The 57,671-nt window shown below is 44.6% G+C and carries 51 protein-coding genes and 1 riboswitch (2 of these 52 cut by a window edge); of the genes, 21 read left to right on the plus strand and 30 right to left on the minus strand.

Translation table 11 applies throughout. From position 1 onward, the window contains the following. From BM243_RS09730 to BM243_RS15495, 9 genes are all read right to left on the minus strand, one after another. Positions 1-1,629 carry the 5' portion of a FapA family protein gene (locus tag BM243_RS09730; protein ID WP_074912183.1) on the minus strand. The gene continues 204 nt to the left of window position 1, outside the view, so 1,629 of the gene's 1,833 nt are visible here — the first part of the coding sequence; it begins with the start codon at positions 1,627-1,629; its stop codon lies beyond the left edge, outside the window. 73 nt (positions 1,630-1,702) lie between these two features. Beyond that, on the minus strand, positions 1,703-2,095 hold the full coding sequence (locus tag BM243_RS09735; RefSeq protein WP_074912184.1) for a bacteriohemerythrin: 393 nt from the start codon (positions 2,093-2,095) through the stop codon (positions 1,703-1,705). Between the two features lie 86 nt (positions 2,096-2,181). Next, entirely contained in the window at positions 2,182-4,164 is a 1,983-nt protein-coding gene (locus tag BM243_RS09740; protein WP_074912185.1) for a methyl-accepting chemotaxis protein, read from the minus strand. 404 nt (positions 4,165-4,568) lie between these two features. Continuing rightward, on the minus strand, positions 4,569-5,759 hold the full coding sequence (locus BM243_RS09745) for an MFS transporter (protein ID WP_074912186.1): 1,191 nt from the start codon (positions 5,757-5,759) through the stop codon (positions 4,569-4,571). 121 nt (positions 5,760-5,880) lie between these two features. Further along, a complete protein-coding gene (locus BM243_RS09750) occupies positions 5,881-6,579 on the minus strand; it encodes a GntR family transcriptional regulator (RefSeq protein WP_083422736.1) in 699 nt (232 codons plus the stop codon). Positions 6,580-6,615: 36 nt separating this feature from the next. After that, positions 6,616-7,452, minus strand: a complete 837-nt coding sequence (gene kduI, locus BM243_RS09755; RefSeq protein ID WP_074912187.1) for a 5-dehydro-4-deoxy-D-glucuronate isomerase — start codon at positions 7,450-7,452, stop codon at positions 6,616-6,618. Positions 7,453-7,508: 56 nt separating this feature from the next. Further along, entirely contained in the window at positions 7,509-8,264 is a 756-nt protein-coding gene (gene kduD / locus BM243_RS09760; protein ID WP_083422737.1) for a 2-dehydro-3-deoxy-D-gluconate 5-dehydrogenase KduD, read from the minus strand. Positions 8,265-8,484: 220 nt separating this feature from the next. Further along, complete coding sequence (locus BM243_RS09765; protein WP_074912188.1) at positions 8,485-8,778, minus strand: hypothetical protein; 294 nt, start codon at positions 8,776-8,778, stop codon at positions 8,485-8,487. 137 nt (positions 8,779-8,915) lie between these two features. Beyond that, a complete protein-coding gene (locus BM243_RS15495; protein WP_278335456.1) occupies positions 8,916-9,047 on the minus strand; it encodes a hypothetical protein in 132 nt (43 codons plus the stop codon). Positions 9,048-9,398: 351 nt separating this feature from the next. On the opposite strand from BM243_RS15495, the gene BM243_RS09770 reads away from it, so the two are divergent. After that, on the plus strand, positions 9,399-10,352 hold the full coding sequence (locus BM243_RS09770) for a helix-turn-helix domain-containing protein (protein WP_074912189.1): 954 nt from the start codon (positions 9,399-9,401) through the stop codon (positions 10,350-10,352). 107 nt (positions 10,353-10,459) lie between these two features. Here BM243_RS09770 and BM243_RS09775 read toward each other — a convergent pair whose 3' ends face one another. After that, positions 10,460-12,271: an LTA synthase family protein gene (locus tag BM243_RS09775; RefSeq protein ID WP_074912190.1), complete on the minus strand. Its 1,812-nt coding sequence runs from the start codon at positions 12,269-12,271 to the stop codon at positions 10,460-10,462. A gap of 541 nt (positions 12,272-12,812) precedes the next feature. Between BM243_RS09775 and BM243_RS09780 the strand changes: the two genes are divergently transcribed. The 6 genes from BM243_RS09780 (at position 12,813) to BM243_RS09805 (ending at position 17,583) form a co-directional block, all read left to right on the plus strand. Next, positions 12,813-13,328: a sigma-70 family RNA polymerase sigma factor gene (locus BM243_RS09780; RefSeq protein WP_074912191.1), complete on the plus strand. Its 516-nt coding sequence runs from the start codon at positions 12,813-12,815 to the stop codon at positions 13,326-13,328. Then, on the plus strand, positions 13,315-14,715 hold the full coding sequence (locus BM243_RS09785; RefSeq protein WP_074912192.1) for a hypothetical protein: 1,401 nt from the start codon (positions 13,315-13,317) through the stop codon (positions 14,713-14,715). The genes BM243_RS09780 and BM243_RS09785 overlap by 14 nt, the downstream gene beginning before the upstream one ends. Then, the gene (locus BM243_RS09790; protein WP_074912193.1) at positions 14,716-14,958 is read left to right on the plus strand and encodes a hypothetical protein; all 243 of its coding nucleotides are present in this window, start codon (positions 14,716-14,718) and stop codon (positions 14,956-14,958) included. It abuts the gene before it with no gap. A 38-nt stretch (positions 14,959-14,996) separates the two neighbouring features. Further along, complete coding sequence (locus tag BM243_RS09795; protein ID WP_074912194.1) at positions 14,997-15,548, plus strand: hypothetical protein; 552 nt, start codon at positions 14,997-14,999, stop codon at positions 15,546-15,548. A gap of 183 nt (positions 15,549-15,731) precedes the next feature. Beyond that, entirely contained in the window at positions 15,732-16,247 is a 516-nt protein-coding gene (locus tag BM243_RS09800) for an RNA polymerase sigma factor (RefSeq protein WP_074912195.1), read from the plus strand. Further along, complete coding sequence (locus BM243_RS09805; RefSeq protein WP_074912196.1) at positions 16,234-17,583, plus strand: DUF4179 domain-containing protein; 1,350 nt, start codon at positions 16,234-16,236, stop codon at positions 17,581-17,583. Before BM243_RS09800 ends, BM243_RS09805 begins: the two co-directional genes overlap by 14 nt. A 92-nt stretch (positions 17,584-17,675) precedes the next feature. Here BM243_RS09805 and BM243_RS09810 read toward each other — a convergent pair whose 3' ends face one another. From BM243_RS09810 to BM243_RS09820, 3 genes are all read right to left on the minus strand, one after another. Beyond that, on the minus strand, positions 17,676-19,718 hold the full coding sequence (locus BM243_RS09810) for a thioredoxin domain-containing protein (protein ID WP_177213501.1): 2,043 nt from the start codon (positions 19,716-19,718) through the stop codon (positions 17,676-17,678). 378 nt (positions 19,719-20,096) lie between these two features. Then, a complete protein-coding gene (locus BM243_RS09815; protein ID WP_177213502.1) occupies positions 20,097-21,179 on the minus strand; it encodes a GGDEF domain-containing protein in 1,083 nt (360 codons plus the stop codon). A 192-nt stretch (positions 21,180-21,371) separates the two neighbouring features. Beyond that, entirely contained in the window at positions 21,372-22,106 is a 735-nt protein-coding gene (locus BM243_RS09820; RefSeq protein ID WP_074912197.1) for an N-acetylmuramoyl-L-alanine amidase, read from the minus strand. Positions 22,107-22,247: 141 nt separating this feature from the next. On the opposite strand from BM243_RS09820, the gene BM243_RS09825 reads away from it, so the two are divergent. The 5 genes from BM243_RS09825 to BM243_RS09845 all read left to right on the plus strand — a co-directional run bounded on the left by BM243_RS09825 (position 22,248) and on the right by BM243_RS09845 (position 25,655). Next, complete coding sequence (locus BM243_RS09825; RefSeq protein ID WP_074912198.1) at positions 22,248-22,952, plus strand: transposase; 705 nt, start codon at positions 22,248-22,250, stop codon at positions 22,950-22,952. A gap of 92 nt (positions 22,953-23,044) precedes the next feature. Further along, on the plus strand, positions 23,045-24,028 hold the full coding sequence (locus BM243_RS09830) for an NAD(P)/FAD-dependent oxidoreductase (protein WP_074912199.1): 984 nt from the start codon (positions 23,045-23,047) through the stop codon (positions 24,026-24,028). Between the two features lie 50 nt (positions 24,029-24,078). Then, positions 24,079-24,723 (plus strand): protein disulfide oxidoreductase, encoded by a 645-nt coding sequence (gene pdo, locus BM243_RS09835; protein ID WP_074912200.1) that lies wholly within the window; start codon positions 24,079-24,081, stop codon positions 24,721-24,723. Positions 24,724-24,813: 90 nt separating this feature from the next. Continuing rightward, positions 24,814-25,017 carry a DUF6132 family protein gene (locus BM243_RS09840; protein ID WP_031574326.1) on the plus strand — a complete coding sequence of 68 codons (204 nt, stop codon included), beginning with the start codon at positions 24,814-24,816 and terminating at the stop codon, positions 25,015-25,017. 41 nt (positions 25,018-25,058) lie between these two features. After that, on the plus strand, positions 25,059-25,655 hold the full coding sequence (locus BM243_RS09845; RefSeq protein ID WP_074912201.1) for a 4Fe-4S binding protein: 597 nt from the start codon (positions 25,059-25,061) through the stop codon (positions 25,653-25,655). Between the two features lie 94 nt (positions 25,656-25,749). On the opposite strand, the gene BM243_RS09850 is transcribed toward BM243_RS09845, so the two are convergent. Continuing rightward, entirely contained in the window at positions 25,750-26,136 is a 387-nt protein-coding gene (locus tag BM243_RS09850; protein WP_074912202.1) for a DUF302 domain-containing protein, read from the minus strand. Between the two features lie 217 nt (positions 26,137-26,353). Between BM243_RS09850 and BM243_RS09855 the strand changes: the two genes are divergently transcribed. The 3 genes from BM243_RS09855 to BM243_RS09865 are packed head-to-tail and all read left to right on the plus strand — an operon-like array spanning position 26,354 to position 28,425. Next, positions 26,354-27,550, plus strand: coding sequence for an amidohydrolase (locus BM243_RS09855; RefSeq protein WP_074912203.1), 1,197 nt, complete (start codon positions 26,354-26,356; stop codon positions 27,548-27,550). Then, positions 27,547-27,900, plus strand: a complete 354-nt coding sequence (locus BM243_RS09860) for a DUF952 domain-containing protein (RefSeq protein ID WP_074912204.1) — start codon at positions 27,547-27,549, stop codon at positions 27,898-27,900. The genes BM243_RS09855 and BM243_RS09860 overlap by 4 nt, the downstream gene beginning before the upstream one ends. A 9-nt stretch (positions 27,901-27,909) precedes the next feature. After that, positions 27,910-28,425, plus strand: a complete 516-nt coding sequence (locus tag BM243_RS09865) for a hypothetical protein (protein ID WP_074912205.1) — start codon at positions 27,910-27,912, stop codon at positions 28,423-28,425. A 97-nt stretch (positions 28,426-28,522) separates the two neighbouring features. On the opposite strand, the gene BM243_RS09870 is transcribed toward BM243_RS09865, so the two are convergent. Then, positions 28,523-30,280, minus strand: coding sequence for a flavocytochrome c (locus tag BM243_RS09870; protein ID WP_074912206.1), 1,758 nt, complete (start codon positions 30,278-30,280; stop codon positions 28,523-28,525). Positions 30,281-30,395: 115 nt separating this feature from the next. On the opposite strand from BM243_RS09870, the gene BM243_RS09875 reads away from it, so the two are divergent. Beyond that, positions 30,396-32,102 carry a cache domain-containing sensor histidine kinase gene (locus tag BM243_RS09875; RefSeq protein ID WP_074912207.1) on the plus strand — a complete coding sequence of 569 codons (1,707 nt, stop codon included), beginning with the start codon at positions 30,396-30,398 and terminating at the stop codon, positions 32,100-32,102. After that, on the plus strand, positions 32,092-32,835 hold the full coding sequence (locus BM243_RS09880; RefSeq protein WP_177213503.1) for a response regulator transcription factor: 744 nt from the start codon (positions 32,092-32,094) through the stop codon (positions 32,833-32,835). Before BM243_RS09875 ends, BM243_RS09880 begins: the two co-directional genes overlap by 11 nt. Before the next feature lie 50 nt (positions 32,836-32,885). Here BM243_RS09880 and BM243_RS09885 read toward each other — a convergent pair whose 3' ends face one another. The 4 genes from BM243_RS09885 to rsgA form a co-directional block, all read right to left on the minus strand. Then, entirely contained in the window at positions 32,886-35,036 is a 2,151-nt protein-coding gene (locus BM243_RS09885) for a DNA topoisomerase III (protein WP_074912208.1), read from the minus strand. 107 nt (positions 35,037-35,143) lie between these two features. After that, complete coding sequence (locus BM243_RS09890) at positions 35,144-36,691, minus strand: uracil permease (protein WP_074912209.1); 1,548 nt, start codon at positions 36,689-36,691, stop codon at positions 35,144-35,146. A 50-nt stretch (positions 36,692-36,741) separates the two neighbouring features. Continuing rightward, positions 36,742-37,311, minus strand: a complete 570-nt coding sequence (locus tag BM243_RS09895) for a xanthine phosphoribosyltransferase (RefSeq protein ID WP_074912210.1) — start codon at positions 37,309-37,311, stop codon at positions 36,742-36,744. A gap of 138 nt (positions 37,312-37,449) precedes the next feature. Beyond that, positions 37,450-37,551: riboswitch (purine riboswitch) on the minus strand. Between the two features lie 173 nt (positions 37,552-37,724). Further along, complete coding sequence (gene rsgA / locus BM243_RS09900; protein ID WP_074912211.1) at positions 37,725-38,813, minus strand: ribosome small subunit-dependent GTPase A; 1,089 nt, start codon at positions 38,811-38,813, stop codon at positions 37,725-37,727. A gap of 468 nt (positions 38,814-39,281) precedes the next feature. On the opposite strand from rsgA, the gene BM243_RS09905 reads away from it, so the two are divergent. Continuing rightward, positions 39,282-39,440: a zinc-ribbon domain-containing protein gene (locus tag BM243_RS09905; RefSeq protein WP_074912212.1), complete on the plus strand. Its 159-nt coding sequence runs from the start codon at positions 39,282-39,284 to the stop codon at positions 39,438-39,440. 122 nt (positions 39,441-39,562) lie between these two features. Here BM243_RS09905 and BM243_RS09910 read toward each other — a convergent pair whose 3' ends face one another. Further along, positions 39,563-41,419 (minus strand): ABC transporter ATP-binding protein, encoded by a 1,857-nt coding sequence (locus BM243_RS09910; RefSeq protein ID WP_074912213.1) that lies wholly within the window; start codon positions 41,417-41,419, stop codon positions 39,563-39,565. Then, positions 41,420-43,150 (minus strand): ABC transporter ATP-binding protein, encoded by a 1,731-nt coding sequence (locus tag BM243_RS09915; protein ID WP_074912214.1) that lies wholly within the window; start codon positions 43,148-43,150, stop codon positions 41,420-41,422. A gap of 210 nt (positions 43,151-43,360) precedes the next feature. Here BM243_RS09915 and BM243_RS09920 point away from each other — a divergent pair, with 210 nt between their 5' ends. Further along, positions 43,361-44,314, plus strand: coding sequence for a DegV family protein (locus BM243_RS09920; protein WP_074912215.1), 954 nt, complete (start codon positions 43,361-43,363; stop codon positions 44,312-44,314). A gap of 69 nt (positions 44,315-44,383) precedes the next feature. On the opposite strand, the gene BM243_RS09925 is transcribed toward BM243_RS09920, so the two are convergent. The 4 genes from BM243_RS09925 to BM243_RS09940 all read right to left on the minus strand — a co-directional run bounded on the left by BM243_RS09925 (position 44,384) and on the right by BM243_RS09940 (position 50,157). Next, complete coding sequence (locus BM243_RS09925; RefSeq protein ID WP_074912216.1) at positions 44,384-45,715, minus strand: M20/M25/M40 family metallo-hydrolase; 1,332 nt, start codon at positions 45,713-45,715, stop codon at positions 44,384-44,386. A gap of 9 nt (positions 45,716-45,724) precedes the next feature. Then, positions 45,725-47,176, minus strand: coding sequence for a YfcC family protein (locus BM243_RS09930; RefSeq protein ID WP_074912217.1), 1,452 nt, complete (start codon positions 47,174-47,176; stop codon positions 45,725-45,727). A gap of 134 nt (positions 47,177-47,310) precedes the next feature. Next, positions 47,311-48,579, minus strand: a complete 1,269-nt coding sequence (locus tag BM243_RS09935; RefSeq protein WP_074912218.1) for an ArsB/NhaD family transporter — start codon at positions 48,577-48,579, stop codon at positions 47,311-47,313. Between the two features lie 309 nt (positions 48,580-48,888). After that, the gene (locus tag BM243_RS09940) at positions 48,889-50,157 is read right to left on the minus strand and encodes an ArsB/NhaD family transporter (RefSeq protein WP_074912219.1); all 1,269 of its coding nucleotides are present in this window, start codon (positions 50,155-50,157) and stop codon (positions 48,889-48,891) included. Positions 50,158-50,551: 394 nt separating this feature from the next. Between BM243_RS09940 and BM243_RS09945 the strand changes: the two genes are divergently transcribed. Beyond that, positions 50,552-51,772 carry a 6-phosphofructokinase gene (locus tag BM243_RS09945; protein ID WP_074912220.1) on the plus strand — a complete coding sequence of 407 codons (1,221 nt, stop codon included), beginning with the start codon at positions 50,552-50,554 and terminating at the stop codon, positions 51,770-51,772. Positions 51,773-51,839: 67 nt separating this feature from the next. On the opposite strand, the gene BM243_RS09950 is transcribed toward BM243_RS09945, so the two are convergent. The 3 genes from BM243_RS09950 to BM243_RS09960 form a co-directional block, all read right to left on the minus strand. Beyond that, positions 51,840-52,880 carry an AbrB family transcriptional regulator gene (locus BM243_RS09950; RefSeq protein ID WP_074912221.1) on the minus strand — a complete coding sequence of 347 codons (1,041 nt, stop codon included), beginning with the start codon at positions 52,878-52,880 and terminating at the stop codon, positions 51,840-51,842. Between the two features lie 141 nt (positions 52,881-53,021). After that, positions 53,022-55,364: a heavy metal translocating P-type ATPase gene (locus BM243_RS09955; protein ID WP_074912280.1), complete on the minus strand. Its 2,343-nt coding sequence runs from the start codon at positions 55,362-55,364 to the stop codon at positions 53,022-53,024. A gap of 10 nt (positions 55,365-55,374) precedes the next feature. After that, entirely contained in the window at positions 55,375-55,737 is a 363-nt protein-coding gene (locus tag BM243_RS09960) for an ArsR/SmtB family transcription factor (RefSeq protein ID WP_431602452.1), read from the minus strand. 162 nt (positions 55,738-55,899) lie between these two features. Between BM243_RS09960 and BM243_RS09965 the strand changes: the two genes are divergently transcribed. Then, positions 55,900-56,532, plus strand: coding sequence for a GntR family transcriptional regulator (locus BM243_RS09965; RefSeq protein ID WP_242943538.1), 633 nt, complete (start codon positions 55,900-55,902; stop codon positions 56,530-56,532). 50 nt (positions 56,533-56,582) lie between these two features. Here the strand turns inward: BM243_RS09965 and BM243_RS09970 are convergent, their stop codons facing one another. Together BM243_RS09970 and BM243_RS09975 are read right to left on the minus strand one after the other, a co-directional pair. Beyond that, positions 56,583-57,548 (minus strand): alpha/beta hydrolase fold domain-containing protein, encoded by a 966-nt coding sequence (locus BM243_RS09970; RefSeq protein ID WP_074912223.1) that lies wholly within the window; start codon positions 57,546-57,548, stop codon positions 56,583-56,585. Between the two features lie 7 nt (positions 57,549-57,555). After that, positions 57,556-57,671, minus strand: the final stretch of a protein-coding gene (locus tag BM243_RS09975; RefSeq protein WP_074912224.1) for a glycine betaine ABC transporter substrate-binding protein. It continues 802 nt past the right edge of the window; only the last 116 of its 918 coding nucleotides appear in the window; its start codon lies off the right edge, out of view; its stop codon occupies positions 57,556-57,558.

Here is a 57,671-nt window from a genome sequence, read left to right on the forward strand (position 1 = left end):
TCTGATTTCGTTCCCTGCCACAATACTGGACTGATAACTCCCATCTCCTGTAATCTCTACATCTCCACTGGATTTCAGTGTTGCATTCTGAGCGTAGTACAGCTTAATCAGTCTTGCATCGAGAAGTTCTTCTTTCATCATCTCCACCATAGAAAGAAGCCTTTCATAAACCGTATTGAGCTCGATGAATCCTTCTTTGTGAAGAAGTCTGATTTCCTTGAAGACATAGGCGAATTTTTTCTCAATCTCTTCCACCACCTGCAGCTGATGTGGTGTGAAAATCTCTTCTATCTGCTCGATCTCCTGGAAAAGAGCTTCAGTCTCTTCCTTACCTTTGCTGATACTGTCCATGATGTCCTGAACCGTTCTTCCTTCTGTCAGCTGCAGACCAGTGAACATGGCTTCGATGACAAGAATCACTTTCTCCACGATGGGCAGAAGTGTCTGGAACACTGCATTCTCATCCCCAGCTCTTAAAATCCCCCCAATGACCTTTCCCTGGACTTCTATGTTCTGCTCCGCATAAAGTTCAGAATGGTACACAGAGCCGATGATGGAAATATTCCCTGTGGCACGGATCACCATGTGGTCCTGAACATTCCCCTTCACCACCACATCTCCATCAAAATCAATGTCCTCTGTATCTTTATCAAGATCTCCCACTACAGTGAGCAGTGGCACCACCCCAATCTCGCCTTTCTTGAGATATGGTCTGCCATCTCTTTCAGCATAAACAGCATTCCCATCAAGGAACGCTCCTTCGGCTGCTTTCAGTTCCTCATCCTTTACCTTTTGAACTTTGATTTCTGCTCCTTTGACATCCACTCCTGGAATCCCTTCCACTGCCTCTCCATTTTTTTCGGCCAGTTTTGTCCCTTTCATCACCACAGGCTCTAAACCTCTCGTAATCTCTTTGACAAAGATCTCGCTGCAGTAGTCGATGTCCGTTCTCCTGCTTTCCACCGGGGCCTTCCCTCTGGCCACCAGGATTTTCCCGCTTTCCTTGCTTTCGCAGGCTTTCTTTACTGCATCCTCCAGAATAAACTCCGGCAGGACACCACAGTTCGCTAGTGCTGTAAACACTTCTTCCGGATGAATCGCTTCGGGTGGAAGTGGATCAAACTCTATCTGAAGGGCTCCTCTTGAGGTTTTCTCCAAATCTTTCAGTCTATATTTTTTCCCGCTCTTTCTTCGGATCTCCACATAGGCTTCCAACATAGATTCACTGAGCTCCACTTGAAAATGCACTTCTGGAGGCAGATGCTCAAAACTCACTTCAATGACATCCTGAGCGCTCAAGGTGCGGTTTCCTGTGACAGGCTCTCCATTGACATTGAAAATCAGCTGATCCTCATGAATAAACAGTGTGGCTTCCACTCCTTTTCCTTTGGGACCTGTCACCAGCACCTGGCCATTTTTCACTTCAACGGTTCCATTCACATCATCTGTTTTTTTGCGTTCTTCCTTCTCCTTTGGAAGGATCTCATATATGCCAGGGATCTTCTTCAATCCCATGATTCTCTTCTCAGGTTTGGAAATCTCTTTAACAGTAAGGCCATCCTTCGAAAGTTTCAGTTCCTCCACTGCTTTTTCAATCGCTTCCTCCCTTGATATGGCTTCAAATCTCATCTGTTTCCCCCCTCTTTCTCTTCTAAAGAAGACCTATCTCATCCTTTCCTTTTCTCTTATGGGTTTTACTGGTCTATTTCACTGCAAACTGCTGATCTTTCTCCAGAATGTGACGATCGATCCAGTTCACGATGAACTGCAGAATTCTCATCATATGCTCTTCCTGATTCTCATCAAGTTCTTCCAGGTCTATGGCCTCAATTTCTTGAAGAAATGCCGCATGTTCCATCTTGTGGGAGAAAAGTTTCTTGAAACCTGTCTCTTCCAGGTATTTTTCTTCGGTTTCAAAGTGAAACGCTGCATAATCCTTGAGCTCTTCCAGAATCTCCACCATGGCATCATATTTATCTGTGACAAACTCATTTTTGAGAAGGTCAAAGGCTTTTCCTGCAATGACAAAAAGCTCCTTATGCTGACTGTCTACCACATCAATCCCAACTTCATAGTCCTCTTTCCACGCAATCATATTTTAATCCCCTTTCTGTCTGTTTTATTGTATGAAAAACACCCAAAGAGAAGAAGTCAGTTCACTTCGCTTTGGGTGGATCCGTTCTACATCTGGAACTGGCTGATGATTCTTCTCAGTTCTTCAGAAAGCTTAGCAAGGTTCTCAGAAGCGCTGGCTATCTCCTGGATGGAAGCGGACTGCTCCTCCATGGAAGCGGAAGCTTCCTCAGTGGCCGCAGAGTTCTCCTCCGAAATCGCTGTAAGATTCTGTAGGGCATCCATGATGGCTTCCTTCATTTCCATCATGACTCTGCCGGACTCATTAAGATGCTCTGTATATTCCATGGAGAATTTGGTAGCAGATTCAATAGCTCCAAACATATCCATACTGGAGGATACAGACCCGGACTGCTCACTGGTGATGCTTACCACTCTTTCCATGGTTCTCACCGCATTCTCCGCATTTTTCTGAAGTTCTGAAACCGTCATGTCAATAGCCTTTGTGGATCGGGCAGATTGCTCCGCAAGTTTTCTGATCTCTTCAGCAACCACAGCAAACCCCCTGCCTGCATCTCCTGCTCTTGCTGCTTCAATGGCGGCATTGAGAGCCAGAAGATTTGTCTGGTCTGCGATGCTTGAGATCATGGAGCTGGCTTGTCCGATATTTGCTGCACTCTTATGGGTCAGATCGATGATGGATGCGATTTCTTTTACTGACTCCGTGCTTTCCTTGGTAATCCCTGATAGCTTCTCCATTTCATTCATACCAATATTTACAATCTCCGCCACCTGCTCATTGGATTCACTGAGCTGAATGAGGAACTTGTTGTTGACTTCAATACTTTCACCAAGAGACAGTGCTTTCTGAGAGCCATCTTCTGTATTGGCTGCCTGTTCCTGAGCTCCTCTTGCGATTTCCTCTACAGTTTTAGATACTTCTTCTGCAGTTACCGCAGACTGATCCGCGCTGGCCTGCAGCTGCTTGGAAGAAGCCGCCACATCCTGGGAAGAGTGGTCTACTTTACGTAACACATCCCGGAAACTGTCAATGATTTGCTGCAAGGCTCTACTGATATCCCCCATTTCATCCTTCGCTTTGAGAGACTTCTCAGACAGGTTTTCACGCAAATCAAGGGCAGCAAGCAGCTTTGCTTTCTCTACTACAGGTTTAATAGGTTTTACAATGTTGGAACCGATAAAATAGGTGCAGATTGCACCTATTAGCAGTGCAACGATTGCTACATAGAAAATATTATCACGGATTTCGTCTCTTCCTGAGAGCACATATTCTTCCGTAGCCGTAACAACAAGTGTCCAGGTTGTATTTTCTATTGGTGAAAATGCTGCGTATCTTTTGATACCATTAATCTCATAATGCTCTAAACCAGCTTTATTTTTCAAAATCTTTTCAAACAAAACCTTCGTAGACGCCAATGAAGGATCTGTCTCTCCATCCTTGATGGGATTAGATTGTTCTCTGACTTTATCCCTATCTCTATGTGCGATGACGGTGCCTTCTTCATTAATAATGTATGCATATCCATCTTTTCCGTATGTAATCTGGTCGCTCAGCTCACTGAGAGCTACGCCAGGGTATCTTCCAAGAAGCCCCCCGACCACTCGGCTGTTCTGATAGATTGGCACTGCATAAATAAGAACTGGCTCTCCAGTTGCTGGGCTCATGCCGAAATAAGAGACGACTTCTCCATCAAAGACCTTTAGCGCAGGATCATCCTTCTCCAGTTTGATTACTTTTTTATCTTTATAGTTCAGTGTGCCATCTGGCATAATTACACAAATGTCAGCAAACTCCATTTTCACAATCTGGCGGCTGATCAGCGTAAACATCTCAGATAGACCCATATTCTTCATTTCATCCATTTCTGCTAGAATTTGAAGCGCTAAACCTTGTGATTGCATTTCACTCACAACAAGATTGGATCCTTCAATAGCTTGATAAGATAAGTTCAGTTCAGCTTGTCTATTGAGAACACGAGTTGCTGACATGATGGAAACCAGCCCTAAACTGATGGCTAAAATTGCCACCAAAGCCGTAAAACTAATGATCAGTTTTCCTCTAATTTTCATACTATCCCTCTTTACAGTTAATAATTTGCCAGTTCTTCTTGAACTCTGAATGTAAAAAATCTCACTTCAGATCTACTGTCTTTTGTTTTCTAAAAACCCCCGATTCTTAGAAAACAAAAGATCTGCTCTCTCCTTCCCTCCTGTCATATCTTGCTTCATCTGGATGTAAAAACACTCATACACTCAACATATCGGAGACTTCTTATGAATGTTAATATCTAAACAGCATGAAACAGTGCAAAATGTGAACTTCTTTCTCGTGTGAAGCATATAGGATAGAGATACCCATAAAAATTATCGAGAAAAGTTAAGGAAATTGAAAAATTCCATAAAAAAGAACCAGATGATGCATATCATATGCTTCACTCTGGTTCTTCCATTTTTATCGCTATGAATTCTGAGTATTAGGCTGCTTTTGCTCTTTTTTTCCCTTCCATAAGAGAGAACATCACCAGGACCATCATGAGAATCAGCACCACCACAATGGCACTCATCCCCGCAAAAATACCAAAGGCATCCGAGAGAGCGCCTGTGAGAATCGGCATTACAATGGCTCCTATGCCTCCTAGTACCAGGAGAACCCCCATGGCCATGGGATATTCTTTAATGGTTTTGCCTACCTTCGAAACTGTAGTGGGATAGATGCCCGCCATGGAAAGTCCAATGCCGAAGATGGCTATGGTAATCACCGTGACATTTCGGGTGGCAAGAAGGAGGAAATAAAACAGCACTGTGCTTGTGGTGGTCACAAGAAGGATGGTTTCCTTCCTGATCCGGTCACCGAAATAACTGACAGTGATTCTTCCGATGAGAACTGCCAGCCACAGCATGGATGCAAGAAACTGCGCATAGCCGATGGTCATGATTTTCGAATCCACAAAGTACTTCACAATCCATCCGTTGATGGTGGCTTCCCCAGCAAGATAGAAAAACAGGATCCCTGCATGGACCCAAAACACTCGGGATTTCAGAAAATCATACCCCCCTCCTTTTCCTTTCACCTGGACTTTTTCCTGCATCTCCATTCTGGAGAAGAAGAAAAGGGAAAGGCTTGTAAGAAGAATAATGATGACAGCACTCATTCTCCAGCCGTCATTGCCCAGAATCCTTGTGGAAACCATGGCAAGAATTGGCGCAAGAATCGCTCCCACAGCAAATACGCTGTGAAGAAAGCTCAGCGCAGCCGGACTGCTGTTGGACACCTCATTGACCATGGTGTTGTTGAAGTTGCTGACACTTCCACGGCTGATTCCTGTGAAAAGAAAAGCCAAAAGAAGAAGCAGCGGACTTCCTGTGAAAATCATCAGGGTGAACCCTAAGGTCACAAAGGAAGATAAAAACACAATGGATCTTTTTCTGCCAAGATACATAGGCAGCACGCCTGCAACGAACCCTGAAATGAGATTGCCCACTGAGTGCGCTGAAATCAGCGATCCACTTAGTGTATCTGAAAGATTGTACTCTACACTGATCATGGGCAAAAGCGACCCCATGATCATGGCAAAAATGCCGTTGACAAAAAACACATAAAACACCGCGTTCAAAACAGAGCGGTCTTTCTGATCCAGCCTCGTATAAAAATTCTGTTTATCCATGAACTCAACTATCCCCGTTCTTTCTTTTTCTTTCTATACCGAGAGATTTCTCTCTCTGTGACAAAGGCAGACCTCCATCAAAAGGTCCACCTTCGTCATCTTTTCATTTAATATTTTGATACTATGTATTGTCTTCTATGAAGTACTCTTTGTACTCCCCATGAATTTTGTCTCCCAGCCGGTTGATCCCCCCATAAAGATGTTTTGCGATCTTTTTCTCTACCAGCTCTTCTTTGCCCTCTTCTATAATCTGAACAAGTTCCACATGTTCCTCGTAGATGGTTTGGAAATCTTTCACCACCACGATATCCAGCATACGGAACCTTTTGTAGTGTACGAGCATTCTCTCGATTTCTTCCCAGACGAACTCTTTGCCCGTGAAGCGGAACCAGATGGCATGAAACTCTGCATCCATGGCATAGAACTCTTCCGGTGTGAACTCCTCTGAAAGAAGATCCTCCTGGTCTCTCAGACTTCTTTTCAGCTCTTTGAGAAACCTCTCATTCTTCTTGTTCATCGCTTCTTTCATCACTTTTTCCTCAATGGCGCAGCGCATGAAAATAATCTGTTCGATTTTCTCGAAATCAAGAAGAGATACAAAACTGGCTTTGTAGGGTATGGAATGGATGAGTCCATCATCTCTCAGTCGTTGAAGCACATGCCTGCTGGGCGTTCTAGAAATCCCGTATTTTTCGCAGATTCCTTGCTCCGTCACCGGAGTGCCTGGCTTCATATGGAGGTTCAGGATATCTTTTTTCATTTCCTCGTAGACATCATCCCCCATGGTATTCAGTTTGAACATACTGTTTCTGTCTTTCATCTAACTCATCCCTTCTGATAAGGGAAGCAACTTCCCTTATCTTAAATCCGCCATGGCCACATGGTCCATATCGGTAAACTCAATATTTTCTCCACACATGCCCCAGATGAAGGTGTACTTTCCAGTGGCCACCCCGCTGTGGATGGACCAGCTGGGAGAAATCACAGCCTGCTCATTTTTCATGATGATGTGTCTCGTTTCCTGTGGTTCGCCCATCATATGGAAGACTCTGTCTTCTTCCTTCAGATTGAAGTAGAAGTATACTTCCATTCTTCTTTCATGGGTGTGACATGGCATGGTATTCCATACACTGCCCGCTTCAAAACTGGTCATGCCCATGACCAGCTGACAGCTTTCACAGACATCTGGATGTACGTACTGATTGATGGTTCTCTTGTTGAGGTTCTCGTCGCTGCCAAGATGCACTTTCTTCGCATCCGCCAGGGTAATGAGCCTTGTGCTGTATGCATGATGGGCTGGTGCGCTGTTGAAATAAAACTTTGCAGGATTATTTCCATCCAGGCTTTCAAAGACCACTTCTTCCGTACCCATGCCAATGTAGAGTCCATCACTATTCTCCATGGTGAAGACTTTTCCGTCAAGAAGAACCTTTCCAGGCCCGCCTACATTAATGACTCCGGCTTCTCTTCTTTCAAAGAAAAACTTTGTGCCCAGCTCTTTGGTGCTTCCAAGCTCCACTTTATTCTCCACAGGCAGAATGCCCCCGGCGATGATGCGGTCATTATGTGAATACACAAAATTTGCCTCGTCTTTTACAAACACTTCTTCGATGAGGTAATGGCTTCTCAGCTCCTCTGTGGTGTAGAGCATGGAGTCCATAGGATGTGTTGCATATCTTGTTTCAAGTTTCATAATCTTGTTCCTCCTAAAATCTATTATGTACAATCTGATTTCTTATAATTTTCTTTCTATCTGGCCAGCCAGCCGCCATCCACTGCCATGGTAAATCCATTCATGTAAGAGGAAGCTTCTGAAGCCAGGAAGATGCATGGACCTGCCATATCTTCAGGTGTTCCCCAGCGTCCCTGGGGGATTCTTCCTAGAATCTCTTCGTTTCTCTTCTCATCTTTCCTGAGGGCGTCGGTGTTGTCTGTTGCCATGTAACCCGGTGCTATGGCGTTGACATGGATGCCATATTTTGCCCACTCATTGGCCATGGCCATGGTCAGTCCCTTGATACCGGATTTACTGGAAGTGTAGGACGGCACACGGATTCCGCCCTGGAAAGAAAGCATGGAGGCAATGTTGATGATCTTGCCGCCTGTCCCTTGTTTTATGAACTCTTTTGCACAAGCCTGGGAAAGGAAGAACACAGTCTTCAGATTGATGTTCATCACATCATCCCAATCTTTCTCTGTGAAACTGATGGCATCTTCTCTTCGGATAATCCCCGCATTGTTCACGAGAATATCCACCTTACCAAACTCTTCTACTGCTCTAAGAAGAATGTCCGGAATCGGCTCAGTCTTTGTAAGATCAGCCTGGATCCCTAAAAACCTTCTACCTTCCATCTTTATGAGTTCCTCTGTTTCCGTTAAGGAAGTAGAACCAACGCCTACAATATCTGCTCCCGCCTTAGCCAGCGCCACTGCAATTCCTTGCCCAAGGCCTGTTCTTGCTCCAGTCACAATGGCTACTTTTCCTTCTAATGAAAATAAATTCATGATAAACCCCCTCAAATTGTATTCATGGTATACAATGTATACAATCAGTGTAACCGAAATCATGGATGAGGTCAAATACTACACTGCAGAATTTTCAAATTTGTCACAATGCCAGCTCACCATGCATGTTCCCACAAAAAAAGAAAATCACTGGCAGAGACCTGCTTGCCAGTGACTTTCCTATGGGCAACAATCAAAAGAAGAGAGGATCTTCTATGACTTAGATGACGAGGGAATTTTCATAAGGGGTGTGGCTGCGTTCCAGAAATTCCATAAAATTCTCTTCTCTGATGGTGGTCCTGGACACATAAAATAAATGCTCATACTGTCTCATCAGACGTTGGGATGAACTCTCCCTGCGCCTTACAATCATCATTTCACGACTGGATAGAATTACTTCCTCAAGAATCATTTCGCCTTCCAGAAAATAGCATAGAAGCAAAGATCCCTTTCTATAAAGTGCTTGATTCAGTTCCTGATTCATGAGAATTCGTTCTAGATACACACCATCCAAAAAAATACGACTCCTTTCTGACTTAGATACACGTACGCGCCCATTTGTTTTGCTGCAGCTTCTTCCGTAAGCCAGCAGCTTCTTACACTAAAGTTCCTGCTGCCTCATAGGTTGAAAGCTCAAGAACTGAGCCATACCTACTTTCTTACCTCAACTCGCATAATGTTGAACATTCTAGGAATGTCATTTTCGCCAGCGTAAGTATTCATCGAAAAGAGCAGCGATGCCAGCATTACTCCCATGAGGATTTTAGCGATTGTCTTTTTCATTCCGTAACACTCCTTTAATTGGTATTCTTTGTTACCTACACTATAGGAGAAAAACGGAAGGAAAAAACACGCACTTCTTCTGGATTTCAAGGGTTTTGGCAGAGTTTTTCAAGAATAAAGGACCCTCATGTTTAATGCCTATTAAACATAGTCTGATACCGTTCTTATTGTGTTCTTTAAGTGAGCAATTCCGAAATTTGACTACAAATCAAATTGAACACTACTGTTCAATTTTTCCCCCGGGACTCAGAAAAGAATTTCTGAAAAAACAGAGAAATTCGCTCTGCAAGATATACAAAGGCAATGCACATCATTAAAATAAAAGTAGTGATACGGATTTGGAGGTGCACTATGTTCATCAGTTACAACTTGGAGGCTTTTGGCGACAAACTGAAAGAACTCCGGAGAGATTTAGGATACAGTCAGCGGGAACTGGAAAAACAAAGCGGCATCAGCTCGGATACCCTTCGTAGAATTGAAAAAGGGGAGGTCATCCCAAGGTATGAGACCCTGGAACTTCTCTCCAGCCTCTATAAAGAAGATTTACTGGAACTTCTGAAAGAAAGCCGTTCTCATAAGATGCTCACGGAATACTATGATGCTCTGGACGATATCATCACCACCTACAATGATGAGAAAATGCGGGCTTTGGAGAAAGAAATACGTGACAGTTTTAAAGAGAATAAAGATCTTGTTTTCATCAATCCCAATGAAGTCATCCAGCTTCTGCTCCTCATTAGAGGTGCAGCGCTGTATCATTCCCGCTTCGAGAGCGATAAAACCGATGCCAAGAACATTCTTCTGGATGCTCTGCGTCTTACGCAGCCTTCCTTCAATATTACACAGTTTATGACCTACAAATACAGCTTTATTGAGCTGCGTATACTTCTTCTCTATGCCATTTTACTGGCGGAAGAGAAAGAACTTTCTCTCAGCACCAAAATTCTTTATTTCATCCTGGAGAGACTGAAAAAAGGTGCACCAACGCCCTACCAGATGTTTCTGCTTGTGAAAATCTACACCAACATCTGCTACAACTATCACCTGGAGGATGCCCATAAAAAAGTGCTTCTTGTGGCAGATGAAGCGCTGGCTTTTTGCCTGGAGAAGGAAACCACCCATGGACTCAATTCGCTCTATTACAGAAAAGGCATTGCCGAGTACCATCTGAAAAACAAAAACTATATGTCTTCTCTCTTCCGGTCCTTCTTTATTCTGAAGCTCACTGGAAAAGAGGATCTTCTGGCTATCTATCAGAAAGTGACCAAAGATCAGTATGGCATTGAGATTCCCATGGAGTATTAAGATATGACAGAAGAAGAGCGTATGCTACGGCACCAAAAAGGCAGCCGGCATACGCTCTCTATATTTCATCGTCTTCTATCAGTTCAAGGTACGTCAGGGCGTTACGGTTAATGGGACTTGTTTTTCTCTTCTTCCACCATTTGAGTGTTCGGCGTGATATCCACATCTTTTTCAGCTGCTCTGAAGTAATCTCCCGTGATGATAAGGTTGGATATATATGGTGCATTGAAAAGATGGTCGTAATCTTTGGGATCACCAAGGACTTCTCCTGTGGCCATGACCACAGAGCCCTCTCCTTCTCTGAACAGATTGCTGCCCATCACTTTATCGGTGTAGAGATCTTCGTCGACACCCAGAAGATACAGGATGGTTGGCAGCATATCCACTTGTCCACCTAATGTGTTGATTTCCATTTCTTCCATACCAGGAATATGGATGAAGAATGGGAGCTTCTTCTCGTTGTCAGGCAAGTTGGAGTCATGATACTTATGAACACCTTCGTGGTCACCAAAAACGATGAGGGCTGTATTCTCCAGCTCTCCCTTTGCTTCCAGCTCTTTATAGAACTCACCCAGATAGTGGTCGGTATAGTGGATACTCTCTAAGTATCCAGCATCATGGTTGTCCCATGGAATACCCAGATATCTGTGCTCCTCCTCTATGGTAAAAGGTGTATGGGAGGTCACTGTCATAACGTAGGAGTAGTATGGCTTAGTCGATCTCTCTATTTCCTTCACAGACTGTTTAAAGAGAGACTCATCCAAAATACCAAGGCCACTGTAACGTTTGTCTTCAAAAAGCTCTTCATCCACATACCGTTCAATGCCGATATTCGGATAAACAATGTCTCTGTTCCAGAAGGCCGCCATATCACCATGAATGGCTGATGTTTCATATCCTTCATTCTTTAAAAGCTTTGGAAGACCGAAATACTCATTTTCTCCATAGCTCATAAATGCGCTGCCCTTCTGGGTAGGATACAGGCCTGTGTTGAACATCAGCTCCGCATCGGAACTGACACCTTCCTGAATCTGCTCTCTCACGTTGGTGAAATTGATGCTGTTTTTTATCAGTTTATTGAGGTTCGGAGTAATTTCCTGTCCCTGCCAGGTGTAATCCAGCGCAAAGCTTTCCAGCGATTCAAAATGAACCACGATGAGATTCTTTCCAGCAAGAAGGCCTTTCAGATCCTTATATTCATCCGCTACACTGAAGTGGGATGCATTTTCGTCATACCAGCCTTCAATGGAAGCAATCTCCTCTTCATTGAGCTTTTTTACACTGTCTCTGATAAAAGTGGCCAAGTTGACCATGTGGTTTCCCACCGGGGATAACAGAAGTGCATGATTTTCGTAATTTTCGATTCCTGCTGTCTTTCTCACGGTCATAAACTGTGTCACCATGAGCATAAAGCTCAAAGCGAAGGCAGTGCCAAACAGGCCCCATCTCTTCATGCGGAGTTCTCTGTTTTTTTGACGGATGGACTTTCCAATGACCTTCTTGGACTTCAGCATGATATACAGGAAAAATGGAAGATCCACAAAAACCAGGAAATTGAGGTTCATAAAGTACTCACTGGTGCTTGCTGCAAACTCTGGGCTGATGTTCTTGAGATACAGCACATAGAAACTGAACAGCCTGTTCAGTCCGTCAAAATAAGTCATATCTGCATAGAACAGAATGGAATACCCTATATTGACAAAGAAAAAGTACCATAATTTTTTCCTGCCCTCAAAGAGGAAAGAAAAAGACACGATCACTAAAATCGGCGCAATACTAAGAAGACTCATCATGAATACCCTTGCACTGGCATCATAAAGGGTCACCAGCAGAAACAGCGACTTTCCATATAAAATCGCTCCTAGAAGAAGCGGCAGTGTCCATTTGTTCTGTGTAAGTTTTTTAATCAGATTGTCCATTCTTTTCACCCCACGTAAGTCATTCCTTACATTCTCAACCTTACTATACCAAAATTCATCTGCCTGTGGTCGTTTTCAAAGGCAGTTTAAGAATAGATTCAAGGTTCTTTAAGTATTCAGAAACAATGTTCATGGAATTTGTAAAATAACCCAAAAACCCTTGATCCTGAATGAATATCTTCACTAGAAACCTTTTTTCTATTGCTCAATTAGAATGTCTCAATGTTTTACATTTCTTTTCAACGATTACTAATTATACAACTTCAACATGGAAATACAATTCATTTTTTCTGAATTTTTCTTGATGTTTTGAACTCAACTTCATATATTTATTATTTTGATACATAATAGAACATATTCTATGAATAATACTGAGGGTAGATGGACCTCCCATGTTTGTTGCTTGCATCTTCTATCTATACACTTTTCTATCTTCCCTTTATCCTTCTTTTGATATTATTTATAATGAATCAAGAAAATATGCTGATTCGAAATAAAAAACATACAGTTACGACTCTAATAGACAAAGGGGGATGATCACTTGGGGATTTTCCAGAATAAGAACAGAAAAAAAGACCTCTTCCTCGCATTGGTAACCAGTGAAAAAACTCATCTGTACAGAATCGCCTTTGCATATCTCGGACATGAAGATGATGCTCTAGACGCTGTGGATGAATCCATCTTCCTTGGGCTTATCCATCTTAGAAAGCTGAAAAAAGAAGAGTATATGAAAACATGGCTCATAAGAATCCTCATCAATGAATGTAAAAGAGTTCTAAGAAATCGGAATAGACTTGTGGTCAGCGAAGAGGTTCCTGATACGATATCTCCTTCTCAAGAGAAAGACTTAGCACTTCAGATGAGTGTGGAAGCACTACCAGAGGAACTGAAAGAAATCATTCTTCTGCGCTACTACGGAGACTTAACCGTGAAAGATACAGCTGAACTCTTATCTATCCCGCAAGGCACCGTGGCTACCAGAACCAAAAAGGCACTGTCACTTCTAAAAGAAGATCTCACAAAAGAGGAAGGAGGGAGTCTTTATGAGAACTGTTGAGCATAGGCTGAAAAGCTCCGCAGAGAACAGCATTGAAATTCCACTATCTCTAAACCGGATAGAAGAAAGAACTCTAGAAAGATACAAGACTCATCTTCGGATAAAAAGAGCAAAAAGTTTCTCCTTATCTTTCATAGGCCTACTTCTTTTTCTCTTCTACAGTGCCAACAGCACACTTTCTTTTGCTCAAAACCTGAAGTCCGTCCCTTTGTTATCGGAGCTTCTGGAAGTCTTCAGATTTGAAGATGAAAGTAAGGATGCTGTCCAGGAAATTGGTATGATTCTTTCAAATGAAAAATCCGAGGTGCACCTTCAGTATGTTCTTTCCGACGCGAAACGCCTCATTCTGTATTTTCAGTTTCCGGAAGGAATCACGCTTAATGACCATGATCTCATTGAACTAACAGTACTGCAGGCTTATGACGCTGCAACGAACGAAAACATCAGTGAATTTTTCCATCCTTCCAGTTACCAGTTTGCCGGCAGTTTTGAGGAAGACAACAGATATCTATGGCTGAATGGCGCTCTTCCTCCTGATTCAGAGGAAACCTTACCCGAAAATCTTGGAATGAAGATTCACATTGAACTACAGAGAAGGACATTTGATCAGAAAATGGAAATTACAGAGGTTCTTGATCTGGGTGAGTTTCACTTTGAAATCCCGCTGACAAAGACCAGACGTGTAAATAAACTGCCTGTGAAAGAGTCTTTCTCTCTTTTTGATGTGCCCATGGAACTGGAGTCCATTGAAAACAGCCTCTTGGGCCAGTCCCTTCTATGGAAACAGAAAGACTCGTCTCAATATAGAATCAAGCAGCTCTTAGGCAAAGTTGAAGATGCAGATACTGGGGTTCTACTTTCAGACTCTTTGATGACTGGCTATTATAACGAGAAGACTGGGCAATTTACCACCGGCTATGGCAATGTGGACAAAGAAGGAACAAAAAGACTCAAAATTACTGTTCTTGGTGCAAATCTCATGCCAAGAGTATCCGAAAACATCACCATAGATTTGGAAAACCAGACCCTCGTAAATGAAGTGAAAGAAGTCGAACTGGTACGGGTCAACCGAAGAGAAAACCGCACAGAGCTTCTCTTCAAGTTCACGCCAAAGATCAAGCCCAATGGCGTTTCCTTCGGCGTGTTCTGGAACGAATATATCGATGAATCAGGTGATTTGCATAGGTTTGATCGTACGTCTTATAGTGGCAATGCTGATCTATTTTTCATCGAGGGCCTAATTGCAGATAAAAAACTCTCCGGCCAAATCACCATCAAACAATGGGGACTGCAAGGGTACGAAACCTATCTTGAAAAACCACTTGTTATCTATGTGGATGTACCTGAAAAACCATCGCTTCCTGAAATGAGAAAGGAGAAACCCTAAATGAGCTTTAATCATGACTTCAACCGGAACCTCAACGACAGAGCGAAAGCACAAGCTGAAATTCAAGACTTCAGCCGAAGAGAAAAGAATCGGATGGATCTTCCTGATGAATCCAAAAGAGACCATGAAGACTTCTCCTATGCTGCACAAAAAAGAAAAAGAAGACTGGACAAGATCATAGGGATTGCCGCCATCTTTCTCGTACTTTATTTTGTATACTGGTTTCTCACAAATGCTTTATAATAAAGATACCTTTAAATCACTCTAAAGGAGGCCTTATTATGAAGAGAATACAGATACTGACCTTACTGCTTTTTCTTATGCTTCTGATCTCAGGATGCAAGAAAGAAGAAACCCCCTACACAAGAAATATTGTGCTGGAAGGAAGCCATTCTCTTCCTGTTTATGAAAGCAGCTTTACGTATAATTCAGAGCCTCCGGAAGAATTAAGAGCAAAGCTTTTTGCCATTTTCAACAAGGAGAACGCTGCCTTTAACTTTGATAAGGACTATATCATTGTTGACCATAATGGAAAAGATCTTACAGAAGAACTGACAAAGGAAGAGCCTGAGAACTTTTCTGAAATGCAGGCACTGGTCATGAAAATCAAAGAAAATGCCTATCAGATCGTCGATAGAAATAATTACAGAGTAACAACCTTGGAAAAAGAAATGAAAGCGCTTTATCAGGGAAAGAGAAGACTTTTCCCTGGAAACAGCCTTCGGAAGATACTGGAGGACAATAAACAGGCCTACCGGGATGAGGATTATGGGGCCATCAATGTCTACCTCATTCAGAATAAAATCACGGTCTATATGCCCTTAGAGCCCTAGACTAAATTGAAATTATGATGCTGCTTTCTTTTTTGGCAGCATCTTTTGTTATTCTCATAACACGTTTTGTGATTTTTCTTCATTTTCTATATACTGAAATCAGATTTTAAAAAATAAATAATTTTTCATTTTTTCTCATGGAAAACCACTGCTAAACACTCTAATGGGTAAAGGAGGCGAAGTATGGGTATATTTACAAAAAAGAAACTGGATCCGGATACCTATGTAAAACTCACAGAAGAATACCGGGAAGTCCTCTACCGCATGGCCTACGGATACCTTGGCAGTGAGTCCATGGCCTTGGATGCAGTGGATGAAGCCATTTATTTGGGCTACAAAAACAGAGATTCTATCAAAGAACCAGACTTCACAAAAACCTATCTCACCCGGATTCTTATTCATGAATGTCTGAGGATCCTAAAAAAAGACAAGAAGGTCTACTATACCGATACCCTTCCAGAGCGGGGTGTGGAAGACAATGTCATCTCACTGCCCACAAAGGCCGCCATCTCTTCCCTTCAGGAAGTGCAGCAGCAAGTCATCATTCTTCGTTATTTTGCAGGCTTTACCATTAAAGAAACCGGGGAGATCCTGAGCCTCCCAGAAGGCACTGTTTCCTCTCACACGAGAAAAGCCCTGGAACTTCTTAGAATTGAACTTTCCGATGAGAAAGGAGACCTATCCTATGAGAAAAAATAAAGAACAGTTCGCTAAAGCCATCTCTTCATCCAAAGAGTATCCGGATGCACTCTATCAAAGCACAGAGAGGCTGGAAAAAAGGCTGAAAAAAGAGAGAAGGCAAAAACGAATACTTTTCACCACATTGCCAAGCTTCACTGCAGCCATGCTGTTTGTTATTTTGGTCAATAACAACATCGCTTTTGCCAGATCCTTAAAAGATATTCCAGTTCTCAATAAACTCACAGAATATGTCATGTACAACGCTTCACTGAAGAGCGCAGTGGAAAATGATCACATCCAGTATGTGAACCTGAAAGACACCGATGAGGACCTGACGTTATCCCTTCCCTATGTCATTTCAGACGAGAGAAATCTCATTCTTTTCTTTGATGTACCATCTGATTTTTTAAAGAACGACCATGAAGATGTGATGATTTCCAGGGAAAAAATCACCGATCGGGACACTGGAAAAGTCATTGACAAAGGATACCTCTCTTATTCCAGTTCCCTTGGATATCTTGGGGAATCTGAGGAAACAAGTCATCTGAGTCAGCTGAATATAGATTTTGTAGAAGTGGCCATGCCAAGAAACCTGACAGTGGAAGTGACACTTACAAAATCCTCGCATGAGGGCAGCATCAGCAAAAAACTTGCTGAATATCGCTTTTCTTACGATCTGTCTCTGGAACCCCCGAAGGATCCCAAGATTTATGAACTGAATCAGTCTGTATGGATTGAAGATCAGGAGATTCTTCTGGAAAAGCTCACCCAATACCCCACCATGTCTCTTTTCACTTACAGCATCAAGAACAGCAACACCATGGATATCACAATGTCTATGGATTTCTACAATGACGGTGTACTGACTCCACTTAATACTACTGGCTATCTGACACAGCATGATGACAGTCCTGATGGAAAAACAACCATCACTATGCGGATTCAGGACAACTACTTTAAAGTGCCAAAAGAGAGACTTTTAAAGATTCATTCCTACACCATGGTGCCAAAAGACAGAAAACCACTGGAAGTGAATCTGGAAGAGAAGACATTGGAAGAAAACCCATACGGAATCTTGCTGGAAGATGTCACCATAGAAGACAACGTTACCACCATCACCTTCCATACCACTGAAAATTATCACTCCCTGCCGTTCAGATCCACAAGGGATGGAACAGAAATCATACAGCAGTCCCTCTATACCAGTTACACAGAGGAACTGAACAACAAGACTTATAGTTATGCTTTTCGCGATGTCATTGGTGACTCCCTCTATTTCGATGTAGCAGATGGCCCCTTAAAAACACTTCGTGATCCGATACTGGTTCCAATCCCCATGGAGGTAACCCGATAATTAAAACAAAAGGCTCTGTTTTCCCATTTGCAGCGGGAGAAAACAGAGCCTTTTCTATTACCTTGATATTGATTCTGTTATAGGAAAGTCCGTTAGAACTTCATGAGCGATTCCAGAAGCTCCTCCACTGTCTCCACTGGAAGACTGCAGCTGTGGTCCTTGCAGAAGAACACGGATGCAGCTCCATTTTCTGTTTCTCGTATAAAGGAGAAGATTTTTTCTGATTCTTCTTTCTCCCGAGGATCATGAACCGCCAAAGTGATACCTGTGAGCTCTGTCTTCTGAAGGATTTTCAGCATCTCCCGAAAAACCGGGTCCTCTCTCTTCCCGGAGAGGACGATCTCCCTGGGTCCATGCATCCACACATCATAGGAAAGAAGAATTCCTGAAAACCCTTTGGGGTTTTCTATGATTTCACCTGAAAGCTCCATAAATACCTTCTCCATCACTTGAAGATAACGCTCTTCTCCTGTGAAGCTGTATAGCCTTGCCATGGCACGGACTGCCTCCGAATTGCCTGACGGTGTAGCGGAGTCAAAAATCTCTTCTGCAGGGATACTCAAGGTTTCATGATATTTACCGCTCAGCTGAAACACCTTTCCATTGAAAAACCTTTCAATGATCTGATCACCCAGCTTTTTCCCCAAGGAAAGATACCGCTTCTCCAGAGTATTCTCATAAAGCGCCAGAAGACCATGAAGAACGTGGACATAGCCATCAAGAAATGCTTCTGTCTCCCCTAAGCCTTCCCGATATACACCGTGAAGGATCCCTTTCTCATCGGTCATTTTCTCTTCGATGAAGTTAAAAAGATCTCTAGCAGCATTGGTATAGCGTTTCTCCTCTAAAAGCCTTCCTGCCATAGACAAAGTCTCCAGCACCATTCCATTCCAAGAAGAGAGAATCTTATCATCCATTGCAGGTTGCACCCGCTGTTCTCTGTACATCAACACCTTCTTTCTGGACTCCATAATCGTCTCTGGCTCCTCCTCCAGAAGATCCTGCAGTGGTTTCTCATAGAGGTTCAGGATGTTCTTTCCTTCAAAATTTCCTTTCTCCTCCACACCATAAAAGCGTGCAAACTCCTTTCCTCTTTCTTCTCCAAGGAGAGACAGCAGCTCTTCCTTTTCAAACAGATAGAACTTTCCTTCTTCTCCTTCACTGTCCGCATCCATGGAGGCGTAAAAGGCTCCTTCTCCATCTTTCAAATGCTCCAGAAGAAAATCCAGTGTTCTAACAGAAACCTTCTTATACAGCGCTCTTCCAGTTACTGCATACGCAGAAAGGTACAGCCTTGAAAGAAGAGCGTTGTCATACAGCATCTTTTCAAAATGCGGGATGAGCCATCTTTCATCCACAGCATACCGGTAAAACCCACCACCCGCATGATCAAAGAGTCCGCCCTTATACATACTCATGAGACTTTTTTCCAGCATGTCCAGAGCCTTCTCCTCACCTGTTGTTTTGTAGTACCACAGCAGATAAAAAAGGTGATGGGTCAGCGGGAACTTCGGTGCTTGAAAAAAACCACCCTGATGCTCATCATAAATGGAAATCAGAGAGGCAAAGGCCTTCTTCTGGATCTCATCATCTAGATCTCCTTCTTTCCTTTCTTTCTGCACCGAAAGCACAGCTTCCACAGCAAAGTCCGCAGACGAAAGTACTCTTTCCTTTTCTTCCTGCCACAGTGCTGTGATCCTTGCAAGGACTTCCAAAAGGCCCATATGCTGTCCTTTGGTTTCTTTTGGCAGATAGGTGGCTGCAAAGAAGGGCTTTCTCTCCGGTGTCAGAATAAGGGTCATGGGCCATCCCCCATCCCCCGTCATGGCCTGGCAGAAACTCATATGGACGTGATCCACATCCGGCCGTTCTTCCTTATCTACCTTCACAGAGACAAAATAGCGGTTCAGCACCTCAGCCACGTCCAGATCTTCAAAGGACTCCCTTTCCATCACATGGCACCAGTGACAGGAAGCGTATCCTATGGAAAGAAAGATGGGCTTATCTTCTTTCCTTGCTTTTTCAAAAGCTTCTTCTCCCCAGGGATACCAGTCCACCGGATTCAAAGCATGATGTCTGAGATAGGGCGATTTCTCCAAGGCCAGTCTATTCATTTTTCGATCCATATGAGCCATCTGATTACTCTCCTTTATTGATACAAGTACAATCTGGAACTGTTTCTTTACATCATACTCAAAAAATATTGCTGTTTTGTGAAGTACAAGTTCTGTTTCCATATCGAAGATCCGTTTTGTTAATAAAATAACGTTTTCAGCATGGGTATTTCATGTTCTAATTTCATTGGAATAGAATAGTACAGAATAATCCTCAGTATTTCAGGATTTTTTCGTGATTCACTCTTTACATTTGCAGTAAATAATGTTAAAGTATTAACAAATAGGTCGCCAACAAGCCTATTTTCATATGTATCTCCCTAACGCATACATGAAAAAAAACTCTTCCCTACACCAGAAGAGTTTTTTTTATGCGTTTTTTTAGTTATTCTGCTGAATCTAAGCTTCTTTTGTCTCTTTACACCTTTTTTTGTCCTTGTACATTTCCATATCCGCAACATCCAGAAGTTTTCTTAGACTGCTGTTCTGATATTCCTTGGAAAAAGCATACCCCATGGCATAGCTGACACTGATGGCATAATTTGTTGGATTATTTTTCAGTGCAATCTGTTCGGCTCCTAAAGCTTCAGTGAAAGTATGGATTTCTTCCTCCGTTGTGTTCCGAAGAATCCCCATGAACTCATCACCAGCAATTCTTCCCACAAACATCCCCTTTGGTGCAGCACGCCGAAGGATGGTTGCAAAGCTTGAAATGAGAAGATCTCCATAACTGTGGCCCAATGTGTCATTCACTTCTTTGAGATTGTTGAGATCAAACATGAAACAACAGACCGCTTCTTTTTCACCAAGGATCTCCCCTTTGGAAAGCTCATGTTCGCAGCTTCTCCTGTTTGGCAGTCCGGTATTCAGGTCCATATAGGCAATGGCATTGAGCTTCTTATTGAGTTTTACCTCTCCAATGATCTGCATACAAAGGACCACTAATATCATGCTGAGCATGAGGATCAGAAGAATTTCGTAGGTCAAAAGTCTGGATGCAAGGTTTTCTGAATAGCTTTCGGCTGCATCCACAGCTTGATCCGCATGGGTAAAGAACAGCTCACTTATTTCATAAAGAAAAGGCTCTGTATCCGGATTTTCCCGGTAAATCAGGATGTTTCTTTTCAGATCTTCCCAACCAGATGCTAAAACTTCCAGTTTCTCCCGATAATATTCATTCGTGATCGGCGTAATCTTATAAGTGCTTTCTCCATGGGTCAGCCCACCCATGATCTCATCCAGACGAGCCATATCGGCATCACCTCGAATGCCTGTGAACTCTTTCTTGATAAGCCTCTGGCTTGCCCCTCGAACCAATCCAGTATAGTTGATGACTCTCCCTGTTCCCTGTATTTTGTGGATGGTGATCATCATCATGCTGAAAAGGAACATGGTAAGTATCAGTGATACTCCCATGAATACCAGGAGCTTCACTCTCTTTTTTCTTGCTTTTAGCCTCTCAATATTGGTTATGTCTTCCATCATTCTCTCCGATTTCTTTTAATCTTAATTACTTTATGCCATCTCCACGGTTTTTATCACCTTCGAAAAAGCATCACACTTCTGTACTTAGCACACTCTATCCTATTATCGATGTACTTTCATGAAAAGTTAAGCCTTTTTCATGCATCTTTATAAAGTAACAGCTATTGTCTTGAAACCGCACAGATATTTTTATCTGTAGCTGATGAATCCCTCAAATCCTACACTCCAAAGCTTGGCTTTCAGTTCCTCCGCATTTTCAATCTTACGGAAAGCCCCCACCTGAACTCTGTAGAGTGCCGTCTCATCTGCACCTTGGTTTACAGGATCTTTGATAGGATCATTACCCGCCTTTTTTCCCACCTGAAGAAATTTCGCCAGAGCTCTTCCATAGCTTCTTGCTATGGCTTCTTTGTTTCCAGTCATCCATTTCGCAATGTCCACATGATCATGAAAATTCGTCTCCATAAGCACCGGCGTCATCCCATACTCGTAGGGGGTTCTGATTTCGCCAAACCCTTTACCCTGAAAAGCCCTCATGCCATCCACAAGCGGCTCAGACCGGTTGCTTCCATAGGGACAGATGCCATTAAGCTCTTCTACCAGTATTTTCCCAAGGGCTTTTGAGTCTTTTGATGCTGGATGAAAAAGCGCCACAGCACCTCTTGCTTTCCCCGCTCCCCCTGCATTGGAATGGATGGCCAGATAAATGCTGCATCCCTTGTCTCTTGCTTCTTTGGGTCTTCCATTCCTGCCAATGTCCAGCGAAAGATCCGAAAGCACCGTCTCAATGCCATACTCCTCTTCTAAAACTCTCTTCAATAATTTCGACACCTCCACCATTTCCTTTTCCTCGTTGGTGTTTCCCGTGGCGTAAATGTTATGGGGCTGCTTGCTGGGTGAAAGATATACTTTCGGATGTCTCATATGCATTCCTCCTCACCTAATAAATCCACTACTACACTTTTATCTATGCCTATTGTCATAAAAAAGCAAAAAGTTACGGGGACGGTACTTGAATTTTATTTTTCATTGTGATAGGATAGTACCAGAAGGCAGGTGAACGAAGTGGCGAGAAAGGCACGAATCAAGGACCCCTACGGCACATTCCACATCACCCAGTCCGGAGGTGGTCAAAAACTGCTGTTTGAAAAAGAGGAAGACAGAACAGAGTTTCTGGAGATTCTAAAGAAAGCCCAGACGCAGTTCCAGTTCAAGCTTTATGCTTACTGTCTTTTATCAGACAATCAGTACCACCTTGTCATGGATCTGAACGGTGCGGATATGTCCAAAGTGATGAAAAGCATCAACATCGGCTATGCCATGTACAAAGATCAGAAGGAACCGCTTTTCAAAGACCGTTATAAAAGCGAGCTGCTAAAAGATCCGGAAGATGCGGAAGACGTGGTGAAAACACTCCACAAAAATGGCATCCCAGGTTCCCTTTGGAACAGCTACTGCACCTATGACACAGAAGCACCATTAAGACTGGACTGGATCTCTCCCATAGAAAAGAGAGCGGACAAAGAAAATACTTCCCCCTGCAGAAACTGTATGGAAACCCTGGAGGAAGCAGAAGAGAAGCTCAAGGAAGTCTCTGTGGAAAAAAGACTTTCCCTGGAGGAGCTTCTGAAAGAAAAGGAAATCCGAAATGATCTCATATTAAAATTCCGGAAAAACTCCACCCTTTCCCTGAAGGAACTGGGCACACTGTTTGGAGGTCTTTCGGAATCGAGTATCTGTAAAATCCTCAACACTGCATGTGAGAAGTAACGACAGGCATGACATCATGCCTATTTTATACCCTTATCATTCAAGTTCTGTCCCCATATGAGGACAGGAAGTAACCACTAGGAGGCAAGCACATGTCATTTTCTTTTCAGATTGACCTGAAAAAAAGCACCGTTTCAAAAGACACAACTAAACTGAATCCCGATATCCTTTATGACCTTCTTGTCATTGGTGGAGGTCCTGCGGGTCTTAATGCAGCCCTCTACGCCAAGAGAAAAGGCCTGGAAGTCGGTATCATCACCAAGCGAAAAGGAGGACTTCTACTGGATACCTCCGTAGTAGACAACTATCTGGGCATCAAAGAAATGAGTGGAGAGTCCATTGCTGATGAGTTTCTGCGCCATGTGGAAACACTGGAAGTGCCCATCAAAGACGACAGTGAAGTGGTGGGATACACAAAAGATGGAGAAGAACATCTTCTGACGCTGTATTCCGGCGAGATGTTTAAAGCAAAAACCATCCTCATTGCCACAGGATCCAATCCTAGGCATCTGGGTGTTCCCGGAGAAGACACCTACGCAGGAAAAGGCGTTGCCTACTGCGCCATCTGTGACGCACCCCTTTTCAAAAACAAAGAGGTCCTCATCGCAGGCGGCGGAAACTCTGCTGTTGAAGCGGCGCTGGATTTGGCAAAGGTTGCCACATCCGTGACCTTAGTACACAGAAGTCAGTTGAGAGCCGATGCGATTTTAACAGAGAAACTGAAGGAAGATCCGAAAATCACTGTACATTTGGAGACTCAGATTGAAGAGATATTCGGGGAAACAGCCATGAAGGGCATCCGAGTCCTTCATAAAGATACAGGAAAAAAAGAAGAGCTTTATGCAGACGGCCTTTTCATCGAAATCGGTCATCTGCCCAATACAGGCATCTTTGGAAACCTCCTGGCACTCAATAATCATGGAGAAATCCTGGTGGATGAGAAAAACAAAACCAGCCTTTCCGGAGTCTTTGCTGCTGGAGATGTCACCATAGTCCCCTACAAACAGATTGTCATTGCCGCCAGTGATGGGGCCAAAGCCGCTCTTGGTGTCAATGAATACCTGAACAGCCACTGATTTAAATACGAAAGCAACCAAATAAGTAAGATATAACGGAGGAAATAATAATGAAAATGTTCAATGAAGAAATCCAGGACCAGCTGAGAGAAATTTTTGGAGACCTTAAGGGAGATGTGACCATCGCTCTCTTCACCAAAGAAGGAGAATGCGCCACCTGTGAGGAAACTCTGTCCTATATGCAGGAAGTGGAAGAGCTCAGCGATAAGATCCATTTAGAAAGATATGATCTGGACAAAGACACAGAACTTGCCAAGAAGTACGGCGTAGAAATGGTACCATCCATTGTCCTTCTGGACAGCAGCAAAAACTACAGAGGCATCAAGTTCAACGGAATTCCAGCAGGACACGAAATCAACTCCTTTATTCCAGCACTCCTGGAAGTATCCGGAAATGAAAGTGAGCTGCCAAAAGAACTGGAAGAAAGAATCATGAAGATCGACAAACCCATCAACATCAAAGTCTTCATCACCCTTTCCTGCCCACATTGCCCAGGTGCAGTGCAGAAGGCTCATAAGATGGCCCTCATGAATCCGATGATTCAGGCAGAAATGATTGAAGCGGAAACCTTTGGTGAACTGTCCATGAAGCACAATGTGTCCGGTGTACCGAAGATCGTCATCAATGACCAGTATGATCTTCTCGGAAACCAGCCCATTCAGGAATTCCTGAACACCATGGAGAAAGTATCTTAATTTTACTGACGTAACCCCATTCCCCTATAAAAAGAATGAAAGGATGACACGACCGCCATCCTTTTCTTCTTTCTAAAAAAGGAGAACCTTATGGAAAAGAAACAGATGACCCCACAGGATCGGAGGAAAAAAAGAGCCATGAAAATTGCCTTAGGTATTGTTCTAGGAGGCCTTGCAGGCTATCTTTACTACTACTTCATCGGATGTGACGGAACCTGTCCCATCTCCTCAAATCCCATCCGTTCCATACTTTATGGATCCGTGGTTGGTACCCTCCTAGGATCCGCATTTTAGCAGTAAAATACACAAAAGAAGAAAAGAAAGAGGAACTCATCTTGAAGAATCACAAATATCTTTATCTTGGAACCCTAAGTTTTTTTGCACTGTCCTTCATGAATATTCATCTGGCGGTGCTGGGCCTTATTTGCATGGCTCTCCCCGTCTATCTGCTTCTAAAGGACAAAAAGAAAACCTGGTGCCAGAGCTACTGCCCCAGAGCCAGTCTCTATATGACCCTTGGAAAAAAGCGGGCAAAGAAGGGCAAGAACATTCCCCTTTCCTTTATCAAAGGGAAGCTGAAGTATTATGTCCTTGCTTATTTCTTTGTGAGCCTCAGCATCGCTGCCCTGTCCACCATTCAGGTGGCTAGAGGGCATATGTCTCCCATGCTGATTCCAAGATTCCTTCTGATCATTCCCATCCCGGTATCTCTTCCTCAGCTCTTCACACTGAGTGGATTTCCCGTTTGGTTTACCCATTTTTCCTTCAGGATCTTTTCCATGATGACCACTACAACCGTCATCGGACTGATTCTGTCCTACACCTACAAACCCAGAACTTGGTGTACCATCTGTCCCATCAATACCATCTCGGATTTGTACATCATGGATCAGAAGGGGAAAAAAATCACACCAGCAAAAAGAACTGCTTAAAGAAACCATGAAAGAGTCTCCCGATTCTCAACTGGTATAATAGAAGAAGCCGCTTCCTCCATCAACTGGAAAGGAAACGGCTTCATTTTTCTTTTTATGCAGTTTTCTCGATGGCATCTTTCAGTATATTCTCCACTTCCAGAGCCACATTGCCAAGATCAATACCCTCCATGATGTCTGCAAGTTTTGTAGGTTTCATCATACCGATGTGCACCCCATCTTCCTTCTCAAAGACCACCATCTTGCAGGGGAGCATATAGCCCGCTTCCAGATGGGCATCCAGCACAATTTTAGCTTTAGGAGGATTACATACTTCCATCACCTGGAAATTCTTATGAAACTCCAATCCTTTTTCTGTCAGCTTATCTTTGAAGTTCATTTCCCACAGGACACCAAATCCTCTTTCCATGAGATTCTTCTTCAGCTCCTCATGGGCAATTTCAAATGTCTTATCTGTTCTCTTCTCAAAAGTCATGCTCATTTTACTACCTCCATATGATTCGATTCTATTACGACCAATATACCACTAGGGGGTATATATTTCAACCTTCCTATCCTATTGTTCACCATAATTTCAACCTTTCCTTTCCTTGTTCATAAATGTGTACGCACTGCACTAGAATCTGAACCGCTATTCATTGACAGCGACCGCATACTTCAGATAGAATTATCAGAAAACAGTCTCCAAGGAGGAACTTATGAGAACGCTTTCCCCATCCATTGAAAAATACCGGGACTATGTCATTGGCGCTAGGCGTCACCTGCATGCCCACCCAGAAACATCCCTGGAGGAAATTGAAACCACTGCTTATCTGATGAGTGAACTGGATGCCATGGGCATCCCCTATATCAAGGGAGAACCCACAGGACTTGTGGCAACCATCAAAGGAAAGAAACCCGGAAAAACAGTAGCCTTGCGAAGTGATATGGATGCCCTGAACATCCTGGAAAAAAATGAGGTTTCCTATAAATCTCAGGTGGATGGGAAAATGCATGCCTGCGGCCATGATGGCCATACGGCTATTCTTCTCGGAGCTGCCAGGATTTTAAAAGACCAGATGGAGGAACTCCCTGGAACGGTGCACCTGGTATTCCAGCCTGCAGAGGAAACGGGTCATGGCGCAAAACTTCTTATAAATACAGGCACCTGGTATGAGGAAACGGACAACATCTTCGGCGCTCACCTCTGGTCTTATCTTCCTACAGGAAAAATTTCCTTAGAGCCTGGCCAGCGCATGGCAGCCACAGACAGGTTCCAGATTAAGATTCAAGGACTTTCCGGTCATGGCTCCATGCCGCACCAGACCGTAGATGCCGTAGTCGCAGCTTCTGCCATGGTGATGAATTTCCAGACCATCGTGAGCCGAGAATACAGTCCCATGGAACCTCTCGTGGTTTCTGTCGGCTCCATCCACAGTGGTACAGCTTTTAACATCATCTCCGGCGAAGCAGTTCTTGAAGGAACCATACGGTATTTCAGCAAAGACATCGGAAAGACCATTGAGTCCAGCATGAGACGTGTCATGGAAAGCACCGCAGCGCTCTATGGCGCCTCTGCAGAAATGATGTATACCTATAATCTTCCACCTGTGGTGAATGATGAAGCCTCCTCTGCCCTGGCTTATGAAGCCGCTTCAAGGATTCTGGGAGAAGAGAATATTGTTCTTCAGGAAAAAACCACTGGAGGGGAAGACTTCGCCTTCTATCTGGATCATAAACCCGGCTGTTTTGTCTTCATTGGCTCCGGAAACCATGAAAAAGGCACAGATTTCGCCCATCATAATGACCATTTCGATCTGGACGAAGACGTTCTTCTTCATGGCAGCGCCCTCTATGCGGAATATGCAGTAAGCTTCCTGAAGAAGGAAGCAAAGAAGGGGGAAAATTCTTTATGATTCTTCATTGCCTGAAAAAAGAGACCTGGGAAAGAGTGAAAAACAGCGCTTACTATTCTTCGGAAAGCTTGTCTGCAGAAGGGTTCATCCACTGCTCCCCCATAGAGTACTTCCACCGGGTGGCCCCAAACTTTACAGAGATCAAAGAAGAACTTCTTCTCCTTCTGTTGGAGGAGGAGAAGATTGACGCAGAGGTCCGCTGGGAAGACCCTGAGAATCTTGGTAGAGCCTATCCCCATATCTATGGCCCTTTAAACCTCTCTTCTGTGACAGCTGTACTTCCTTTTTTGAAGGATGAGGCAGGAAACTTCATTAAAAATCCCGAACTGACAGACTATGTAGATAAGTAGGAGAAAAAAATGAGCAGTTACCAGTTTTTAGCCAGTGACCACCCCTTTGAAAAACTCGAAAACCCTTTCCTGGAACGCCTCTCCATCCGGGAGGCCCTGGAAAGAAACATGGACATTCCAGACTTCATGCTGGAAAACCCGGACATGGACCCGGAGGAAAAGATCTTTCTACTCTGTGATACAGAAGATCATCTGGAAGACCTGGAACTGCATCCTGAAGAGATAAGCTTTCCAGAAGTCTCTGTCCGCCTTACTGAGAACCCCTATGTGGTGGAACTGCAGTGGCGTTACAGCAAAGAGAGAGCTGAGACACTTCTAGCCTACATCCGCAAACATCTGATGGAAGCAGAAAACCTGGAGGTCTTCAGTCTCTGGCTGGACGAAGAAGGCGAGCCCCACCGTATGGAAGTAGCACTGGACTGCCTGAACCTAAAGCATCTCTCATTTCTTGATCTTTCAGGGGGGTATCAGGGCCCCAGATGTCTTCATATCAAGAATACCAATCCTGTCACACAAGAATCCTGAGGATTTCTAAAAAAATAAGAAGCAGCACACCAAACATAATGGACGTGCTGCTTTTAAAATCTCAGGAAGCCTAGCTTCTTGAGGGATAGGGGCTTACTTATTTTGAGATAGACTCACCGGCAATTCTGCCAAATACGGTGATATCTGCAATGGCATTGCTGCCCAGTCTGTTGGTGCCATGAATGTCTCCCACAACTTCACCCGCTGCAAAAAGACCTTCAATCACTTTCCCTTCCGTGCTTACCACCTGAGCTTCTGTATTGATCTTGATTCCGCCCATGGTATGGTGGATGGCTGGCTTGGACACCATGATGTAGTAAGGACCTTCTCCGAAAGGCACAAGTTTCCCTCTTTTGTTGAACTCCAGGTCCTTTCCATCCTTTGCATACTGGTTGTAGTTCTCCACAGTCTTCTTCAGCTCTTCTGCATCAATCTCGAAGAAAGCCGCCGCTTCTTCTAAGGTATCCGCTTTCACCAGCTGTTTTCTTGCGATGAGACCATTGTACTCCGCCGCATGCTTCACATCCATTCCGGAATCCTCCATGGCAGAAGCATCCCAGAACATGTAGGAAACACTGCCGGTCTGCTGAAGCACTGCTTTAGAGATCACATCTCTTCTTTCCAGTTCCTCCACAAAACGCTTTCCTTCCTTGTTTACCAGAATAGAACGGCCTTCCATTCTCACATCACCCACGTATAATAGAGCACCGGACTGTGTATCGCAGGTTGGATAGGCCTGGATGAAGCTCATATCCACCAGGGATGCTCCTATCTTTTCTGCCATGACCAGGCCATCTCCCATGCTGCCCACAGAATTTGTGGAGAGGTATCCTTCTCCCATCTCTTCATTGTACTGGGCACGCATTTCTTTATTGTATCCAAAGCCGCCAGATGCCATGATGACACCTTTCTTTGCTGTGTATTCAATGACCTGTCCATGATACTCCGCTTTCACCCCAGTCACACGGCCATTCTCATCCATGATGAGCTCTGTAGCCTTTGTTTCAAGATGCAGAGGGGATCCAGTCTCTTTCAGCTTTTCTGTAAGCTTGTGGATCATCTCATACCCTGTGGCATTCTTTGGCACCAGACTTCTTTCCACAGAATGCCCACCGAAGAACAGCATATAATCTTCAAAGATCATACCCACTTCATCCCGAAGCCACTTGGCTCCATCCAAAGCTTTATCTGCAAGGATTCGGGCAAGAGCAGGATCACTTTCCTCATCTCCCCCCTTCATGATATCTCCATAGAAAAGATCCGCACTGTCTTCTAAAGCTTCCTTTTCCTGTACCCAGTTCTCTGGTGCTGCATACTCTCCTCCGGAGATGAGGGTATTGCCTCCCGCCATGGGCATTTTTTCCAGAACGATGACATTCATACCATTCTCCGCCGCAGTGATGGCAGCAGTAAGTCCTGCGCCCCCTGCACCAATGACGATGACATCCGCATCATACTTTTCTTCTCTTTTTTCTGGGGCTGGCTTTTCCTTCTTCACCAGAAGAGACTTATCCGCTCCAGTTTTACTGAAGGCATCCTGAACTGCCAGTCGGAAACCCACTGAAGTCAGTGTTGCTCCAGAGACAATATCCACATCCAGATTGTTTGTTGCTATGATTTCCTCTTTCAGTATGTTCATGGCTTCAGAAAGCCCTTCAGATTCCTGATTTTCCAGGACCTCTATATCTGAAACCTTCTGATCTTTCATGGTAAGAGAGACTTTGATTTCTCCCCCTCTTCCATTGCCTGTTCCTTCGAAAGTACCATCTGGAATACTGCTCTTTGCCCCATTCCCACAGGCTGCAGAAGTCAGTGACAACGAAAAAAGTAAGAGCATCGCCATAATTTTTTTCATAAAACCCTCCAAATATCAATATTTGTTATTTCCTTAACAGTGTAGTACAATTCTTTCGTGCAGTCTTTGCACTTCCCCGTCAGGAATTTATACTTTTATGCAAATGGAGAGAAAAATGAAGCTCAAATGGAAATTCACCCTGCTCTTTACCCTTATTCTCACAGGCACCTTTGTCCTTTCTGCGGTTTTCACCTCTTATAGAAGCTATGAGAGCAGCCGGAAAACCACCGATGAATTAAGTCTCCAGCTCATGGCTTCCAAAGCCAGCGAGGTCTCCGGATGGCTCAGCCAAAGAATCCGGGAACTTCATACCATCAGCAGGACCCCCACCGTCACTGCCATGGAGGAGACTGCTTTAAAGGAGTATGTGACAAAACTCAGCAGTGATATGGATGCCTACTACGGAAATGAGTATGGAACCTTCGGCATCAATGACTTCAGCGGACTGGAATACATTACAGAAAACCAGACCATCGATGTCAGGGACCGCAGCTACTTCAAAGAAATGCTTATCACGGACAAACCTTATCTTTTTAGTGCACCCGTGTCCTCCAAGACAGATGGGACCCCCATCACAGTACTCTGCTACGGCATAACTGGTGAAGATGGCAGCAAAAAGGGCTTTGTAGCGGCCTCTATTTCACTTAAAAAACTCACAGAAATCACAGGAAATCTCTCCATCTACGAAGGGAAGACCATGATCATGGACCGCCGGGGTATGATGTACACCATGGGGGCTGAAAGCTATCCAAAGGAGATTCTCACAAAGATCAGAGAATCCATTCCTTCCGATTCTCCTTCCTCTGTGATTCAGAAGGCCATCGATGAAGATCACCATGCTTTCTATGCTGAGATTCCTTCCAGCCCTGGCTGGTATCTGTGCACTCTGGTAGAAAATGAGAAGCTCTACCAAGAAGCTTCGGCACTGAGTCTTTCCCTCTCCAAAGTATTTGTCACCATGTTTGGCGCTGGCATCTTAGGTGCTTTTTTCATCAGCAGCCAGATCACAAGAAGAATCACAAACCTGTCTGTGGCCATGGATCATGTGCAAGAGGGGGATTTCAGCAGTCAGCTTCCTGTACAAGGCAATGATGAGATTGCTGATCTGTCCTTCCATTTCAACAGTATGGTAAAGGATCTAAGAAGGCTCATGAAAGAAGTGGTGGAAACCCAGAAAGAGAAGCGTCAACGAGAGCTTGAGATTCTCCAGGCTCAGATCAATCCTCACTTCATCTACAACACTCTGGACACCTTACAGTGGAAGGCTCTTGAATATGACGCTTCTGATCTTTCAAAGCTCATTTTATCCCTCTCCAGCTTCTTCCGGGTGTCCCTCAGCAAGGGAAAAGAGATGATTCCTCTTTGTGAGGAGATCAAACATGTCAGAAGCTACCTGGATATCCAAAAAGCAAGATACGAAGAGATTCTTGCCTATGAGATCCAGGTGGATGAATCTCTCCATGAGATTTCCCTTCCAAAAATCCTGCTGCAGCCTCTGGTGGAAAATGCCATCTATCATGGGATAAAACCAAAACTGTCCCAGGGAAAAATTACCATCCTCACTCAACTGGATGGAGAGGACCTGCTTTTAAAGGTCCGGGATAACGGCGTAGGTATGACTGAAGATAAGGTGAGCCAGCTGGAAGAAGCCTTTGAAGGCAACCGGGAACCTGTGAGCTACGGTCTTCATAATGTCCACCAGAGGATAAGATTGACCTATGGAAGCCCCTATGGCCTTCATGTGGAGAGTTCTCTTCAGGAAGGGACCACCGTTACCATCAGACTGCCCCTGGCAAAAAAGGAGGAGATATATGATGTATAAACTGCTCATCTGCGACGATGAAGCCATCATCAGAAACGGACTGAAAGCCATCATTGAGAAAATGAGCACTGAATTTGACATCATTGGTCTCGCATCCAATGGTTTTGAAGCCCATGAGATGATCCTTTTTGAAGAGCCTGATCTGGTGCTCATGGACATCAATATGCCTGGAATGACAGGCCTCGAAATCATGGAGAATGTTCAGACACAGGGAATCCATTCGAAGTTCATCATCATCTCCGGGTATGATGAGTTCCAGTATGCCCAAAAGGCCGTGAAGCTTCGGGCACTGGATTATATTCTGAAGCCCATCGATAGAGAAAAGCTTCTGCAATCACTGGAGACTGCGCTTCATGACCTGATAAAGGAAAACCATGCAAAGAAGGAGGAAACGTTAAGTGGGGATGAAAACCTGGCGAAAAAAGCCCTTCAGCTTCTCTACCGCAATTACGGGAACTCAGATTTTTCCCTGCAGAGCCTGGCGGACCTTCTCCACATAAGCACCTCTTCCCTCAGCAGAATGCTGAAAAAAGAGACGGGTCTCAGTTTCTCCGAATATCTCACAAAGATTCGGATGGAGTCTTCCATGTGTCTTCTAAAAAACCAGAAAGATCTTTCCGTTCTTGAGATTTCTGAAAGAGCAGGGTATAAAAACCAGCACTATTTCTGTAAGGTCTTCCGCCAGTATACTGGAAAAACACCATCAGAGTATCGGCATAACACTCTAGAGTAAAAAAGGAGCCGCTGTTCATTTTTATAGTGAACAGCAGCTCCTTTTATGCATTATTTAAACAGATCTTTCAGCGCATCGCTTAAAGCGGAGTTCACTGGCTCATCGTTACTCTTGTTGAGCTGATTGAGATATTTTTTCACATCGCCCTTCTTCATGGCAGTGCCTTCCTTTTCTCTTCTTGTCTGGAAAGCCGTGAGCTTTTCTCTATAACCACAGACACAACGGAAATGCTTCCCATCGCCTTCGCCATGGAGCTCCATCTTCTTCTTGCATTCTGGACATCTGGCGTTGCTTTGGGTGGACAGTGTCTTTCTGAAGCCGCACTCCCGGTCCTGGCATACCAGCATATTGGACTTCTTGCCCTTTACTTCTAAAAGGTTCTTGCCGCACTCCGGGCACTTTTGGCTCGAAAGATTCTCATGTCTGAAGGTTTCCTTGGACCCTTTGATTTCTCCAATGACTTTTCTTGTGTACTCTTCCATTTCCCGGATAAAGGCTTCCTCTTTCAGCTGACCGGCTCGGATCATCTCCAGCTTTTTCTCCCATCTTGCAGTCATCTCCGGTGAAGTCAGGTCTTCCGGCGCAAGCTTTAACAGCTGTCTTCCTTTTTCTGTGATATGAATCTCTTTTCCCCGTTTCTCAAGAACAAAGGAAGAGAAGAGCTTTTCGATGATATCGGCTCTTGTGGCCACGGTGCCCAGTCCGCTGGTTTCCTTCAGGATATTTTCCAGAGACTTGTCTTTTGTCTCCATATACTTTCCAGGATTCTCCATGGCGGATAAAAGTGTGGCATCGGTGAAATAGGCCGGTGGCTGTGTGAGCCCTTTTTCCAGGAGCACTCTTTCGATGGCGACCTTTTCTCCTTTTTTGAATGGAATGCTTCTTTCTTCCAGCTCCTCATCTTCTTCCTTTACCAGAGCCCGATACCCTTCCTGGATGGTTCTTTTTGTGGATGCTTTGAACTTTTCTCCCGCGCACTCTCCAAGAATCTGCATCTCCTCATAGACATAGGAGTCCATGAGGACCGACAGGAATCTTTTCACCACCAGCAGATAGATTTTACGTTCTTTGTCTGTCAGGGTGGAAAGCACCACAGATTCTTCTGTGGGAATGATGGCATGATGGTCAGAAACTTTTGCATCATTGATGAAATTCTTCTTCTCTTTGATGCCTTTTCTAAGGATATCCATACCGATTTTACTTAGATCCCCCACGGCTGAAGCCTTCACTCGGTCTTTCAGGGTGCCCAGAAGGTCCTTCGTCAGATATCTGGAGTCGGTTCTAGGATATGTCAGCACTTTATGGCGCTCATAGAGTACCTGCATGAGATTCAGCGTTTCCTTTGGACTGAATCCGTAGAAATTACTGGCATCTCTTTGCAGCTCCGTAAGATCATAAAGCAGCGGCGCATCTTTTCTTTTCTCTTTGGTGGTCACATCAGAAATCAGAAGGTTCTTATTCTGAAGAAGATCATACTTTTTCTTTGCTTCCTCTTCTTTGAAAATTCTGCCACCCTCATGATGGAAGGTCAGTCCCTGTACTTTGAGTTTCAAGGTATGGAAAGGGACTGGAATAAAAGCTCTGATTTCTTCTTCTCTTGCCTTCACCATGGCTAAGGTCGGTGTCTGCACCCGTCCTAAAGAAAGCTGGGCATTATGCTTCACAGTCAGCGCTCTGGTGGCATTGATCCCCACGATCCAGTCTGCCTGGCTTCTGGCTTCTGCTGAATAAAACAGAGTCTCATAGAGCTTCGCCTCCTTGAGGTTTTTAAATCCATCCCGGATGGCTTTTTCTGTTACGGAAGAAATCCAGAGCCTTTTCATGGGTTTTCTTGCCCCTGCTTTTTGGAGAATCCACCGGGCAACCAGCTCTCCTTCACGACCTGCATCGGTAGCGATGATGATGCTGGTCACATCTTTTCTGTCCAGAAGAAACTTCACCGTATTATACTGCTTTCTTGTTTTCCCAATGACAGAGAGCTTCATCCTCTCTGGAATCATGGGCAGCAGCTCCATTTTCCACTCTTTGTATTCTGGCTTGTACTCTTCCGGGGCAGCTAAAGTCACCAGATGGCCCATGGCCCAGGTGACAATATAGTCTTTCCCTTCAATATAACCGTCTTTTGAACTGTTTAGCCCCAGTGCCTTTGCGATGTCTTTGCCCACGGAAGGCTTTTCAGCCAGTATCAGTGCTTTGCTCATGTCTTCACCTAATTCCTTATTTTTTCATGTATCTATTATACCATAGGAAGAAAGAGCCCTCTTTTTCAAGAGAGCTCTTTCAAAAATACTGATATTCTCCTATGTTTTTACTGCTCTGAAGCAGCCAGGCCATCCACCGGCATGACCTCATCTGCCTTTTTACGGATAGGCTCACTCTGATGTGCAAGCATGGCATCATAGCGTCTGTATCCTTCAAAAATAATCGCTACCAGCACATATGCAGTGACAAAGCGTGCGTCAAAGAACAAGGCAAGCTTCGGTGCATGCATGAATCCGGTGGCTGTGAGAAGCGCTGCACAAATGGAGGTGACAGAAGCTTTTCTGTATTCCCCATCGATGAGAAATACCAGGATGGCTCCCCAGACAATACCGGTAAACATAGCCCCCTGGCCAAGAGGCACAATGCCGCTGGAAAGCTTTGCCACAACCTCGCCTGCCCCTCCATTAAACCGGGTCATGAGATAATTGGCAAAGTAGGGGAACATGGCAATCACCACGGCTGGAAAATGTTTTTTGTCCACTGTGCCGAAGGCTTGGGTTACCATGGAGATGCCTACAAATACAAGGATTGGAGCGATGACCGCCATGGGAATGATCTTTGCCATCACAGCCACTACACCAAAGGTGGAAGCTAATAAGAACACAAAACCGTTGAGGATGGAATATCCTCTTCCTGCATTCATCCATTTGGAACCGATGGATGCAATATAAACGGTGGTGGGGAAGACGCCGCCAAAGAAAGTGCCAAAGAGCGTACCAAGTCCATCTGCCAGCTGAGCCTCAGCCACATCATATCTGTCCCCTGCGGAAGCCATGGCTTCCACATTGTTCATGGTCTCCACAAAGTTGTAGATGGAGATGGGAAGAAGTATGGCAAAAAGACCAGCCATTTCTCTAGCCATGAACATAAGGCCCTCAAACAGTCCTAGGGTTGGCATGGGCAGATAGAAACCGAAGCTTCCTAGACCTTCCCGTACTTGACTCATGTCCTGTCCACCCACAGTATAGGCCAGGAAAGTCCCGATGACGATGGCAAAGAGTGCCGCAGGAATCTTAAAGGGAAGAGGCTTCTTCGCAATAAATCCTATGAGCATAATGACCAGAACCACCATCCCAGCGATGGGCAGCTCATAAGTCATGAAGAACATCTCTCCACCAATGAAGGCGAAAGCCACGCCAGCGAGGGCTCCCAGCATGGCTGCTCTAGGCAGGTGCTTATGAACGAACTTTCCGATGAAGCTTCCTAGAACTTCTATGACACCACCGATGAAGCAGGCACCCAGCCCAATCTTCCAGGCAAGTTCTGGGTCCCCTGTAAGCTCTAAGGCAGGACGAAGCACCCCAAAAAGATAGATGAACATCACTGGAGTGGATACCCCATAGGCAAGTGCAGTCACGTCTTTTCTTTTTTCTTTCAAAGCCAGCTTTTCTGCAAGCTTCGCATAATAAAGATTACCAAAAAGCACCGACATGGCTACGCCAGGAATGACCTTCCCATAGACGATGCTGGCTGGAAACCCCATGGCGCTCATAGAAACAGCTATGAGAACAAAGTTTGCCAGGTTATTCTGAAACAGGGCAAAGAAACCATCGATGTCTTCACGTTTGAACCACGGATAAAAGTTCTTTTCCAAAAATAAATCTCTCCTTTATGAGTGCAGCAAAGGGACGGGCAACGGTTTTTCTATAAAAAAGTGATGTCTCCATGATCCATGGATAAAATGGTGGCAAGGGCTTTGATCTCTCTTCCTTCGGCCCGGAGCTTTTTGCCCCCTTCCTGGAATCCCTTTTCAATGACGACGCCCGTACCTACAAGATTGGCTCCTGATGCTTCCACAATCTGATAGAGCCCCTTGAGCGCTTCCCCATTGGCCAAAAAATCATCCAGAATCAGCACCTGATCCTCATTGCTGAGATACCTTTTAGAAACTCGGATTTTATAGTGCTGCTGTTTTGTGTAAGAATAGACTTCGCCTTCATAGGTCTCAGGATCCAGATTGAGAGACTGGGTTTTCTTGGCAAAAACCACAGGCACCTGAAAATGCAGTCCCGCCATCACCGCAATGGCAATGCCAGAAACTTCTGCTGTCAGTATTTTCGTCACCTTCAGCTCTTTAAACATCTCTTTGAAGGCTTTTCCGATCTCATTTAAGAATTCTGGATCCAGCTGGTGATTGAGAAAACTGTCCACCTTCAAAACAGATCCTCCCAGAACTCTTCCTTCCTGCCTTATTTTTTCTTTCAATGCTTCCATGATGATGCTCCTCTTTTCATGCCCGCTGCAGATCAGGATCAGCTTCCCTAAACTAAAAAAGCCGTGGTTTCACCACGGCTAGAATACATCCTGATTTTACAGGAAAGAATGGACAGAACTATGTCCATTCTCCATAGAAGAATCAGCATGCACTCCCGTAGTCAGACCGTTTACGGTGGTCTGGTAGAAACTTATGGACCATATCTCCAAGATTATACAGGGGATTCAATTTTTTGATTAAAACTAATAATAACAAAGGACAAGAAAAAGCACAAGGACTTATAAACCTTTACACAGAAAATATTTCCTTTTTTTGCAGGAATCAATGCAAGATAACTCAGAACACGCAAGTTATCTTCCGTAGTATAAGAAAGAGCCCCTCGAAAGAAAGGCTCCTCACTTCCGTCCCATGATCAGTCACGGAACTCATATTTACTTTTCTTTTTCACCTGGTCCTTTGTTTTCTTCATCTCTTTCTTGCCGCCAAACATGCGGTCCAGTTTTTTCTTTTCGATCTCTCTGGAGTTCAGCCCTTCATAACTTGGGACCTCTTCCCTGAGTTTCAGGAAATTCTCATATCTTTCCACAGGAAGAGCTCCTTCCTCCACAGCCTTTTTCACAGCACAATGAGGCTCGCTCACATGGGAGCAGTCTCTGAATCTGCAGGACTCTGCCAAGGTATAGATGTCTTCAAAGGATTTTGAAAAGTCTGCTTCCAGTATGCCAAGTTCACGCATACCAGGGGTATCGATGAGTGCCCCTCCGTTTTCTAATAGCAGCAGTTCTCGGTGCGTTGTGGTATGTCTTCCCTTATCTTCATAGCCCGTTGCCTTGGTCTCCATGACCGAGCTTCCGAGCAGGCTGTTGATGAGACTGGATTTCCCTACTCCTGAAGAGCCCAGAAAAGCCACAGTCTTGCCTTTTTCCGCATAGGGACGAAGCTTCTCCACCCCTTCTCCTGTAAGAGAGGACGTGACAATGACCTCATATCCCAGCGTGATTCTTTCCACCTCACATAATTTCTCGGGTAGGTTTTCTGCTAAATCTCCTTTGGTCAGAACTATCACAGGGACTGCGCCGCTCTCCAGCGCCACTGCAAAATACCTCTCTAGTCTTCTAAGATTAAAGTTCTCATTGAGTGCCATGCAGAGAAACACTGTATCCACATTGGCTGCCACCGCCTGGGCATCTCTGCGCTTTCCTGCCACTTTTCTGACAAAAAGGCTCTTTCGAGTAAGAATCTCATGAATCACCGCGTATCCATGGGTTTCATCCTTCCGGTCCACCATGACAAAATCTCCCACCACTGGAAAATCAGCTGGATCCATGGCTTCATAACGCATTTTTCCTGTGACTTCTCCATGAATGGTTCCTTCAAGCAGCGCAATTTCATAGAGTTTCTGCTTCTGGCTGATGATTCTTCCAACATAATAGGATTCAAACAGACTGGCTTCTGCCAGGACTTTCTCTGTAAACCCTAAACTTTCATTTCTTTGATTCAATAATTTACCCTCCAAATTCGGTTTTGGAGGAATTTTGCTTCTTATCCGGCAAATCCTCCAGCAGTTCTGTTCTTTGCAATCATTCTTCTTACAATCATCTTAAAACGCCTCCTTTGCCAAAATAAGATACGATGCGGTCTATAGCACGTTCCGCATTCAAAATTATCATAAACCAATCCAATGAAAAAATAAAGCACTTTGTCTGATCCTATGCAGTTTTCCTCTTGTGGCTCTATACTTCTCCCCTTTATAAAGCATTTTCTTTCTTCCAACCGGAAGTTCGTCTTTAAATTAAGAGAAAACAATTGGTAAAAACTATTTTTCGAAAAAGGTATCTATTTATTTAAAGGTGTGCTATACTAAACAAGTCGGAAACGGCAAAACAAATTTACAGTTAATTACACAGATTTCAATTTCGCCTTAGCGACAGAGAATTTTAGGTATAACTGTTCTAAGGAGGAAAAACACATGGAAGACAAGAAGATCATTTGCAGAGACTGCAACAACGAATTCGTATTCACCGTAGGTGAGCAGGAATTCTACAAGGAAAAGGGATTCGAAAACGAACCAGTTAGATGTCCTGATTGCAGAAGAGCAAGAAAGAACGAAAAGTTCAACAGAAGATAGTCTAATAAATGAAGCAGTTGCGTAAGCAGCTGCTTTTTTTGTCGCCTTAGATACTGAAATCAAAAGAAAAAGATCCCCCTTTGTACTTAAACGTGGAGAGATCCTTTCTTGTCATTTAAGTTCTACCCTTCCGATACTGCACCATTTCCCACCTGACTCACAACCATCTCATAATATCGGCCCTTCAGCCTCATCAGCTCCTCATGAGGTCCTTCCTCAAGAATCTTTCCTTCTCCGATGACATAGATTCTATCGGCACTTTTAATGGTTGAAAGCCTATGAGCAATGATGACACTAGTCCTGTTTTTCAGAAGCTTCACCATGGCTTTCTGAATCTCTTTTTCGGTTTTGGTATCCACAGAACTGGTGGCTTCATCGAGAATCAGTACGGGTGCATCAGAAAGCACCGCTCTTGAAATGGCCAATAGCTGCCTCTGTCCTTGGGAAAGTGTATCCGTACTGCCAGAAACTTCTGTATCATAACCTTGAGGAAGCTTCAGGATAAAATCCTCCGCATGAGCGACTCTGGCTGCATGGTAAATTTCCTCATCTGTGGCCTCAGGTCTTGCATATCTGATGTTTTCGCGGATGGTACCGGTAAACAGGAAGGTATCCTGCAGCACCACTGAGAAATTCTCCATGAGACTTCTTCTCTCAATCGTCCTCAGGTCCATTCCATCAAAGGTGATGGTTCCTTTTTCCAGATCATAAAACCTGGTCATAAGGTTCACGATGGTTGTTTTTCCTGCACCTGTTTCTCCCACCAAGGCAATGGTTTCTCCTGGATGCACCTTAAAGCTTACCCCTTGAAGCACCGGTTTACCCTTGGCATAAGAAAAATAAACATCCTGAAAAGAGATTTCCCCTCTAGGATTCATGAGAGTCACTGCATCCTTAACATCTTTCTCTTCTTCCTGTTCATCCAGAATCTCAAAGACTCTCTCCGCTCCCACCAGCGCCTGCTGAATGTTTGTGAACATACCGGCGATGTTGTTGAGCGGTCTGCCGAACTGTTTGGAATACGTAAGAAAACTCACAACAATCCCGACACTGATGGTACCATTCACGCTCATGAGACCACCAGCAAAAGCAATGAGCGCAAAAGAAAGATTACTGATCACACCCATAAAAGGCATGAGAAACCCTGCCCAGATCAGCGCTTTAGTCGCAGCTTTCTCCAGCTCTTCATTTACCTTTCTGAACTCTTTCAATGTTTCTTCTTTCCTGTTGAACGCCTTCACCATTTTCATGCCCATAATGCTCTCTTCAATAATCCCGCTGAGATTTCCCAGTGCTTTTTGCCTCTGCATGAAATAAATTCTGCTTCTCTTTGCAATGATTTTTGTCAGGATCATAAACAGTGGAACTGCGATGAGGGCAAGAAGGGTCAGAAAAAAATCTAATGAAAGCATCATGATGAGGGAGCCCACCAAGGTGAAGAGGGATGCGATGAGCTCTGTGGTGGTCTGCGCAATGGATCCGCTGATGTTATCCACATCATTGGTCATGCGGCTCATGGTATCTCCATGGGGTCTTCTGTCATAGAAGATCAGTGGAATTCTCTGCAGCTTGCTGAAAAAACTCTCCCTCAGATCCTTTACCAAGCGCTGGGTCACCTTCGCCATGAGCACACCATTCACGGTCTGAAGCAGCCAGACCATGACATAACAGAGCAGAAGATATAGAATCATTCTCTGGAGAAGAGATGTGTCCACGAGGTTTTTTTCCAGATCGTAAGCATTGATGGCTCTTCCGATATAAAGGGGAACCACCAAAGAGAAAGACGACGCCAGAAGAGTTAGGACCGTTGCGCCCAGGAGGGCCTTTCTGTATCTTCTGAAAAGCGCCAGAAGCCGCTGAAGGGTTTTCTTGTATTCTCTTGGTTTTTCAGATGGAACAAAACGGTTTGCGCCGCCGCCAAAGCGTCCGAACTTTGGCATCTGATCAAGATTCTGTGGTCCTTTTCCATTCTTTTCCATCTAAATCACCACCTTATCCAGTTCTCCAATTTGAGACACATACAGATCTCTATACGTGGAAGAATTCTTCATCAGATCCCCGTGGGTGCCGAAGCCCTCCATTTTCCCTTGAGAAAGAACAAGAATCTTATCCGCCCCCATGGCTGTGCCGATCCTCTGGGTGATGAGTATGGTCGTTCTTCTGGGTTTAAACTCTTTTATGGCTTCCCGGACTTTTCTGTCTGTGACAGCGTCCAGTGCTGACGTGGAATCATCCAGAATGAGGAGCTTCGACTCTTTAGCCAGTGCCCTGGCAATGGATACTCTTTGCTTCTGGCCCCCCGACAGATTCACCGCCCCCTGATAAATACTGCTCTCATATCCTTCTTTCATAGAAAGGATAAAGTCCTCTGCTTGGGCGGCTCGTGCAGCACGCTCCACTCTATCAGGACTCATTTCCGGAGTGCTCCAAGCGATATTCTCATGAATAGAACCTGAAAACAGCATGGTCTTCTGGGAAGAAACAGATACTGCATTTCGAACCTGTTCCACTGTGTAGTCCCTGATGTCTATGCCATCAAGAAGAATCCTGCCCTCCTTCCCTTCATAAAACCGAAGGAGCAGCCAAACCAGCGTGGATTTCCCCGATCCAGTGGGGCCGATGACCGCCAGGGTCTCTCCCGCATTCAGACAAAAACTGAGATTCTCCAGTGCGTAGAGTCCGCTCCCGGATGGATAGGAGAAGGACAGATTCTCAAACACCACAGACATAGCTTCGGAAGAAAACTCTTTAGTGCCACCTTCCGCATCTTCCTCTGCCACAAAAATCTCATGGATTCTCTCTGTGGAAGCCTTTGTTCGGACAAAGGTAGTGAAAATATTGGTAATCATGATGATGGAGGTGAGGATCTGCGTCATATAACTGATAAACGCAGCAACTTTCCCCACTTCAATCTCCTGCCTGACGAAAAGAATGCTTCCAGCATAAAGAACCAGGGCAATGCCAAGACTCACCACCAGGCTGAGCACCGGAGCAAAGTAGGCAATGACCAGCTGAGAGCGGATGCCTTTTTTCTCCAGATCCTCATTGGACTTTGCAAACTTCTCTTCCTCGAAGTTCTGTCTTCCAAAGGCTTTCACCAGACGGATCCCAAGAAGGTACTCCTGAATCACAAGATTCAGCTTATCTATGGCATACTGCACCTTCGCAAAGCGCTCATAACTCATCTTCATACTGATATAAATAAGAACCGCCACAAGGCTTACAACGAAAAAGAGAATGATGGAAAGTTTCGGGCTGAGAGCTGCGGCAAGAATCATACTTCCAATCCCCGTCACCGGCGCCTTAAAGAAAATACGCATCATGCCATTGACAAACTGCACCGCCTGAGCGGTATCATTGGTCATTCTGGTGATGAGTGATCCACTCTCCATCCGGTCTGCACTGCTCTCTGAAAAATTCATGATTTTCTCAAAAAGATCTGCCCTCAAGTCTTTTCCGAACCCCTGAGAAACTTTGGAAGCCAGAATGTTCCGGACTGTGGCAAAGACCGCTCCCAAAAACGTGATGAAAAGCATGAGAAGACCATATCCGATCACCGTCTCCACGCTTTTCTCCCGGACGCCCTCATCTATGATCCTGGCCATGATGGTGGGCTGCAGAAGATCAGCCATGGACTCCAAAAAAACAAAGGTGGTGGCTGTGAAAAAAAGCACCCGATATTTACGAAAATACCTTTTGTATATGTTCATGTTTATCTCCCATCTGATATCAATCAAAACCTACACTCATTATATCAGAGGATTTTCTTGTCGTGTCTGCTAAAAAGATACAAAACCTTCAGACTCCATACAAGAATTATAAGCAAATAAGAGTATCAAAATCTGTCAAACTATTTTATAATAGAATGGATTTACAGAATGAACTGTAACTGAAACTCATTCTGAACTGGAGGAATTTAAATGATCAAAATCATGGCAGATTCAACTTGTGATTTATCCCAGGAAATTCTGGACAAGTATGACATCAGCATTGCCCCTTTAACTGTAACTATGGAAGGAAAGACCTATAGAGACCGGGTAGACATTACGGCGGATGAGTTCTACAGTATGATGGAAAACCTGGAAACACCACCCACTACTGGTATGCCCAGCCCTTCATCATACCTGGACATCATGAAAGACGCAAAAGACCAAGGTATCGAAGAAATACTCTGCATCTGTATGAGCAGCGGTACCAGCGGTGCTTACCAGTCTGCAGTCCTTGCCAAAGACTACTTTTATGAAGAGTTCCCAGGATCAACCGTGAAGATCCACGTGGTGGACTCCACCTGCATGAGCCACGGCAGTGGCTGGCTTTTAATGAAGAGCGCCATGCTGAGAGAAAAGGGAGCAAGTTTCCAGGAACTCATCGACTTCAATGAAGCCTACAAAAGAAACGTGAAGCACTTCCTCACCGTGGATGATCTCAACCATCTTCTTCGAAGCGGCCGTCTTTCCAGCACCAGTGCCCTCATCGGCAAAATGCTGAAGCTGAAACCCATTATGTCTATGAAAGACACAAAAGGCGCTATTGTCGCCAAGGAACGTGGAAGAAAGAAAGTCCTCACCCATTATGTGGAAGAGTTCAAGAAGAGAAACGATGAGAATCTTACAAACTTTGTGATCATAGGCTACACCACTGATAAAAGTTATGCAGAGAATCTCAAAACCAAATTCCTTCAGGAAACAGGTTTTGCTGGAGATATTTATATCATGCAGATGGGTGTTGCTGTCGGAACCCATGTAGGTCCTGGTGGCCTCTCCATGTTCTTTATGGAAACTGGAGACAGAAAAGATAATCTGCTGCTTAATGAATGGGAAGCTCTCGTAGCAAAGAAAGATGCCTTCCTCGAAAAGTTCGGTCTGAAAAAGTAATAATTGCACATGGAAAAGAGCGGAGTCCATCTAGAGATTCCGCTCTTTTTATCTATTCAAAATACAAACCTAGGAAAAATGTAAGAAAAGATTTCTATAAAAGGTAATCATTCTTTCCAGATTCTCTATGGAAATCCGTTCATCGGTTCCATGAACTCTCTTGAGATCCTCATTCTTCATCCTCACTGCACTGAATCTCAAAATGTTATCTGAAAGCTCCTCATATTTTCTGCTGTCGGTTCCACCAGCCATGAGATAAGGCAGAATCACCGCATCCCCATAAACGGAGTGAATGAGATCTTTCAGTAAAGAAAAAGCCTCTCCTTCATGGTCCGTGACTTTGGAAGCCTCTTCTTTCACAAGATACTGGTACTGAACCGGAAGCCCTTCATGGATCTTCTTCAGATGGCGAAGAACATCCTCTGTGGTGTCTCCTGGTAAGATTCTTGCATTAAGGATCATAGAAGCTTCCTGGGGAATGACGTTATATGCATTTCCAGCCCGGACCACCGTTGGCGTAATGGTTGTCCTTATGAGCGCATGAAGAGCAGGTGTTTTTTCCAAGGTCTTCCGCACCAAAGGAAAGCTCGTTCTAATGTTCCCGATCAGTTTCCCTTTCCACCCCATGTGTGGACCCATCCCTTGAAACATCGCCTCCACAGCTCCTGTCAGTCTTGCTTCCATGGGCTGGCTGGCAATGGCAAGGAGGGCTTTTCCAAGAACTTCCGTCACCAGATACTCCGGTGGCATGGAAGAGTGTCCCCCTTCTCCCTTTGCTGTCACTTTGATCATGGAAGACCCTTTTTCTGCAACCCCCACCAGGGCCAATGGCACAGTAACCCCTTCCAGGACATCCTCCATGACTGCACCACCTTCATCCAGCACCATAAAGAATCTCAAATCTTTCTCTCTAAAATAGGCGGCAATCTCTTTCGCTCCAAGGCTGCCCCCCACCTCTTCATCAAATCCGAAGGCAAGGTAAAAATCCCTGGAGGGCATATATCCTTCCTGAAGAAGATTCTCTAAAGCTTCCAGGATAGAAACCACCTGATTTTTATCATCTAAAGTGCCTCGTCCGTATAGGTATCCATCCCGGATTTCCCCTCCAAATGGATCACTCAGCCAGTCCTCTTTCGTTCCTTCTGCCACAGGCACCACATCATAATGGCCAAGAAGAAGAACCGGTTCATCTTCTTTATTGCCTTGAAGATGAAAAACAGGACTGTATTTATTGATCCATGTCACTTCTGCTCTCCTGTACACTTCTTTATACGTTTCCTTGAGATGTGAAAGGAACTCCTCATAAGGCTTAAAGTTCACCTGCTCCATATCCGTGTCAGAAATGGTCCTGAACTGGACCGCTTTCTGAAGACTTTTCACCGCATCATCTATGTTTCTCATACTACTCTCCTAAAATGGGCCATACTGAAAGGAATTGGCCAAGAACAAAAACATCAGCGTCACAATAAAAACAATGCCTTGAATCTTAATGGACCATCGGATCCATTTGGGGTAACTGACCACCGTAAGTCCCAGTGCGATCATGAGGGTTGGATTGGTGGGAAAAAGAAGGTTTGAAAACCCATCTCCAAACAAGAACGCCTGAACTGCCGTTTGCCTTGTGACCTGAAGAAGATCTGTCAGCGGCAAAAGAATCGGCATCACAAGAAATGCCTTTGCTGATCCGGACCCAATGAAGAAATCCAGCATCAGTATGAGAAGGTAAAGACCCAGCACAGCCATATTGGGGCTAAGGCCAGACATCCTCTCTGAAGCATAGTAGAGCACCGAATCCATCACCATCCCCTCTGTCATGATATGCTTGATGGACATGGCCATGAGGATCAGGAGCACTGCTGGAAGCATGGCCATGAAGCCTTTTCCAAGGTCTTTCAAAAGCCCCTGAAAAGGCTTGTACTCACTTAGAATTCCAGCGGTTACAGAAGCCACCAGAAAAATCACAGCCACCAGAGGCAGCGCCGCTGCCGATAAAACTGGGATAAAGAATCCCAAAGCAATGACCATCACCATGGAAAGAATGAAATAGCCGTAAATCTTCACGACTTTTCCAAGATTCTCTTTTTTGGTGGATATGGGCTCTTCAAAATGGGTAAATCTATCTTTCAGCGCCCGGTCTTCTTCATACACCATAGAAAAGGATGGATTTTTCTCAATGCGTTTCGCATAGAGATAAAGATACCCATACAAAATGCAGTAGATGACAGAGAAGATGAGCAGTCTGTAGAGGCTTCCTGAAAATGCCGGGAGTCCTGCAATCTTTTGAGATACCCCCAGGGTAAAGGGATTGAGGATGGCTGCCGCAAATCCGAATCCCGACGCCATGGCGCTGATGCCAAGACCTACAAGTGAATCCCATCCAAAGGAGTAGGATAGCGTCACAGCCATGGGCACCAGAACGATGAGCTCCTCAAAAATCCCGAAAAAGGAGCCAAAGGACATGAAGAAAAGAATGAGAAGTCCCATGAGCACATACTTCCGCTTCTCATATTTCGCCACCAGGGTCTCCATGATGTAGCGCAGAAGTCCGCTCTCGTCAAGAACTCGGAAAGATGCTCCAATCAATAACAAAAACAAGATGATGACAATGATTGTCACCTGGTCTTCACCAAAAAGGACCTCCAAAGGCGCCGTAATCCATCTGTATAAAGGGTACTCCGGACGTTCCAATACCGAAAAGGATCCTGGCACTATTTTTTCACGGCCATCTTTCAGAATCCTCTCGTAGGACCCTGAAGGAAGCACTCTCGTGAGGACTCCTGAAAGAAACATGAGGATCCCTAAAATGGTGACGGAAGAAAAGAATGATTTCTTGGAAAGGGCTACACCTCGTCTTTGCTGCATAAATTCCACCTCTTTCTACATATGATCTTAGTAAAATTTTATCACAAAAACCCCGATTATTTCACTTCAACAAAGCGTCCTGCCAAAATAATCGCAAAGAAAAAGACCCCGAAGGATCTTTAAAAAATGAATACTTATGCAAACAGGAACCATGTCAGAATATATCCTGTAATAACAGCAATGAGGGTAAAAGGCACGCCAATGGAGGTGAAATCCTTGGTTTTCACTTCATACCCCTGCTTCGTGAGAATACCAATTCCCGCAATGTTAGCAGAAGCACCGATGGGAGTAAGGTTTCCGCCTAAGGTAGCGCCGATGATGAGGCCAAAGTAGAGCACTGTGATGTCTCCTCCGATGAGTGCTCCAATACCGCCTATGACAGGAAGCATGGTAGCAGTATAGATGATATTATCAATGAAAGCAGATACCAGGACAGAGAACCAGACAATCAGTGTATATACAATAAACAAATTGTCTCCGGCAATCTTAATAAAGATGGCAGCAATGTCGTCAATAACACCCACTTCTGTGATACCACCGACCACGATGAAAAGTCCTGAAAGTAGAAGAAGCGTTACATAGTCAATCTCCCTGACTGCATTGGCTACGGTCTTCTCATCATGCTTTACAACCAGCGCACGGATCATCCCCACCACAAAGAGCGTCATACAGATGATACCGTTGATGGTACGCGGAGTATTGGGGATGAAAGACGCTACAATGAGCAGAAGGACCATGAGAATGAGCAGCACAGAGGGAAAATAGTCTGTCACGACAGTTTTCTCCAATGCGGTCACCGGCTGCTTTTCTTTACGGAAGATCCATAGGAGCATCAGCGTTGACGCAATGGCACCTATCTGCACGATAAAGAACAATCCCATTTTTCCTTGATAGAAGAAAAAGTCAAAGAAGTTCATATCCAGATGACCCGCCAGAAGGATCGATGTGGTGTCTCCCACAAGCGTTGCAGCACCTTGAAGATTGGAAGCTACCGAGATGGCAATGATACTGGACACAGGAGATACATTCAGCTTCTTGCAGATGGTCAGGGCTACCGGAGCTACCATGAGCACCGTGGCCACATTGTCCACAAAAGCAGAAATGATTCCTGCAAATAGAGATAGTGACACAATGGCCCACTTCACATTCGGTGTCTTGGCAATGATGAAGTCTGCCAAAAGAGAAGGCATCTTGGAATCAATAAATAGTGATACCAGTCCCATGGTTCCAGCAATCATCAAAATAACATTCCAGTCCACGGTGGTAAATACTTTTGAGAATGGCAGGATACCAAGAGCTACGAAGATGGTCGCAGTAGCCATGGCGATTTTCGCTCTGTGCTTGGGTAAAGACAGAAGCAGCACATAGGTCAGAATAAAAAGAACAATAGCGGTAGTTTTCATTTTTTCTCTCCTTGATGTTTATTTGGATTCTGTCTGAAAAGTGCAAAATAAAAAGACTTTTCCAATGCAATCCACTGGTAAAAGTCTCGCTTTCAAAAACTGATTGGACAACCGGATTTTACTCGTCATGACGACTGTCCACACTTTCAGTCTACTTCAGACAGAAAGAAGCTACTCCCTAATACTCATTTATTCTACTGGAATTTCTTTCGTTTCACAAGGTGAGATAATTTTTTGTCAATCTCTAGAAATAGAAATAGTGATAGGTGCAATGGAAAAGACCCCGAAGGGTCTTTGGAAAGCAAATCATTATGCGAATATAAACCACGTCAGAATATATCCTGTCGTTACAGCAATCAGTGTAAATGGCACACCAATGGACGTGAAGTCTTTAGTCTTTACTTCGTAGCCTTGCTTTGTAAGAATACCAATCCCTGCAATATTTGCAGATGCGCCTATTGGGGTAAGGTTTCCACCTAAGGTTGCTCCGATGATGAGACCAAAGTAGAGAACTGTTGGGTCTCCCCCAATGAGAGCACCTATACCTCCAATTACTGGCAGCATCGTTGCTGTGTAAATGATATTGTCTATAAATGCGGATACCAGCACCGAGAACCATACTATGAGTGTATAAACCACAAATAAGTTATCCCCAGCAATCTTTACAAATAGTGCCGCAATGTCCTCGATAACCCCAACTTCAGTGATTCCTCCAACCACAATAAAAAGGCCGGAGAGCAGAAGCAGTGTAACATAGTCAATTTCTTTGATTGCATTGACGACCGTCTGATTGTCTTTCTTAACAAGAAGGGCTCTCACGATTCCAATAACAAATAAAACAACACAAATGATTCCGTTGATTGTCTTAGGTGTGTTAGGAATGAAAGAGGCTGTAATGAGAAGAATGATCATCAAAATCAGCAGTACTGTTGGAAAAAAATCTGATACAACAGTTCTTTCTATGGACGTTACTGGCTGTTTCTCTTTTCTGAACAGCCATAAGAGCATCATGGTTGATGCAATGGCTCCAATCTGCACAATAAAGAACAGACTGGGCTTCCCATGATAAACAAAGAAGTCAAAGAAGTTCATATCCAAGTGACCTCCAAGAAGGATGGAGGTTGTATCCCCTACAAGTGTTGCTGCACCTTGCAGGTTGGATGCCACTGCAATGGAAATGATACTTGGCACCGGGGATATTTTGAGCTTTTTACAGATGGTCAGCGCTACCGGAGCCACCATGAGCACCGTGGCCACATTATCCACAAAAGCAGAAATGATTCCTGCAAATAGAGAAAGTGACACAATGGCCCATTTCATATTCGGTGTCTTTGCAATGATAAAGTCTGCCAAGAGCGATGGCATCTTAGAGTCAATAAAAAGTGACACCAGTCCCATGGTTCCGGCAATCATTAGAATCACATTCCAGTCCACGGTGGTGAACACTTTTGAGAAAGGAAGGATACCAAGAACCACAAAAATAGTGGCTGTAGCCATGGCGATCTTTGCTCTGTGTTTTGGCAAAGACAGAAGCAGCACATAGGTCAGAATAAAAAGAACGATAGCGGTAGTTTTCATTTTTTCTCTCCTCAATATTTTTCGGAATCTGCCTGAAAAGCACAAAATAAAAAAGACCTTTCCAATGCAATCCACTGGTAAAAGTCTCGCTTTCATAAACCTGATTGGACAACCGGATTTTACTCGTCATGACGACCGTCCACACTTTCAGTCTCAAGTCAGACAGAAAGAAGCTACTCCCTAATACTCATTCAGTCTACTGGAATTTCTTTCCTTTCACAAGAGACGATTATTCTTAAATCGATCTCTTAACGTGGATTTAACTTTCAAGGATGGCATTGGGATAAACAGCACCAGAATCCGCATTAAAAATTCCAATTTACTGGGGAAAAGCATCCATTTATGATAAAATAAAAGAAAATTCTCACATTTCAGCAAAAGGCAGGTGCAATGAATGAAACTGGAAGGTAAAGTGGTGGTCGCTCAAGGAGGCGGACCTACCGCAGTCATCAACGAATCCCTCGTGGGAGTTGTTCTGGAATCCAGAAAATTTCCACAGATCACAAAAGTCTATGGCGCGGTCAATGGTGTTCGAGGAATCATCAACGAGGATTTTCTTGATCTTACCCAGGAAACCACGAACAATCTGGAACGGGTGGCCGTGACTCCCTCCTCCGCCCTTTTCTCCACAAGAGACAAGCCGGACAAAGCTTACTGTCAGGAGATTTTTAAAGTATTCAAAGCCCATGATGTGCGGTATTTTTTCTACATCGGAGGCAATGATTCAGCAGATACCGTCCGCATTGTAAATGAAGAAGCAGAGCGCTCCAATTACGAGTTCAGAGCCATCCATATCCCAAAGACCATCGACAACGATCTCATGGTCAACGATCATACACCAGGCTATGGTTCTGCAGCAAAATTTGTTGCCCAAAGCTTCATTGGACTGAATCTCGACAACCGGGCTCTTCCTGGAGTCCACATCGGAGTAGTCATGGGCAGACACTCAGGCTTTCTCACCGCCGCTTCCTCCATCGCCCAAAAGTATCCGGACGATGGGCCACACCTCATTTATGTGCCGGAAAAAGCCTTCCGAATGGATCATTTTCTCACGGATGTGAAAAAGATCTACGACCGGCATGGCAGATGCATTGTAGCCGTTTCTGAAGGTGTTGCAGATGAAAACGGCGTCCCGGTGCTGGAAAAACTAGGCAGCCGCGAGAAAGACTCCCATGGCAATGTTTCCCTTTCGGGCACCGGTGCTTTGGGTGACCTGCTCGTAAAAGAAGTGAAGGAGAAGCTCAGCATCGGAAGAGTCCGTTCTGATACCTTTGGTTATCTCCAGCGCTCCTTTATGGGTTGTGTCTCGGATGTGGATCAGCGTGAAGCCAGAGAAGTAGGGGAAAAAGCAGCCCAGTTTGCCATTTGGCAGAATGTGGACGGGTCCATCACCATCCATAGAACCGGATACTACTCCGTAGACTACAAGCTCAGCAGCCTGAAAGAAGTGGCCGCAAAAACAAAACTGATGCCAGAAGAGTTCCTGAACAAGGAAGGCAACAATGTCACCGATGCCTTCAAATACTATCTGACACCGCTTCTTGGCTCCAACATGCCTTCTGCTTCCATGCTTCGGGCACCTAGGGCTGACAAGATTCTGAACTTGAGAAAATAACAAGAAAAACTCCACCATCCTCGCACCGTATGGGCGAAAGATAGTGGAGTTCTTTATCTCGCTGGTTTTAAGAAAACCACTGGGACACGAAATAGAAAATCTGCGGAAAAATGGAAATGGCGCCAATGAGCCTCGCAATCTGGATCATGGCCACATCTGAACCTGAAACCCCAAGGTCTGAGGCGATGAGCGCCATATCAGAAGCTCCTGCAGGTGAGGAGGACAAGATGGCCTGAGATAAAGGAATTCCAAACTTCACCGAGATATAGTGTCCGAGAAGATAGCAGGCAAGAAGATTGAATCCGACCAGAATCAGTGCCGGAATCAGAAGAAACTTCAGCTCTAGAAAATCCTGATATCCGAAATGACTGCCAATGTAGGCCCCAGAAAAAAGCTGTGCCAGCCGTTTAAACCAAATGGGAAACGTCACTTCGACATGAAGCATTTTTAGAAGGAGAATGGAGATCATGGCAAATAGAAGGGTGCCTGCAGGAATACCCAGAGTTTTGCCGAGCAGTCCCCCCAAGAGCGCCACTGCCAAGGAGATCCAAAGCTTTGGTGTCCCAAAGGGAGGCTCTTTTTTCTCAATAAGATCTTGCTGCCCGGACGGCTGGGAAGCTCCTCTGCCCTTTTCTCTTTTTACAAGAAGAGGAATCATACCAATACCTGAAATCAGCCTCACGAACTGAAGCACAGTAACCTTTGTGGCATCGGCCCCTAAATCTGCAGCAATCAGCGGTGTATCGCTGATTCCTCCAGGAATGCCGCACAAAAAAGAAGTGAGCAGATCCAAAGGACTGACCAGATAAATAAGGATCCCCACAAGCACATTGGTGGCGAATAAACCACCAAGAAGCACCAAAATTGGTCGCACTAGATCCTTCAGTCTTCCGAAGTTCTCCCTTTTCACCGTCATCCCTATATAGGCGCCCGCAATACACTGAGCAAGAAATCTGAACTCAGTCGGGATGTCCACTAAGGACGTGTTGATATTAAGAAGTGCCACTGTCAGCACACTGCCCAGCATCATTCCTCCAGGAACTCTCAGCTTCTGAAGGATAAATCCTCCTACGAATGCTGCAGCAATGGTTATAAGCAAGTTTTCCATACTATGTTCCCCATCTTTTATACATATTTCTATCTTTATTATAGTACTTGCCAAACGGCATCGAAGACGGTATCAAAGAATATACAGTAAAAAAACAGTAAACCAGCTTTCTGCAGGTTAGAACAGAAAGCTGGTTTTTCCTTATAAGTGTTCCGTTTTCATGACTCTCATGGCATTGATGACCGCAATGACCGTTACTCCAACATCTGCAAATACGGCCTCCCACATGCTGGCAACGCCAAAGGCCCCCAGAAGAAGGAAGGTGCCTTTTACACCAAGTGCAAAGATGATGTTCTGCCATACAATGCTGCGGGTTCTTTTGGCAACCTTCAGGGCAGTGACAATCCTCATGGGCTCATCGGTCATCAGCACCACATCGGAAGCCTCTATGGCCGCATCAGAGCCAAGAGCTCCCATAGAGATGCCAATATCCGCCTGAGCCAGAACGGGTGCATCATTGATGCCATCTCCCACAAACACAATCTTTCCTGAGGTTTCTTTTTTCAGTCTTTCAAATACTGATACTTTATCTTGTGGCAGAAGCTCTGTGTAGACTTCATCAAGGCCTAAAGCAGTCCCGATTTCCTCTCCCACCTGCTTCAAATCTCCAGTGAGCATGACAGTTTTTCTGATGCCCATATCTTTCAGCGCTCTGATGGTTTCCTGAGCACCACTCTTGATGGTATCAGAGACCACGAGTGCTCCAATATACTGGCCACCTTCGGAGAGATACACTAAAGTACCTCCAAAAGACAGCTGGGGTACGGTGACTCCTTCTTTTTCCATCAGCCTTTTATTTCCTGCAAATATAATTTTCCCATCAAGTGCAGCTTTGATGCCGTGGCCGGCTATTTCCTCATAAGAGGAGATTCTTCCTCTATCCAGTTCTTTTCCATAGGCGCTGACAATAGAGAGAGAAATGGGATGACTGGAGAAAGACTCCACATAGGAAGCTTTTTCAAGAAGTTCTGACTCAGATAGGTCTCCTTCAGGCAGAATTCTCGTTACTGTGAACCTACCTTCTGTAAGGGTTCCTGTCTTGTCAAAGACCACAGTCTCCACTTCGTTCAGCGCTTCCAGATAGTTTCCACCTTTCACCAGAACCCCTCTTCTAGAAGCACCACCGATACCGCCAAAAAATCCCAAAGGTATAGAAACAACCAGTGCGCAGGGACAGCTGATCACAAGAAACACCAGAGCTCTATACGCCCACATGGAGAAGGGGTCTCCTAGAACCAAAGGAGGCACCGCTGCCAACAGGAGTGCGGAAACCACCACAAAGGGTGTATAATATCTGGCAAACTTTGAGATGAAACTTTCCGTCGGCGCTTTTTTCCCAGAGGCATTCTCCACTAGTTCCAAAATCTTGGAAACAGCAGAAGCTCCAAACTCTTTCGTTACTTTGACTTTTAGAAGGCCATTCTGGTTGATGAATCCGCTGAGGATTTCACTTCCCGATTCCACATCTCTTGGCATTGATTCCCCTGTGAGTGCAGAGGTGTTCAGGGAAGAGGCTCCTTCAACGACCACGCCGTCCAGTGGCACCTTCTCTCCTGGCTTCACCAGGATCACATCTCCAGGCTTCACCTCATCCGGTGACACTTTCACTGCAGCACCATCTACAATAAGATTGGCATATTCCGGCCGGATATCCATAAGATCTGCAATGGATCTTCTCGATCTTTCCACCGCCATGGACTGAAACAGTTCTCCCACCTGATAAAAGAGCATCACGGCGACGCCTTCTGCATATTCTCCAATGAGAAAAGCGCCAATGGTTGCTATGGCCATGAGAAAATTCTCATCAAACACCTGTCCTCTTACAAGATTTCTGACTGCACGAAGCACAATCTCCCCACCCACCAGAAGGTAGGACAAGAGGAAAAGAAGCAGTCTAACGGTGTCGTTGAGAGGCATCAAGGCTCCTGCCAAAAGGAGAAGTCCACTTAGGACAATCATAGACAGATCTTTTCCATGGACACGGAGGATTCTCTGATACTCTCCTTCCAACTGACTCTCTTCAGTTCCAGCCAAAATCAGCTTTGTATCTTTTTCAATGGTTTCTATGATTCCTGACATTCTGTTTTTGTCTTCTATAGAAAGAGCTCCATACCTAGGCAGCACTCTCAGCTTTCTAGTGGCAAAATCAATGGAAACAGACTCCACAGCTGGAAGCTTCGAAATCTCCTCTTCCATTTTCATGGCACAGTTTGCACAGCCAAGGCCCTCCAGAAGAAAGATCTCCTCTGTGGTTTTATTCTTCTTTTTTTCCGTTACAACCACATCCGGTTCATGACGATGCACGATATGCTCGGCCTTTTTCATAAGATCTTCATCTTCATGCGCGCCATAGGTAAGGGTAAGGGTTTTTGTTGCAAAGTTCACCTCTGCTTTTACGCCCTCCAGAGCATTCATCTCATTCTCTATTTTCAAGGAACAGTTTGCACAGTCCAGACCTTCTAAAATCAGTTCTTTTTTCTTCATTTCCACTGCATCACACCCCGCTTCCTTCTGATACATGTTCCATAGCCTGATCAAAAATAGTGCGCACATGATCGTCCGCCAGGCTGTAATAAACGATTTTCCCTTCTCTTCTGTTCTTCACAAGTTTTGCCTGTTTCAGCACACGAAGCTGATGGGAAATCGCAGATTGGGTCATATTGAGGGCATACGCCAGATCACAGGTGCACATTTCGTGAGCATCCAGTGCCCACAGAATTCTCACCCTGGTGGAATCCCCAAAGACCTTAAACAGTTCTGCAAGATCGTAAAGACTTTCCTCCGCTGGCATTTTATCAAGTACTATATTTAGGACATCTTCATGGATGACATCACAGTCACATCGCTCAGCTCTCATGAAATCAGCCTCCATTTCATTTCAATTTAACGATTGAATGATTGTTCAATCGTTAAATTGAGTATACGCTTCGGAAGATGCTCTGTCAATATGGAACTGACTCTAGAAAGCTGTAAATCCTATGATATAATGACAGTAAGAATAGAAAATGGAGTGATCACCTTGGAAAAAGAAGGACGAGTTAAGGTACCAAGATATAAGCAAATTGCACTAGATATCGCTTCCAGAATCGCAAACGGGGAATTTCCGGAAGGCTCGAAGATTTTTGGCCGTTCTTCCATGGCCGGTGAGTACAATGTTTCCCCTGAAACCATCCGACGCGCCATCATTCTTCTGGAGGATATGGATGTGGTTCAGGCAACCTTAGGCAGCGGTGTCCAGATCCGTTCCAAAGAAAATGCCCACCGTTATATGGAGAGCAGTCAGAGCAAAGAGAGCATTTCCTCCTTGAGAGAAGAAGTCATCTCCCTGCTGGAGCAGAAAAAAAATATTGAAAATGAGATCATGGAGATCATCGACAAAATCATCGATTACTCAGAACGTCTGAAGAACACCAACCCTATGAATCCTGTGGAAATGGGACTTCAGGAAGATTCCCATCTCATCGGTAAAACCATCTCAGAAAGCAAGTTCTTTCAGAAAACAGGAGCCACCATCATTGGTATACGAAGGGACAAAGAGCTCATTCTCACACCAGGCCCTCAGCTGCAGTTCCATAAAAATGACAAGCTCCTTTTGGTCGGTTCTTCTGAAATCATTGAGATCGCCAAAAAATATCTGAAAAATGAAATATAACCTATGAAAAAATGCAGTTCAGATTTCGTGAACTGCATTTTTCATAGGTTTTATTCGCTGCTTTGCTTTTTATAAAATACGGCAGCATCCCTGATTGCTTTTTCTGAATCCTTCATCATCCTGCTGTAGTGGAGGAATCCATGGAGAACTCCGTCATACTCCACATGTTCTGCCTTTAGGCCATGCTCTTTCAGTATTTCAAATAAAAGAGAGGAATCATCCGCTAAAGGGTCCAAGGTGCAGGAGAGGATAAATGCGGGAGGGATTCCATGGGTGAGATCGTTCAAAAACAGGTTCCTTAATGGATGTTCCCGATCCTTCTCATCACAAAACAGTGTGCTGTAGGAATGAAGGGCGCTCAGCGTCAGACCATCATACTCATTTCCATAAAGCCTCATGGATCTGGAATCCTGTAGACCATAGCTGCCATAAAAGAGAAGGAGGGACCGTATCGCATCGGTTTCTCCCCTGTCCCGAAGATATAGTGCCGTGGCAAGAGATAGGTACGCTCCTGCAGAATCTCCAGCCAGCGAAATATTTCCAGAATCGATCCCATAGCGTGCACCGTGGTCCTTCAGATGCTGAAGCACTGCTGCACATTCATGAATCTGCACCGGAAATTTCACTTCAGGCGCTAAGGAATAATTAATGCTGATGACTACAGCTTCTGTCAGCTGTGCCAGTCTTCTCTGTATACCATCATGGGTCTTCGGACTGCCCACCACAAAACCACCGCCATGAATGAATAAAATTACCTTGTTAGGTGGCCGATTCACGGGATCGTATACTGTGCAGGGAATGCGTCTCCCTTCATAGTCCACAAAAATCTCTTCCACCCTCTCCATGACAGGTCCCCCTTCATTGAAGAAGCTTCTTGAAGCCTCATAGGCTTCCCGGTCTATGAGATTCTCCGCTCCAGAACGGATTCTGTCTTTTCTTTGTCTCTCCTCGAAGTCCATGACCTTCTTCATCTCAGGAGAAACCCTGCTTAGAATGTTTGCTTTGTTTTTCTCCATAATCGCCCTACTTCAGAAGGCCTTTCTCCTCAAGAAATGCCTTGGCCACATCCTTAGGCTCTGCACCTTCCGCATCCACCTGGAAATTCATGGCGATCATTTCCTCGTTGCTGATTTGTCCTT

The sequence above is a fragment of the Proteiniclasticum ruminis genome, assembly GCF_900115135.1.
Taxonomy (GTDB): Bacteria; Bacillota; Clostridia; order Clostridiales; family Clostridiaceae; genus Proteiniclasticum; species Proteiniclasticum ruminis_A.

Excerpts from the sequence above, each read along its gene's own strand:
- BM243_RS09735 (WP_074912184.1), bottom strand. The coding sequence starts at position 2,095 with ATGATTGCGTGGAAAGAGGACTATGAAGTTGGGATTGATGTGGTAGAC.
- BM243_RS09740 (WP_074912185.1), bottom strand. The coding sequence starts at position 4,164 with ATGAAAATTAGAGGAAAACTGATCATTAGTTTTACGGCTTTGGTGGCA.
- BM243_RS09745 (WP_074912186.1), bottom strand. The coding sequence starts at position 5,759 with ATGGATAAACAGAATTTTTATACGAGGCTGGATCAGAAAGACCGCTCT.
- BM243_RS09750 (WP_083422736.1), bottom strand. The coding sequence starts at position 6,579 with ATGAAAGACAGAAACAGTATGTTCAAACTGAATACCATGGGGGATGAT.
- kduI (WP_074912187.1), bottom strand. The coding sequence starts at position 7,452 with ATGAAACTTGAAACAAGATATGCAACACATCCTATGGACTCCATGCTC.
- kduD (WP_083422737.1), bottom strand. The coding sequence starts at position 8,264 with ATGAATTTATTTTCATTAGAAGGAAAAGTAGCCATTGTGACTGGAGCA.
- BM243_RS15495 (WP_278335456.1), bottom strand. The coding sequence starts at position 9,047 with ATGAAAAAGACAATCGCTAAAATCCTCATGGGAGTAATGCTGGCATCG.
- BM243_RS09770 (WP_074912189.1), top strand. The coding sequence starts at position 9,399 with ATGTTCATCAGTTACAACTTGGAGGCTTTTGGCGACAAACTGAAAGAA.
- BM243_RS09775 (WP_074912190.1), bottom strand. The coding sequence starts at position 12,271 with ATGGACAATCTGATTAAAAAACTTACACAGAACAAATGGACACTGCCG.
- BM243_RS09785 (WP_074912192.1), top strand. The coding sequence starts at position 13,315 with ATGAGAACTGTTGAGCATAGGCTGAAAAGCTCCGCAGAGAACAGCATT.
- BM243_RS09790 (WP_074912193.1), top strand. The coding sequence starts at position 14,716 with ATGAGCTTTAATCATGACTTCAACCGGAACCTCAACGACAGAGCGAAA.
- BM243_RS09795 (WP_074912194.1), top strand. The coding sequence starts at position 14,997 with ATGAAGAGAATACAGATACTGACCTTACTGCTTTTTCTTATGCTTCTG.
- BM243_RS09800 (WP_074912195.1), top strand. The coding sequence starts at position 15,732 with ATGGGTATATTTACAAAAAAGAAACTGGATCCGGATACCTATGTAAAA.
- BM243_RS09805 (WP_074912196.1), top strand. The coding sequence starts at position 16,234 with ATGAGAAAAAATAAAGAACAGTTCGCTAAAGCCATCTCTTCATCCAAA.
- BM243_RS09810 (WP_177213501.1), bottom strand. The coding sequence starts at position 19,718 with ATGGCTCATATGGATCGAAAAATGAATAGACTGGCCTTGGAGAAATCG.
- BM243_RS09815 (WP_177213502.1), bottom strand. The coding sequence starts at position 21,179 with ATGGAAGACATAACCAATATTGAGAGGCTAAAAGCAAGAAAAAAGAGA.
- BM243_RS09820 (WP_074912197.1), bottom strand. The coding sequence starts at position 22,106 with ATGAGACATCCGAAAGTATATCTTTCACCCAGCAAGCAGCCCCATAAC.
- BM243_RS09830 (WP_074912199.1), top strand. The coding sequence starts at position 23,045 with ATGTCATTTTCTTTTCAGATTGACCTGAAAAAAAGCACCGTTTCAAAA.
- pdo (WP_074912200.1), top strand. The coding sequence starts at position 24,079 with ATGAAAATGTTCAATGAAGAAATCCAGGACCAGCTGAGAGAAATTTTT.
- BM243_RS09840 (WP_031574326.1), top strand. The coding sequence starts at position 24,814 with ATGGAAAAGAAACAGATGACCCCACAGGATCGGAGGAAAAAAAGAGCC.
- BM243_RS09850 (WP_074912202.1), bottom strand. The coding sequence starts at position 26,136 with ATGAGCATGACTTTTGAGAAGAGAACAGATAAGACATTTGAAATTGCC.
- BM243_RS09855 (WP_074912203.1), top strand. The coding sequence starts at position 26,354 with ATGAGAACGCTTTCCCCATCCATTGAAAAATACCGGGACTATGTCATT.
- BM243_RS09860 (WP_074912204.1), top strand. The coding sequence starts at position 27,547 with ATGATTCTTCATTGCCTGAAAAAAGAGACCTGGGAAAGAGTGAAAAAC.
- BM243_RS09865 (WP_074912205.1), top strand. The coding sequence starts at position 27,910 with ATGAGCAGTTACCAGTTTTTAGCCAGTGACCACCCCTTTGAAAAACTC.
- BM243_RS09870 (WP_074912206.1), bottom strand. The coding sequence starts at position 30,280 with ATGAAAAAAATTATGGCGATGCTCTTACTTTTTTCGTTGTCACTGACT.
- BM243_RS09875 (WP_074912207.1), top strand. The coding sequence starts at position 30,396 with ATGAAGCTCAAATGGAAATTCACCCTGCTCTTTACCCTTATTCTCACA.
- BM243_RS09880 (WP_177213503.1), top strand. The coding sequence starts at position 32,092 with ATGATGTATAAACTGCTCATCTGCGACGATGAAGCCATCATCAGAAAC.
- BM243_RS09885 (WP_074912208.1), bottom strand. The coding sequence starts at position 35,036 with ATGAGCAAAGCACTGATACTGGCTGAAAAGCCTTCCGTGGGCAAAGAC.
- BM243_RS09895 (WP_074912210.1), bottom strand. The coding sequence starts at position 37,311 with ATGGAAGCATTGAAAGAAAAAATAAGGCAGGAAGGAAGAGTTCTGGGA.
- BM243_RS09905 (WP_074912212.1), top strand. The coding sequence starts at position 39,282 with ATGGAAGACAAGAAGATCATTTGCAGAGACTGCAACAACGAATTCGTA.
- BM243_RS09910 (WP_074912213.1), bottom strand. The coding sequence starts at position 41,419 with ATGGAAAAGAATGGAAAAGGACCACAGAATCTTGATCAGATGCCAAAG.
- BM243_RS09915 (WP_074912214.1), bottom strand. The coding sequence starts at position 43,150 with ATGAACATATACAAAAGGTATTTTCGTAAATATCGGGTGCTTTTTTTC.
- BM243_RS09920 (WP_074912215.1), top strand. The coding sequence starts at position 43,361 with ATGATCAAAATCATGGCAGATTCAACTTGTGATTTATCCCAGGAAATT.
- BM243_RS09925 (WP_074912216.1), bottom strand. The coding sequence starts at position 45,715 with ATGAGAAACATAGATGATGCGGTGAAAAGTCTTCAGAAAGCGGTCCAG.
- BM243_RS09930 (WP_074912217.1), bottom strand. The coding sequence starts at position 47,176 with ATGCAGCAAAGACGAGGTGTAGCCCTTTCCAAGAAATCATTCTTTTCT.
- BM243_RS09935 (WP_074912218.1), bottom strand. The coding sequence starts at position 48,579 with ATGAAAACTACCGCTATTGTTCTTTTTATTCTGACCTATGTGCTGCTT.
- BM243_RS09940 (WP_074912219.1), bottom strand. The coding sequence starts at position 50,157 with ATGAAAACTACCGCTATCGTTCTTTTTATTCTGACCTATGTGCTGCTT.
- BM243_RS09945 (WP_074912220.1), top strand. The coding sequence starts at position 50,552 with ATGAAACTGGAAGGTAAAGTGGTGGTCGCTCAAGGAGGCGGACCTACC.
- BM243_RS09950 (WP_074912221.1), bottom strand. The coding sequence starts at position 52,880 with ATGGAAAACTTGCTTATAACCATTGCTGCAGCATTCGTAGGAGGATTT.
- BM243_RS09955 (WP_074912280.1), bottom strand. The coding sequence starts at position 55,364 with ATGAAGAAAAAAGAACTGATTTTAGAAGGTCTGGACTGTGCAAACTGT.
- BM243_RS09960 (WP_431602452.1), bottom strand. The coding sequence starts at position 55,737 with ATGAGAGCTGAGCGATGTGACTGTGATGTCATCCATGAAGATGTCCTA.
- BM243_RS09970 (WP_074912223.1), bottom strand. The coding sequence starts at position 57,548 with ATGGAGAAAAACAAAGCAAACATTCTAAGCAGGGTTTCTCCTGAGATG.